Origin of the sequence: Pseudomonas sp. 57B-090624, from assembly GCF_003234055.1 — a bacterium.
GTDB classification, from domain to species: Bacteria; Pseudomonadota; Gammaproteobacteria; order Pseudomonadales; family Pseudomonadaceae; genus Metapseudomonas; species Metapseudomonas tohonis.
Genome location: NZ_QKRU01000010.1, coordinates 55,764 through 110,720 on the forward strand (window position 1 = coordinate 55,764; position 54,957 = coordinate 110,720).

Genomic DNA, 54,957 nt, shown 5'->3' on the forward strand with positions numbered 1-54,957 from the left:
ATGCAGGTCAGCAAATCGAACAAGCTCGCCAACGTCTGCTACGACATCCGCGGGCCCGTGCTCAAGCACGCCAAACGCCTGGAAGAGGAAGGCCACCGCATCCTCAAGCTGAACATCGGCAACCCGGCGCCGTTCGGTTTCGAAGCCCCCGAGGAAATCCTCCAGGACGTGATCCGCAACCTGCCGACCGCCCAGGGCTACAGCGACTCCAAGGGGCTGTTCAGCGCACGCAAGGCGGTGATGCAGTACTACCAGCAGAAGCAGGTGGACGGCATCGGCATCGAGGACATCTACCTCGGCAACGGCGTGTCCGAGCTGATCGTCATGTGCATGCAGGCGCTGCTCAACAACGGTGACGAGGTGCTGATCCCGGCGCCCGACTACCCGCTGTGGACCGCCGCCGTGAGCCTGGCCGGCGGCAAGCCGGTGCATTACCTGTGCGACGAGCAGGCCGACTGGTTCCCCGACCTCGAAGACATCAAGGCCAAGATCACCCCGAACACCAAGGCCATGGTGATCATCAACCCCAACAACCCCACCGGCGCCGTGTACTCCAGGGAGCTGCTGGAGGGGATGGTCGAACTGGCCCGCCAGCACAACCTGGTGCTGTTCTCCGACGAGATCTACGACAAGATCCTCTACGACGAAGCCGTGCACATCTCCACCGCCTCCCTGGCGCCGGACGTGCTCTGCCTGACCTTCAACGGCCTGTCCAAGTCCTACCGCGTGGCCGGCTTCCGCTCCGGCTGGGTCGCCATCTCCGGGCCCAAGCAGCGCGCGCAGAGCTACATCGAAGGCATCGACATCCTCGCCAACATGCGCCTGTGCGCCAACGTGCCGAGCCAGCACGCCATCCAGACCGCCCTCGGCGGCTACCAGAGCATCAACGACCTGGTCCTGCCCAACGGCCGCCTGCTGGAACAGCGCAACCGCACCTGGGAACTGCTCAACGACATTCCCGGCGTCAGCTGCGTCAAGCCCATGGGCGCGCTCTACGCCTTCCCGCGCATCGACCCGAAGGTCTGCCCCATCGTCAACGACGAGAAGTTCGTCCTCGACCTGCTGCTCTCCGAGAAACTGCTGATCGTCCAGGGCACCGCCTTCAACTGGCCGTGGCCGGACCACTTCCGCGTGGTCACCCTGCCCCGCGTCGACGACCTGGAGCAGGCCATCGGCCGCATCGGCAACTTCCTCAAGTCCTATCGCCAGTAAGGAACGCCAGCATGGGCCAGGCCAGACGCTACCTGCTCACCGGTGCCAGCTCCGGCATCGGCATGGCCCTGGCCCGGCGCCTCGCCAGCCAGGGGTATGACCTAGCCCTCGCCGCACGCCGCGAGGAGACCCTGCAGCAGTTGGCCGAGGAACTGCGCAGCCAGTACGGCCGCACCCTCGTCGTGCTGCCGCTGGACGTCACCGACCATGCCGCGTGCAAGGACGCCGTAGGCCTGGCGCAGAATGCCCTGGGCGGCCTCGACGGGCTGATCGCCAACGCCGGCATTGGCCTGGCGGGCAAGGCCGGCAGCGGCCGCTTCGAGCGCTACCGACAGACCCTGGAGACCAACCTGCTCGGCGCCATCGCCTGCCTGGATGCCGCCACCGAGCTGTTCCGCGAACAGGGCCACGGCCACCTCGTCGCCATCGCTTCGGTGGCCGGCAAGCGCGGGCTGCCCGCCACCGCCGGCTACTCGGCGAGCAAGGCCGGGCTGATCAGCTACATGGAATCGCTGGAGCTGGAGCTGCACCGCAGCCCCATCGACACCACTCTCATCCTGCCCGGCTACATCGACACGCCGATCAACCAGGATGCCGGCCCCCGCCCCTTCCTCATCGGTGTCGAGCGCGGCGCCGAACTGATCGCCCGACACATCGAGAAACGCACTCGCAGCGCCTATGTGCCCGGCTGGCCCTGGGCCCTGATCGGCCGCCTGCTGCCGCTGCTCCCCACCTCACTGATCGCCAGGGCGCTGTGACCATGGACCTGCAGATCGACGATTTCTACAAGGACTGCGCGGCGGGCATGCTGATGCTCTACCAAGCCTTTCCGCGCAAGGTCGCCCTCTATATCGAGGACCTCATCGGCCACGAGGAGCCCGACGAGTTCGGCCTCCCCAGCAAACGCCACCAGGGCTGCCTGGGCGCCCTGATCTGGCTGGCCGAGGAGGGCTACATCCGCTACGAAAGCACCATTCGCTACGAGGCGCTGGACCAGGCCGTACTCAGCGAGAAGGGCTTCCTGCGCCTGTCCCGCACCCTGCCCCATGCCGTGCGCAGCGACGATGAACTGCCCCCCAGCGTACGCCGCGTCCACGCCACCCTCGCCCACCAGCTGCGCGAGGCCCTGGCCAGCCGCAACGGCGAACGCACCGCCCGCCTCACCCGGCTGCTCTTCGTCGGGGCCGGCGGCACGACAGGCGACACAGTTTGAAATAGAGCCCAGGTTGAATAGGCATCTGGCGCACCTTATATAACCCCGCATTACACCGTCTTTCCCTGAGGAGACCGCTTTAACCATGATGCGCATCCTGTTGTTCGTGGCCACCAACCTCGCAGTCCTGGTGATCGCCAGCATCACCCTGAAACTGCTGGGCGTAGACCGCTTCACTGGCCAGAATTACGGCAGCCTGCTGGTGTTCTGTGCCGTATTCGGCTTCGCCGGCTCCCTGGTCTCGCTGTTCATCTCCAAATGGATGGCGAAGATGAGCACCGGCACCGAAATCATCACCCAACCCCGCACCCGCCACGAGCAGTGGCTGCTGCAGACCGTGGAGCAACTTTCCCGCGAAGCCGGCATCAAGATGCCGGAAGTCGGCATCTTCCCCGCCTACGAGGCCAACGCCTTCGCCACCGGCTGGAACCGCAACGACGCCCTGGTCGCCGTGAGCCAGGGCCTGCTGGAGCGCTTCTCGCCCGATGAGGTGAAAGCCGTGCTGGCCCACGAGATCGGCCACGTGGCCAACGGTGACATGGTCACCCTGGCGCTGGTGCAGGGCGTGGTGAACACCTTCGTGATGTTCTTCGCGCGCATCTTCGGCAACTTCGTCGACAAGGTGATCCTGAAGAACGAGGAAGGCCACGGTATCGGTTACTTCGTGGCGACCATCTTCGCCGAACTGGTCCTGGGCATCCTCGCCAGCATCATCGTCATGTGGTTCTCGCGCAAACGCGAATACCGCGCCGACGAAGCCGGTGCCCAACTGGCCGGCACCAACGCCATGATCGGTGCCCTGCAGCGCCTGCGTGCGGAACAGGGCGTGCCGGTGCAGATGCCCGACAGCCTCACCGCCTTCGGCATCAACGGCGGCCTGAAGAACGGCCTCGCCGGCCTGCTGATGAGCCACCCGCCCCTGGAAGACCGCATCGAGGCCCTGCGCCGCCGCGGCTGATTCACGCCCCACGAAAAAGGCGGCCAATCGGCCGCCTTTTTCATGCCCGCAATAAACCGCTAGGACCGGTGCAAGCGGAACACCGGCTCGAACAGCGCGTCCAGCCCACGGGAGGCGAACTTCCAGTTCTTCTCCAGCACGTCCTGGCGCTCCAGCAGCGCCACGCTCCAGAGGGGCTCGAAGCGCTGGCGCACCTCCGCCTCCGACACCGAGAACGGCGGGCCGTCGAGGCGCTGCTGGTCATATTCCAGGGTCACCATCAGCCCTTCGCAGCGAGCCGGGAGAATCGTGCCCAGATGCGCCACATAGCGCTCGCGCATCTCCGGCGGCAGGGCGATGAGCGCGGCGCGGTCGTAGAGCCCGCCACAGTCCGCGACCTCCTGCGCATCCAGGGCGAAGAAATCCCCCTGGAGGATGTCGATGCCGCCCGCGCGGTAACGGCGCAAGGCACCCTCCTCGCTCACCTCGGGCACCAGGCCCTGCTCTTCGAAGAAGTCCGTCACCGCCTTCTCTGCCAGCTCCACACCCAGCACCCGATGGCCCCGTGCAGCCAGCCAGACCAGGTCCAGGCTCTTGCCGCACAGCGGCACCAGCACCCGCGAGCCCTGGGCCAGGCCCAGCGACGACCAATACTGCTGCAGGTAAGGGTTGACCTCATCCAGATGAAAACCGATCTGGTCGTTGGCCCATCTGTCCTGCCAGAAACTCTCGTGCACAATCCACCTGCCGATTCGATAGGAACACTCAAGAATTTATGCTGGATGTCGATACGTCCAGCCCCGAATATGGCGCTCATCCTAACGGAGGAAGTGCCCGATGCTACCCAGTCTTTTCATCTCCCACGGCTCCCCGATGCTCGCCCTCGAACCCGGTGCCAGCGGCCCCGCGCTCGCACGCCTGGCCCGCGAGCTGCCGCGACCGGAAGCGATCCTGGTGGTCTCGGCCCACTGGGAAAGCGAACGCCTGGCGATCAGCGGAGGCACACAGCTGGAAACCTGGCACGACTTCTACGGCTTCCCGCCCGAACTCTACGCAGTGCAGTACCCGGCCCACGGCGCCCCGGCGCTGGCCGCCGATGTGCAGCGACTGCTGCGCGAACACGGCCTGGACGCCGCCATCGACACGCAGCGCCCGATGGACCATGGCGTCTGGGTTCCGCTGTCGCTGATGTACCCCGAGGCGGATATCCCGGTGCTGCAGCTGTCCCTGCCCAGCCGTCTCGGCCCAGCCTTCCAGACCCGCGTCGGTCGCGCACTGGCCGCCCTGCGCGAACGCGGCGTGCTGCTGATCGGCTCCGGCAGCATCACCCACAACCTGGGCGAGCTGAACTGGCGCGCCGGACCGGAGGTGATCACGCCCTGGGCCCTGGAATTCCGCAACTGGATGGTCGAGCGCCTGGAGACTTGCGAGGAGGAAGCCCTGCACGACTACCGCGCCCTGGCACCCCACGCCCGCCGCAGCCACCCCAGCGACGAACACCTGCTGCCGCTGTACTTCGCCCGGGGCGCCGGCGGTGATTTCAAGGTGGAGCACAGCGGCTTCACCCTCGGCGCGCTGGGGATGGATATCTACAGGTTCGGTTGAGGCCCCGGGCGCACCGAGGGCGGCCCTGTAGCTTTGGTCAAGCAGACACCCTCCCCCTGGCTTTTTGGGGATCTCGGCTCATGCAGCCGCCACTAGCTGCGGACGTAGGGTGTGCTGCGCACACCTGGTGCTCGCCGGAAGCACCGTGCGGCGGTGCGCACGGCACACCCTACGGCACGAGCCCATCCTGTCGGGTCCTTAGCTCGAATCGCCACAGACAGAGCCAACCACCCAACCACCGCCCATAAAAAAGCCCCGCTATTGCGGGGCTTTTTCGTCAGGCGCTGATCAGTCTTCGCGATAGCGGCGCAGCTTCAGGGACTTGCCCGCGACGCGGGTGTCCTTGAGCTTGCCCAGCAGGCGATCAAGACCGTCTTCCGGCAACTCGATCAGGCTGAAGGTCTCGCGGATCTGGATGCGACCGATGGCGTCACGTGCCAGGCCACCCTCGTTGAGGATGGCGCCGAGCAGGTTCTTCGCGGCGATGCCGTCGCGAGTTCCCAGCGCGGTGCGGCAACGCACGCGGCCTTCGGTCAGCGGCAGCGGAGCACGACGCTCGCGGTACTCGCTACGCTCACTGCTGCGCTCGCCATCACGCTCGCGACGCTCGCGCGGCTGGGAGGCGCTCGGCACCAGCGGCTGCTCACGCTCGACGTCGGCGAGGTTCAGCGCCTGGCCGTTGGTGGCCTTGCGCAGCAGCGCCGCGGCCAGGGCACGCGGGCTGCAGCCGATGTCGGCGATCAGGCGATCCAGCAATTCGCCATGGCTGGCCTCGGCATCGGCCACCAGGGGCGCGAGGCTGGCGGTCAGCTTCTTGATGCGCGCGTCCAGCACCTGCTGGGCGTTGGGCAGACGGACTTCGGCGACCTTCTGGTTGGTCACGCGCTCGATCACCTGCAGCATGCGACGCTCGCGCGGGGTGACCAGCAGCAGCGCACGACCATCGCGACCGGCACGGCCGGTACGGCCGATACGGTGCACGTAGGACTCGGGGTCGTACGGCATGTCCACGTTCACCACGTGGGTGATGCGCGGCACGTCGATACCACGGGCAGCGACGTCGGTGGCGACGACGATGTCCAGGCGGCCGTCCTTGAGGGACTCGATCACGCGCTCACGCTGGTTCTGGGCGATGTCGCCGTTCAGCGCAGCGGCCTTGTAGCCCTTGGCTTCCAGGGCGGAGGCCAGGTCCAGGGTGGCCTGCTTGGTGCGCACGAAGGCGATCAGGGCGTCGAATTCCTCGACTTCCAGCAGGCGCAGCACGGCACCGACCTTCTGGTCGGCGTGGACCATCAGGTGAGCCTGCTCGATGCGGGCCACGGTCTGGGTCTTGGCGGCGATCTTGACGTGCTGCGGCTCTTTCAGGTGACGCTCGGCGATCGAACGGATCGACGGCGGCAGGGTGGCGGAGAACAGCACGCTCTGACGGCTTTCCGGCAGGGCCTGGAAGATCACTTCCAGGTCGTCCATGAAGCCGAGCTTGAGCATTTCGTCCGCTTCGTCCAGGACCAGTTGCTGCACGGTGGCGAGCATCTGCTCGTCACGGCGCAGGTGGTCGCACAGGCGGCCGGGGGTGGCCACGATCACCTGGGCGCCCTGGCGCAGGGCCTTGAGCTGCGGGCCCATGGGCGCGCCGCCATAGACGGCGACCACGTTCAGGCCGGGCATCTGCTTGGCGTAGGTTTCGAAAGCGGTGGCGACTTGCAGTGCGAGCTCGCGGGTCGGTGCCAGGATCAGCGCCTGCGGCTCGCGTTTGGCCGGATCGATACGGGAGAGGATGGGCAGCGCGAAGGCTGCTGTCTTGCCGGTACCGGTCTGGGCCTGGCCAATCATGTCGTGGCCGGCGAGGATCACCGGAATCGACTGGGCCTGGATGGGAGATGGCTCTTCATAGCCAACAGCCGAGATGGCTGCGAGAACGTTGGGATGAAGTCCGAGCGCGGCGAATCCGCCGATATCCTGGGTCATGGGTCTGCCTCATGTGCATCCGCAAAGACCCAAATCCCAGAGCTGCATATGCCGAAAGACCTTGTGGGTCACCCTGGCAGCCTGGGAGAGAATTTGCGAGTTGCTTATTGATATGGATGTAACGTCAAGGGTAGTCCGCGAAGCGGACGGTGCAGCCGAAGGCGAATGCCTCGAAAAATGCAGTTCCTGAACGGGGCCGGTTATGGCCGGCGCGAATCATACCGGAAAAAGCTGACCGTCGCGCGTGTTTTTCACATGTTCGTCATCAACGCCGCCGGACGGTCATTCCCTCGTGGACAACGACCGACGCCCCGGCTATATCCTCCAAGCCCCCGCCCCTCTACGCCAAAGGACACACCCATGACCCAAGCCACCCCTGGCCGCGTTAGCCGTGAAAAACGCGGCCACGTCCTGCTGCTCGGACTGGACCGTACCGCCAAGCGCAATGCCTTCGACCAGGCGATGCTCGATGACCTGGTCACGGCACTGGGCGAATACGAGCGCGATGACGACGCGCGCTGCGCGCTGGTCTTCGCCCATGGCGAGCACTTCACCGCGGGGCTGGACCTGGCCAACGTCGCCGAGACCTTCAGGAACGGCTGGCAATTGCCGCAGGGCGCGGTCGACCCCTGGGGCACCTTCGGTGGCGAGCGCCTTTCCAAGCCACTGATCCTGGCCGTACAGGGCTACTGCTTCACCATCGGCATCGAGCTGATGCTGGCCGCCGACATCAACCTCTGCGCCAGCAACACCCGTTTCGCGCAAATGGAGGTGCAGCGCGGCATCTTCCCGTTCGCCGGTGCCACCTTGCGCCTGCACCAGGCCGCCGGCTGGGGCAATGCCATGCGCTGGCTGCTCACCGGCGACGAGTTCGACGCCCACGAGGCCTATCGCCTGGGCCTGGTGCAAGAGGTACTGGCCAGTGAAGAGCTGATGCCCCGTGCGCTCTGGCTGGCCGAACGGGTTGCCGCCCAGGCCCCCCTCGGCATCCAGGCCACCCTCGCGTCCGCGCGCCAGACGGTGAGCGAAGGCGAAGAGGCGGCCGCCCGCAACCTGTCGGTGGTCGCCAAGCGCCTGCTGGGCTCCGAAGATGCCCAGGAAGGCGTCCGGGCGATGCTCGAACGCCGCCCGGGCGAGTTCAAGGGGCGCTGAAGCTGTCGGGAATCACGCTGGTGCTGCTGCCGGGCATGGACGGCAGCGGCAAGCTGTTCGCTCCCCTGATCCACGCACTGGGCAACGACCTGCACACGCAGGTCGTGCGCTATCCGCCGGAGCAACCACTGGGCTATGCGCCATTGATGGAGCAAGTCCGGCAGCAACTGCCCGTTGGCAGGCCGTTCATCCTGCTCGGCGAATCCTTCTCCGGGCCCATCGCCGTCAGCCTCGCGGCCGAACGCCCCGCCGGGCTGCTGGGCCTGGTGCTCTGCTGCACCTTCGTCCGCAACCCTCGCCCGGGCCTCGCGTGGTTGAGCGGCCTGCTGCCGCTTGTGTCTCCCCGGCTGGCTCCCCGCGCCCTGTTGAGCCGGTTGCTGCTGGGCCGGTTCGCCACCCCGGCCCTTGACCAGGCACTGGCCGACGCACTGGCGCCGTTGCCATCGGCGACCCTGCAGGCCCGGCTGCGCGCGGTGCTGGATGTGGATGCCGCCGGGCAGCTGCAGCGAATCCAGGTGCCGCTGCTGTACCTGCAGGCGGCGGAGGATCGGCTGGTGCCAGCGGATGCTGTCCGGCTCATCGAAGGGTATCCAGGGGACTTTCGCTGCCTGCGGCTGGAGGCCCCGCACGGCCTGCTGCAAGCCAGGCCGCACGAAGCCGCCCAGGCACTGGAAGGTTTCGCGAAGACGGTCGAGATCGACCCGGGCGATCAGGTCGCCGGGCGCAGCACATCCAGCAGGGGTTGCAGCGAGTAGCCCAGGCGCGGCGCCAAGGCGTCGCAGCGGGCGGCCAGGGCCTCGATGTCCAGCGTCTGCTCGAGATCGGCGGGGACGATGAGGATGACGTTGCCCTCCTTCACCGGGCACTCCCAGTAATGCCGGTGGTACAACCCGCGCAGCAGGGCAGCGCCCAGCGGACGACCGTCGTTGCCGGCCCACTGGTTGATCACCAGCCAGCCACCGGGGTTGAGGCGCTTCTGGCAGTTTTCCAGGAAGCGCCAGGCGAGGTGGCCGACGCCGGGGCCGGTGTCGGTGTAGAGATCGACGAAGATCAGGTCGGCGGTCTCGGCGCTGTCCAGCAAATCCAGGGCATCGCCGATGCGCACCGTGAGGCGCGGGTCGTCGTCGAGGCCGAGGTATTCCATGGCCAGGCGCGGCACCTCGGGACGCAGCTCGACCACTTCCACATCGTCCAGCGGCAGGAACTTCATGCACGCCTGGGTCAGGGTGCCGGCTCCCAGGCCGAGGAACAGTGCGCTCTCCGGGTACTCGTGGCACAGCGCGCCCAGCAGCATGGCACGGGTGTAGTCGTACTCCAGCCAGGAAGGATCGGCCGTGAAGACGCAGCTCTGCTCCACCGCCTCGCCGAATTCGAGAAACCGGTACTCACCCACTTCCAGCACGCGGATGACGCCGAACTCGTCATGCACCTCCGCCAGCAAACGCTCCTCGCGCATCACCACTCCCCAATCCGCCCCCGTGACATTTCGCACCAGGAGCACGCCACAAAGGCGCCGTTTGCCATTGAAGCGAGGTGCCCTCACCTCGCCATAATCCGGGCACGCCGCAGGACCCGCCAGCCGCTGCCCGAAAAAACCCGAGAAGAATAACAGCCAAGAGGTGCATCCCACTCATGTACGCCATCATCGGCGCCGGCCCCATGGGCCTTTGCGCGGCCCGCCAGTTGCAGAAGCATGGAATCCCCTTCGTCGGCTTCGAATTGCACGATGACGTGGGCGGGCTCTGGGACATCGACAACCCCCACAGCACCATGTACGAGTCCGCGCACCTGATCTCCTCCAAGCGCACCACCGAGTTCAGCGAATTCCCGATGGCCGACGACGTGGCGCCCTACCCGCACCACAGCGAGATGCGTCGCTACTTCCGCGATTACGCCGGGCATTTCGGCCTGCGCGAGCACTACCAGTTCGGTACCCGCGTCCAGTCGCTGGAGCGCCAGGACAAGGGCTGGAAGCTCACCAGCGAGCGCAACGGCGAACGCCGCGAATGGCAGGTGGATGGCGTGCTCATCGCCAACGGCACCCTGCATGCGCCCAACCAGCCGGAGCTGCCCGGCCGCTTCGACGGCGAGCTGCTGCATTCGGCCGACTACCGCTCCCCGGCGCTGTTCGAGGGCAAGCGCGTGCTGGTGATCGGCTGCGGCAACTCGGCCTGCGACATCGCCGTCGATGCCGTGCACCGCGCCCGCTCGGTCGACATCTCGGTACGCCGTGGCTACTACTTCCTGCCCAAGTTCCTCCTCGGCCGCCCCATCGACACCTTCGGCGGCGCGGTGAAGCTGCCACGCCCGCTCAAGCAGCGCATCGACGGCGCCCTGATCCGCGCCCTCATCGGCAAGCCCTCCGACTACGGCCTGCCCGACCCGGACTACCGCCTCTACGAATCCCACCCGGTGGTGAACTCCCTGGTGCTGCACCACCTCGGCCACGGGGACATCAGGGCGCGGCCCGACCTGGCCAGCGTCGAAGGCCGCCAGGTGGTGTTCTGCGACGGCAGCCGGGCGGACTACGACCTCATCCTCCAGGCCACGGGCTACAAGCTGGACTACCCCTTCATCGCCCGCGAGGAGCTGAACTGGCCCGAGCGCGCCGGGGCCCCGCAGCTGTACCTGAACATCTTCCATCCGCAGTACGACGACCTGTTCATGATGGGCATGGTGGAAGCGTCGGGCCTCGGCTGGCAGGGCCGCGCCGAGCAGGCCGAGCTGGTGGCGCTGTTCATCCGCCAGTGCCGGGCCGGCAGCGCCTCGGCCGCAGGCTTGCGTCGCCTCAAGGCCGAGCGCGCCGGGCAGCGCCTGGATGGCGGCTACGCCTACCTGGAGCTGGAGCGCATGGCCTACTACGTGCACAAGGACAGCTACCGCAGCCGCGTGAAGCGGCATATCGACGAGCTGCGCCGCGACCTGCGCGAACAGCCCGCCGACGCCCCCGCGCTGGCCTGAGGTGGCCGGCGATGCCTGGCTCTGGCTGGGCCTGTTCATCCTCTTCGCCTATGGCCTGGAAGCCGTCACCGGCTTCGGCAGCACGGTGGTCGCCCTGTCCCTCGGCGCCCTGCTGCTGCCGATCGACCGGTTGCTGCCGGTGCTGGTGCCGCTGAACCTGCTGATGAGCGGCTACCTCGCCTGGCGCTACCGGCACCTGGCGGACTGGCCGCTGCTGCTGGGCGGCATCCTGCCGGCCATGCTCGTCGGCACCCTGCTCGGCTACGCCCTGCTGCCCTGGCTCGATGGCGGCGCGCTGAAGCGGGGCTTCGGCGTGCTGATCCTCGGGTTCGCCCTGCGCGAGCTGTGGCGGCAGAGGCACGAGCGTCCCCGGGGCCGCACGCCCCTCTGGATGACCCGCCTGCAGATCGGCGCCGGCGGCCTCTGCCACGGCCTGTTCGCCTCGGGTGGCCCGTTGCTGGTCTACGCGCTGGCCGCGACACCCCTGGGCAAGGCGCGCCTGCGGGCCACCCTCGCCTGCGTCTGGCTCGGCCTCAACGGCCTGCTCAGCCTGGCCTTCCTGGTGGACGGCCGCCTGGTGCCCGCCCTGCCCCACCTGGCGCTCTACCTGCCGCTGCTGGCCATCGGCGTGCTGGCGGGCGAGTGGCTGCACCACCGCGTGGCCGAACGGTACTTCCGCACCGCCATCCACCTCTTGCTGTGCCTCTGCGGCGTGCTGCTCGCCTGGCGTGCCTGAAGCGCTGGCAGCGCGAGGCCTTTCGGTTACCATGCGCCATCCGCCACACAGCCCTGATCGAGACCCTGATGAGCAACTTGTCGTCCAGCGCAGACTGGAGCCCGGAAAGCTGGAGAACCAAGCCGATCCTGCAACAGCCGACCTACCCGGACGCCGCGCGCCTGGCCCAGGTCGAGCAGACCCTGGCCAGCTACCCGCCCCTGGTGTTCGCCGGCGAGGCACGCGAGCTGCGCCGCCAGTTCAGCGAAGTCACCGAAGGCCGCGCCTTCCTCCTCCAAGGGGGCGATTGCGCGGAGAGCTTCGCCGAGTTCTCCGCCGCGAAGATCCGCGACACCTTCAAGGTGCTGCTGCAGATGGCCATCGTCATGACCTTCGCCGCCGGCTGCCCGGTGGTGAAGGTGGGGCGCATGGCCGGCCAGTTCGCCAAGCCGCGCTCGGCCGATGACGAGACCATCGGCGGCGTCACCCTGCCCGCCTACCGGGGCGACATCGTCAACGGCATCGGCTTCGACGCCGCCAGCCGCGCACCGGACCCGGAGCGCCTGCTGCAGGCCTACCACCAGTCCACCGCCAGCCTCAACCTGCTGCGCGCCTTCGCTCAGGGCGGCTTCGCCGACGTGCACCAGGTGCACCAGTGGAACCTCGACTTCATCGCCAACTCGGCGCTGACGGAGAAGTACAGCCAGCTCGCCGACCGCATCGACGAGACCCTGGCCTTCATGCGCGCCTGCGGCCTGGACAGCGCCCCGCAACTGCGCGAGGCGAGCTTCTTCACCGCCCACGAAGCGCTGCTGCTGAACTACGAACAGGCCTTCGTGCGCCGCGACAGCCTCACCGGCGGCTGGTACGACTGCTCCGCCCACATGCTCTGGATCGGCGACCGCACCCGCCAGCTGGACGGCGCCCACGTCGAGTTCCTGCGCGGCGTCGGCAACCCCATCGGCGTCAAGGTCGGCCCGAGCATGCCGAGCGAAGACCTGATCCGCCTGATCGACATCCTCAACCCGGACAACGACCCGGGCCGACTCAACCTCATCGTGCGCATGGGGGCCGAGAAGGTCGGCGAGCACCTGCCGCGGCTGATCCGCACCGTGCAGGCCGAAGGCCGCAAGGTGCTGTGGAGCTCGGACCCGATGCACGGCAACACCATCAAGGCCTCCAGCGGCTACAAGACCCGCGACTTCGCCATCATCCTTTCCGAGGTGAAGCAGTTCTTCCAGGTGCACCAGGCCGAGGGCAGCCATGCCGGCGGCATCCACATCGAGATGACCGGGCAGAACGTCACCGAATGCATCGGCGGCGCCCGTCCGATCACCGAGGACGGCCTCTCCGACCGCTACCACACCCACTGCGACCCGCGCCTGAACGCCGACCAGTCGCTGGAGCTGGCCTTCCTCATCGCCGAGACGCTGAAACAGGTCCGCCGCTGACGACAAGCCTTCAGAAACGACGAAGCCCCGCACATGCGGGGCTTCGTGTTTTCAGCGGGCTCAGGCGGCGACGAACAGCTCGCCGATGCGCTGCTGGGCGCCCTTGATGGCGTTGGCGCGGGGGTCTTCACCGTAGGCCAGGCCTTCGGCACGGACGATCTCGATGTCGGTGATGCCGAGGAAGTTCAGCACCTGCACCAGGTAGGCCTCATGGGCCTGGCCGCTGGGCTGGCCGGCATGGATGCCACCGGCGGTGGAGACGATCACCACCTTCTTGCCACCGGCGAGGCCCTTGGGGCCGTTCTCGTCATAGGCGAAGGTCTTGCCGGCGACGGCGATGCGGTCGATCCAGGCCTTGAGCTGGGTCGGCACGGTGAAGTTGTACATCGGCGCACCGATGACGATGGCGTCGGCGGCGAGGAATTCGGCGAGGGTTTCCTCGGCCAGCTTCACCTCGGCCTTCTGCGCAGCGTCGCGCAGTTCCGCCGGGGTCCCGCCGGCCACCAGGCTGGCAGCGGAAAGGTGGGCGTAGGCGTCGGTGGCGAGGTCACGGTAGCTGAGCTGGACGCCGGCATGGGCGGCCTGCCAGGCCTGCACCACGGCGCGGCTCAGTTGGCGGGAGGCGGAGGCGTCGCCGAGGATGCTGGAATCGAGGTGCAGAAGTTTCATGGGTATCCCCTGATCTGGCGATCACCGGATGTGATCGAAGTGGGGAGAATCCTATCCACGAAGCGAAAGCCTTATTAGTCGGCAAAAATGCGATGCACCGTCCCATCCATGAGACGAAACGGCGCCTCAGCGCGATGAGGTCTGCAGGTCGCTCAGGGTCTGGGTGAAGAAGCGCACCGCCTCGGCGTTCAGCTCGCGGTGGATGGCGACCCGGTCGACACCCTCGGCGTCCTGGCACAGCTGCGGCAGCATGGCGTCCATCTCGGCCGAGCACGGCGCCATGAACACGAAGTGCCCCGCCCCTGGAAGCAGGCGGAAATCCGGCGGGTTCGGCAGCCTGCGCTGCAGGGCGCCGGCGTTCTGCTCCAGCTGCAGGGTGCGGTCGTCGTCGCCGGAATAGAGCAGCACCGGCACCTGCACCGGCTCCAGTTCCTTGCGGCCGAACATCAGGCCCAGCGGCGCCATCAGCATCAGCGCTCTGACCCGTGAATCGGCGATGGCTTCAAGGTCGTCGCGGTCGGAGATCAGTTCGCCGGCATGCCCGCAGGCGTCGCTGTCTTCGGGCCACTGCCGGCAGTAGGCGCGCAGGCGTTCGGGCTCGGGCTGCGCGCCGGCGAGGATCAGCGCCGTCTCGCCACCGGCCGAGTAGCCGATCACCCCGACCCGCTCGGTATCCAGGCTGCCGGCCAGCACCGGGTCCTGCTCGGCGGCGTCGATGGCGGCGGTCAGCTGCAGCGGGCGCCCGTAGAGGTTGCTCAGGGTGCCGCTGCGGCTCTGGTCCTTGTAGTTGTCACCGGTGTGCAGCACCGCCAGCACGACGAACCCACGCCGCGCCAGTGCGGTGGCCAGGTCGTGGTGGGCCAGGGGCGAGCCGCCGTTGCCGTGCGACAGCAGCACCAGCGGGAAACGGCCGCCGGCGATGGGGGCATCCAGGCCGGCGTCGACCTGGTATAGGCCGAGCTCGGTAAGCGTGGGCTCACCCGCTGCCGGGTAGAAGGCGACCGCGCTCATCTCGCGCTGCTCGTCCACCGGATCGGTGAGGACCAGGCGATGCACGCCGACCGCCTGTGCGCCGAATACGGGGAGCGCCACCAGCAGCGACGCCAGGGCCAGTACTGCAGAAAGACGAACCAACATGGTGCTCACCTTCCGTTCCAGGTTCAGGAATCGGGCGTGCCTGCCATCAATTGCGCCTTGCTTCGTTCCTTGAGCCGGCAACGCCGACGGACCACTCCGCCGGCGCTACTCGCGTTGCATGGATCGCGCCACAGGCGCGTGGCGCGGGGGCAGCCGTCAGATGCCGCCGAGGAAATCCATCTTGCCGATCTTCACGCCGTTGTGGCGCAGGATGTTGTAGGCGGTGGTGAGGTGGAAATAGAAATTCGGCAGGGAGAAATTGAGCAGGAAGTCCTGCCCGGTGAAGCTGATCTCGTTGCCGCGCATCTTCAGCACCACGGTGCGCGCCGCACTGCCCTCGAGCTGCTCCGGGCGGATCTCGCGGATGAGGCCAAGGGTGCGCGCGATGCGCTCCTGCAATTCCGGGAAGCTCGCCTCGGTATCGGCGAAGGACGGCACTTCCAGCTGCGCGAGGCGGGCCGCGCAGCCTTTCGCCGAGTCGGTGGCGATCTGTACCTGGCGCGCCAGGGGGAACATGTCCGGCGCCAGGCGCGCGGAGATGAATACCCCCGGATCGATGCCTTGCGCCTCGGCATGGGCGGCAGCTTTTTCGAGGATGGCGGAGAGGTTGCCGAGCATGCGGGTGAAGACCGGGATGGAAGCCTCGTACATGGACAAGGACATGGGTGCTGACTCCGTGATGGCAGGGGACCGGCCGGGCGAAGTGCCGGCGACGCTCCACGATACACCCGCGGTGGGCGCCGTGTGCAGCCGCGCGCGATTGTCCCGTCGATGAAATCCGTGGCGCGCGATTCCCCGCCGATGCCATAGTTCGTCCCTTCCACAGGACGACATTCATGCAAGACCTCAACGACCTCTTCTACTTCGCCAAAGTCGTCGAGCACGGCGGCTTCGCTGCGGCCGGACGCCTGCTGGGCATCCCCAAGTCGCGCCTGTCCCGGCGCATCGCCGAGCTGGAAACCCGCCTCGGCGCCCGCCTGCTGCAGCGCACCACACGCAAGCTGGCACTGACCGATGTCGGCGAACGCTACCTGCGCCATTGCCAGGCGATGCTGCTGGAGGCCGAGCAGGCCGACGAAGCCGTGGCTTCGCTGACCAGCGAACCGCGCGGGCGCATCCGCGTGTCCTGCCCCACCGAGGTGGCGCGCATGCGCCTGCGCCATGTGTTCCCCAGTTTCCTCCAGCGCTACCCGCAGGTGCAGCTGGAAGTGATGCTGAGCAACCGCCGCATCGACCTGGTCAACGAAGGCGTCGACGTGGCGCTGCGGGTACGTGAACAGGACGACGAGGACCCCTCGCTGATCTGCCGCCAGCTGAGCCCCGCCCGCGCCATGCTGGTATGCGCGCCAAGCCTGCTCGAGGGCGTGACCCTGAATGGCCCGGATGACCTGCACCGGTTGCCGGCGCTCGGCGCCCTGGAGACCGATCGCCGCCTGCACTACCTGCTGCGCGACAGCCGCGGCAATCGACGTGACATCGTCCTGGAAGCGCGCCTGAGCATCGAGGACTTCGAGATCCGCAAGCTCGCCGCGCTGCAGGGCCTGGGCATGACCATGCTGCCGCAGATGAACTGCCAGCAGGAGCTGGAAGCCGGCACCCTGGTGCGCCTGCTGCCGGGCTGGGAACTGCCGGGCGGCAACCTGCAGGCGGTCTATACCCATAGACGCGGCATGCTGCCGGCCGTGCGCGCCTGGATCGAGCACCTGACCGAGGCCTGCCAGGCAGAGGGGCTGCTGCCGATCTGAAGCCCGCGCTCGAGAGAGGAAGACAGATAGTTAGCTAGCTTTCTTCCACCTCCAGGCTGCGCGATGATGGCGCCTCTCCCAGCCCCACCCGGACAAGCCCCCATGAGTGCCGCCGAGCAGTCTGCGACCACCGTCACCTTGCAGATCGTCTCCATCGTCTTCTTCACCTTCATCAGCTTCCTCTGCATCGGCCTGCCGCTGGCCGTGCTCCCGGGTTACGTGCACAACGACCTCGGCTACGGCTCGGTGCTGGCGGGCATCGTCATCAGCACCCAGTACGCCTCCACCCTGCTCTCCCGGCCCGTGTCCGGCGCCGTGGCCGACCGCCAGGGGCCCAAGCGCGCCGTGCTCTACGGACTCGCCGGCTGTGCGCTGAGTGGCGTGCTGACCCTGGCCTCCACCTCGCTGCAGCAGTTCCCCACCCTGAGCATGGCGCTGCTGCTGGCCGGGCGCGTCGCCCTCGGCGTGGCCCAGGGCCTGGTGGGCACCGGCTCCATCAGCTGGGGCATCGGGCGGGTCGGTGCCGAGAACACGGCGCGGGTCATCTCCTGGAATGGCATCGCCTCCTATGGCGCCGTGGCCCTGGGCGCGCCACTGGGGGTGCTGATGGTGGGGGGCATGGGGCTATGGAGCATGGGCGCGCTGATCGCCCTGCTCGGGCTCGGCGCCCTGGCACTGGCCTGGAACAAGGAAGCCGCCCCCATCGTCCAGGGCGTGCGCCTGCCATTTCGCAACGTCTTCCTGCGCATCGCCCCCAACGGCACGGCGCTGGCCCTGGGCTCCATCGGCTTCGGCACCCTGGCCACCTTCGTCACTCTCTACTACGCCAGCCGCGGCTGGGACGGCGCCGCCTGGTGCCTGACCGCCTTCGGCTGCGCCTTCATCGGTGCGCGGCTGCTGTTCGCCGGTGCCATCAACAGCCGTGGCGGCTACCGGGTGGCCATCGCCTGCCTGGGCATCGAAAGCCTCGGCCTGCTCCTGCTGTGGCTCGCCCCGCAACCCTGGCTGACCCTCTGCGGGGCGGCGCTGACCGGCTTCGGCCTGTCGCTGGTGTACCCGGCGCTGGGCGTCGAGGCCATCTCGCGCATTCCCGCCTCCAGCCGCAGCTCGGCCCTGGGCGCCTACGCGGTGTTCTTCGACCTCGCGCTGGGCATCGCCGGGCCGCTGATGGGGGTCATCGCCACGGGGTTCGGCTTCGGCGCCATCTTCATGGTTGCCGCCGGCATGGCCCTGGCAGGTATGCTGCTCGGCCTCTACCTGCTGCGCGTCGACGAACGTGGCGCGCCGGATCGCCTCTCCTGAAGGAACGCCCATGACTGCCGATGAAATAGCCGCCTTCTGCCTGCAACTGCCGGGCGCCCGTGAAGACCTCAAGTGGGGCAGCAACCGGGTGTTCTCGGTGGCCGAGAACAAGATGTTCGCGATCCTCGACTTCCTCGGCAGCGACCTGGCCTTCAAGGTGGACGCCGACCTGTTCCTCGGCTACGTCGACCGCCCCGGCATCCGTCCGGCCCCCTACCTCGCCCGCGCCCACTGGGTGACCCTGGCCATGCCGCCTTCGGTGGGCGATGAAGAGCTGCGCGCAGCGCTGACTCGCTCTCACCAACTGGTGGTCGCAAAACTGCCGAAGTACAAGCGCGCCGGCCTGCTGCTGGACTGATCCCCCGGCTGCGACAATCGGCCCGCTGCGCAGGCGACGCAGCCGTTCTATCGTCCGCGTTCAACTCATAACAAGGACGTCACCATGCTTGCGCGCCTGTCCGCTCTCCTCGCCCTGGTCGCCTTCGGCGGCTATACCCTCCATGTCATGTCCATCAGCGAACAACCGCTGCTTGAGTTCGGCGCCCAGTTGATGAGCCGCCCGGATACGGCACAGGTGGTGATCGATCTCTACCTCGCCTGCGGCCTGATCGGCATCTGGATGTACCAGGACAACCGCCGCCAGGGACGCGGGCTGCTCTACCTGCTGCCCTTCTACCTGGTGACGGCCGTGTTCGCGTCCATCGGCCCGCTGCTCTACCTGGTGCTGCGCCGCCCCACCGCCAAGGAGTGAAGGATGAAGGCCACTGCGCTGTGGCAGCACATCTGGAACGACCAGGCCCCGGCCAGGGGGCTCGAACAGCTGCGCCTGGACGGAAGGCAGGCGGACGCCTCGATGCTGGCCTTCGATGAAGGGGGCGAGCCCTATCGCCTGGTCTATCGGATGGATTTCGACGAGCGCTGGCGACCCAGGCGCTGCCACATCCGCGTCGAAGGCGGGTTCGGCGTGCGCGAGCTGCACCTGCGCCGCAATCCCCGCAACGAATGGCGCGACGGGCCAGGCAATCGCCTGCGAACGCTGGACGGTTGCCAGGACCTCGACCTCTGGCCGACGCCCTTCACCAACAGCCCGGCCGCCTGGCGTCTCGGCCTGGCGCACGATCAGCGCGAGGAAATCGCCGTCGTCTTCATCGAGGCGCCCACGCTCGAAGTGCGCGTGATGCATCAGGCCTACACCCGCCTGGACGCACGCCACCTGCTGTACCAGAACCTGGACGGCAGTGGCTTCCATGCAGTGCTCAGGCTGGCTGCCGACGGCCTGGTGGAGGACTACCCCGGGCTGTTCCAACGCCTGCACCGAGCGCCTCCCTGCTGAGGCCATTACCACCGCGAAGGCTCTAGGGCGCCATTCGCGGGAAAAATTCCCGATCATGAACTGTAAAGTCTTAGATACACTTCACAGAAATTTTCGGCTCAACTTTGGTGCGTGCAGGCCGATACCCGCTCTAAGCCTTGCGGAAGAACAACATGAGAAACAATCAGCCAGTCACTCAACGCGAACGTACTTTCCCCGCCCAGCAACGCCTGATCTCGACCACGGACAGCAAGGGTGTGATCACCTATTGCAACGAAGCCTTCACCGATATCAGCGGCTACAGCCGTGACGAGCTGATCCGCTCGCCGCACAACCTGGTGCGCCACCCGGACGTCCCGCCTGCCGTCTTCGCCCACATGTGGACGACCCTGAAGAAGGGCCGCCCGTGGATGGGCATCGTCAAGAACCGCTGCAAGAACGGTGATCACTACTGGGTCAACGCCTACGTGACGCCGATCTTCGAAGGCAGCCAGGTGGTCGGCTACGAGTCGGTGCGGGTCAAGCCCACCGCCGAGCAGATCCGCCGCGCCGAGGCGCTGTACCAGCGCATCAATGCCGGCAAGTCGGCCATTCCCGGTCGCGATCGCTGGTTGCCCGTGGTGCAGGACTGGTTGCCCTTCATCCTCATCAGCCAGATCGGCTTCATGATCGGGGCCTGGCTCAACTCGCACTGGGGCTTCCTCCTCGCCGCGCTGCTTTCCGTGCCCCTAGGCCTTAGCGGGCTGGCCTGGCAGAACCGTGGCATCAAGCGCCTGCTGCACCTGGCCGAACAGACCACGTCCGATCCGCTGATCGCGCAGATGTACACCGACAGCCGCGGTGCCCAGGCACGCCTGGAGATGTCCATCCTCAGCCAGGAAGCGCGCCTGAAAACCTGCCTGACCCGCCTGCAGGACACCGCCGAACACCTCACCGAGCAAGCCAGGGAAGCCGATGCACTGGCCCACAACAGCTCCGAGGGGCTGGAACGCCAGCGCGTTGAGACCGAGCAGGTGGCCACCGCCGTGAACCAGATGGCCTCGACCACCCAGGAAGTGGCCAGCAACGTGCAACGCACCGCCGACGCGACCCAGGAAGCCAACCGCCTCACCGGCCAGGGCCGCAGCATCACCGCCGAGACCCGCGAGGCCATCGAGCGCCTGTCGCGCGCGGTGGGCGAGACCGGCGAGACCGTTACCCGCCTGGCCCAGGACAGCAACGAGATCGGTGGCGTGGTCGACGTGATCAAGGGCATCGCCGATCAGACCAACCTGCTGGCACTGAACGCCGCCATCGAAGCGGCGCGTGCCGGCGAGATGGGCCGCGGCTTCGCCGTGGTCGCCGACGAGGTGCGCCAGCTGGCGCAGCGCACCGCCGAATCCACCGGGCAGATCCACCAGCTCATCGCCCAGCTGCAGAAGACCGCCGAGGAGGCCGTGCGCACCATGGAGGCCGGTCGCCGCCAGGCCGACGAGGGCGTGGAACGTGTTCTGCAAGCCGACCAGGCCCTGGTGGGCATCAGCGAGGCGGTGGCCAACATCACCCAGATGACCGACCAGATCGCCGCCGCCACCGAGGAGCAGAGCGCCGTGGCCGAGCAGATCAACCAGAGCATCAGCAGCATCGCCCAGCTCGCCGACCAGACCTCCGGCGAGGCCCAGCGCACCGTGCTGCTGAGCGAAGAGCTGACCACCACCGCGCAAGGCCAGTACTCGTTGGTGGACCGCTTCAACCGCTGAGTCAGCGGGCATGAAAAAGGGCGCCTGGGGGCGCCCTTTTCCTTTGCCTGCCGGTTCACTCCATGATCAGGTTCATCACCAGGTGGACCATCAGCTCCTTCTGTCGCGGATCGCTCTGGGCCACCAACAGGGCGATGGCCGCGAGGGCGTTGTCATTGATCTTCAGTTCGCCATCCGTCTTCAGGTGATGTCGGTTTCGCCTCAGGAACCAGATGAACAAGAAGGCTCCGATGCGCTTGTTGCCATCGGTGAAGGGGTGGTTCTTGATCACCATGTACAGCAGGTTGGCCGCCTGTTCCTCGATGCTCGGGTAAAGGAACTGCCCGCCGAAGGACTGCACGATATTGCCCAGCAGCCCCTCGAAGCTGTCGTCCTTCGGCTGGCCGAACAGCTCGCTGGCCTCCCCCCTGTGCATCAGGTCGGCCTTCAGCGCGGCGATGCATTCGGCGGCCTCGCCCGGCTCGATCACATAGCGGATGTCTTCGGTGAAACCATCGCGGGCAAGGCGTTCGCCGTCGAACTGGTTGAGCAGCAGGAAGGTACGCGCATAGCCGGCGATGACGCTCACCAAACCACGCGCCTCGGTCAGGCTGGCCCGATCCACCAGGCCGTCACGGAACAGCGTCAGGGTCTTCTGCAACTGCCCGATACGCGCCTGCTGCGCCTCCAGCCTTCGCCGGTTGAGGCTGTAGCCCTGGAGCAGGTGCTCCTTGAGCACGCCGTTGGCCCAGATGCGGAAACGCGTGCCCTGGGTCGACTTGACGCGATAGCCGACCGAGATGATGACGTCGAGGCTGTAGTGCGACGTGTCATAGAACTTGCCGTCCGCGGCAGTTATCCGGAAATCCCGGATAACTGCCGACTCGCTCAGCTCCCCCTCACGGAAGATATTGCGGATGTGCTCGCTTATGGTTCGTACGTTCTTGTCGAACAGCTCCGCCATCTGCCGCTGGGTCAGCCAGACGGTCTCCCCCTCCATGCGTACCTCGGTAACGCTTTCCCCTTCCCGCTGGTAGATCAGGATCGGCAGGGTTTCCTGCAAGGCATCCATATCGTCGCCCTTCCTTGTGGTGATGGACTCCGCAGTCTGCTTGCACCCTGCCGGGTGAGTGGCTCGCCGGCCTATCAGGAACGTCCCTGTTCTGGCGTCCTGGCTCCGACGCCACTCAGCTGGACAGGGAGGTCGCCCGCTTCCGCCCCGATTGCCGGTGCAGCCCTGCGCAGGACCAACAGGTAGGCGATGGAGAGCAGCGCGAGGAACGGCACACCGAATACCAGGGTCATGCGGAACGCCGGCACGAAGGCCGTGGTGACCAGGACCGCCAGCACCAGGCCCAGGCCCAGCAGCGTTCCATAGGGGAAGCCCCACATGCGAAAGGCCAACGGTGCATTGCCCAGGCGCTGGTGATAGCGGCGGAAGCGGTAGTGGGTGAGGAAAATCATCATCCAGGCGAAGAGCGCGCCGAAGATGGAGATGGCCATCATCAGCATGAAGGACTGCTCGGGGAATACCAGGTTGACCAGGGTCGCCAGGGCGATGCCGGTGCAGGAAAGCGCCAGGGCGTTCAGCGGCACTCCGGCCTCGCTCAGCCGGCCCATCGCCTTGGGGGCGTGGCCCGCGCGGGACAGGCTGAACATCATCCGCGTGGTGGTGTACAGCTGGCTGTTCATGGCCGAGAGCGCCGCCACCAGGATCACGAAGTTGATCAAGCCCGTGGCACCCGGAATCCCGACCTGCGCCATGACGCTGACGAAGGGGCTCTGCGCGCCCTGTCCGGACTGGTCCCAGGGCACCATGGCGAGGATCAGCGCGAGGGTGAGCAGGTAGAACACCACCAGCCGCACCATGGTCACCTTGAAGGCCTTCTTCACCGCCTGCTCGGGGTGTTCCGCCTCGCCGGCAGCCACGGCGATCATCTCGATGCTGAGGTAGCTGAAGATGGCGATGATCACCGCGATCCATACGCCCGAAATGCCGTTGGGCATGAAGCCGCCGTGCTCGACGTAGTGGTGGAAGCCGTACTCCGGGTTCTGCCCACCGAACACCAGCCAGGCCCCCAGCAGGATGAAGGCGAGGATGGCGCTGATCTTGATGGCCGAGAACCAGTACTCGAAGTGGCCGAACGCCTTGACGCTGATGGCGTTGGTGAAGATCAGCACCGAGGAGAACAGCAGGATCCACACCCACCCGGCCACGTCGGGGAACCAGTGCTTCATGTACATCGCGATGGCGGTGACCTCCGTTCCCACCGCCAGGACAATGGACGCCCAGTAGGCGTAGCGCACCAGGAACCCCGCCAGCGGGCTGATGTAGAACTCGGCGTAGGCACCGAAGGAGCCGGAGGTGGGATGGGCCACGGTCATCTCCGCCAGGCACCCCATCAACAGCAGCGCGATCAAGGCGCCGAGGGCATAGCTGACGAGCACCCCGGGGCCGGCGAAGCCGATGGCGAAGCTGCTCCCCATGAACAGCCCGGTGCCGATGGCACCCCCGATGGCGATCATGCTCATCTGCGCCGAAGTGAGCTGGCGCTTGAGGCCCTGCTCGCGGGCCGCGATGGCGGCGAATCCAGTCTTGGTGGTCATTTCGTGCCTCGTCCTTATTGTCGTTATGCAGGCGTCAGAGAAGTTGCAGCGGGTATTCGATGATCACCCGCAGTTCGTTGTTGTCTGCGGTATCGGCACGGGCCACCTGCCCGGTTGAGCGGATGCTGGCCTGGCGCAGGCGCACGGACAGGTCCTTGGCCGAGCCGGACTGCACGACGTAGCGCAACTCGATGTCCCGCTCCCAGCGCTTGCCGGCCTCGCCGTAACGCTGGTAGGAGCCCGGCCCCTTGTGATGGCTGTCGTCGATGTGGTCACCGCGGATGTAGCGGGTCATGAAGCCCAGGCCGGGTACGCCGAACAGCGCCAGGTCGAGGTCGTAGCGCAGTTGCCAGGAGCGCTCGTTGGGGGCGTTGAAGTCGAGCACCTGCACCGAGTTGGCGAGGTAGATCGATGTGCCGGGCTGGCGATCGAAGCCCAGGTAGTCGAATGGCTCGTCGCCGCTTACCCGCTGATGCGCCAGGGTCAGGGCATGGGCGCCCTGGCTGTAGCGTGCGGAAGCGGACCAGGCGGTGGTGTCGATCCCGCCCGCCAGTCGCCGCCCCTGGTCACGGGTGCGATAGAGGTTGAAGTCGAAGGTCAGGGCAAGCGCTTCATCCAGCCCCACGCGGTGGTTGGCTCCCAGGTAGTGCTGGCGCCAGACGTCTTCGAACCTTGAGGTGTAGGCGGACAGCCCGGTGCCTTCCGCCGGGGTCCAGTCGAAGCCGGCGTAGTCGACCCGACGCGTTTCCACCTGGGCGAACAGGGCCTTGAGTGCGCCGTCGCCATTGGTGGAGTTGCCGTCGTTGCCGGCGGTGAAGTGACCGGCCTCCAGCAACAGGTCGTCGCGTTCGCGACTGGCCAGCGAGAAGCCGATGGCCATCGGCGCGAACAGCCGTGCGTTGCCGGTGCCGAACACCGGGTTCATCGGTGCCTGGCTGCCGTATTTCAGCTCGCTGCGCGAGATACGCAGCTTCAGCGCCGCGCCGACCTCGCTGTGGTCGTCTTCAGGCCGCCCGGCAGAGTCCAGGGGCAGCAGGTCGGTGCCGGTGCGGGCACGGTTGCTGTCGAGCTTGAGCCCGAGGCTGGCGTACGCATCGACACCGAGGCCCACCGTTCCCCGGGTATAGCCGGAGCTGTAGTCCAGTTGCATGCCATGGGCCCACTCCTCCCGGTAGTTCTGCCCACCGGGGTTGTTGAGCATGTTGCGGTGGAAGTAGAAGTTGCGCTGGGTCAGGACCAGCCGGCTGTCCTCCAGGAAGCCTTCGGCCGGCTCCCCGGACATCGCCTGGGGGCTGAGGGACGCACAGAGCAAGGCACACGCCATTGGGAAACGGGATTTCATCATCATCGACCTCTTCTTGTGGTTATGGGCTCGAGGCTGGGCGCCCTCCCCGGGCGCCCGGTTGGGTTCAGGTCACCTGCTTGCGGGTCATGAAGCGCTCTGCGCGCCAGGCATCGCTGTCGAGCACGTCAACGAGCGCCTCGGCGGCATCCCAGACATCGGTGAAGCCGGTGTAGAGCGGGGTGAAGCCGAAGCGCATGATCCGCGGCTCGCGGTAGTCGCCGATGACGCCACGGTCGATGAGCGCCTGGATCACGGCGTAGCCCTCGGGGTGCTCGAAGCTCACGTGGCTGCCGCGGCGGGCGTGTTCCATCGGCGTCACCAGGGTCAGCGGGTGCTCGCCACAACGGGCGCGGACGCGTTCGATGAAGAGGTCGGTCAGTGCCAGGGACTTCTCCCGCAGGGCCTGCATGTCGGTCTTCTCGAAGGCCTCCAGGCCGCACTCCACCATGGCGAGGGAGGTGATCGGCTGGGTGCCGCAGAGGTAGCGGCCGATCCCCGGGGCCGGCTCGTAGCGGGCCTCCATGCCGAACTGGCGGACATGGCCCCACCAGCCCGTGAGCGGCTGCCAGACCAGCTCGCGCAGGTGCGGGGCGACCCAGACGAAGGCCGGCGAGCCTGGACCGCCGTTGAGGTACTTGTAGGTGCAACCGATGGCGTAGTCGGCGCCGGAACCCTTGAGGTCGACCGGCACCGCGCCGGCCGAATGGCAGAGGTCCCAGATGGTCAGCGCACCGCACTCGTGTGCCAGCGCCGTGAGCGCGGCCATGTCGTGGAGGTGGCCGGTCTTGTAGTTCACCTGGGTGATCAGCGCGACGGCGGTGTCGGTGCCGATGGCCGCGGGCATCTCCTCCGGTGCATCCACCAGGCGCAGGCTGTAGCCCTGCTGGAGCATGTCGGCGAGGCCTTCGACCATGTAGATGTCGGTGGGGAAGTTACTGCGTTCGGTGACGATCACCTTGCGCGACGGGTCGCGCTCGGCCTGCACACGAAGCGCTGCCACCAGCACCTTGAAGAGGTTGATGGATGTGGTGTCGGTGATGACCACCTCGTCCTCGCCCGCGCCGATCAGGCGAGCCAGCCGGTTGCCCAGGCGCTCCGGCAACGCGCGCCAGCCGGCGCTGTTCCAGCTGCCGATCAGCCCTTCGCCCCACTCCTTCTCCACCACTTCGCGGGCCCTCTGCAGCGCGGGCCTCGGCCGGGCGCCGAGGGAGTTGCCGTCGAGGTAGATCACGCCTTCGGGCAGGACGAATTCCTCGCGCAAGGGGCCGAGGGGGTCGCGGGCATCGAGGGCCAGGCAGTCTTCTCTTGTAGTCATGTCGATTCCTAGGCAGGCAGGCGACGCAGCACGGCGCGAACCGGGCTGGCATCGAGATGGGTGAATTTGAGCGGGAGGGCGATCAGTTCGTAGTCGCCCGGAGCGACGTCATCGAGCAGCAGGCCTTCGAGGATCGCCATGCGCCAACGGCGAACGGCCTGGTGCGCATCGAGCGTCTTGCTGTCCTGGGGGTCCAGCGACGGCGTGTCGATACCCACCAGGCGCACACCGTGGCGGGCCAGCAGTTCGACGGCCAGCGGATCGATGGCCGCGAAGGCCTCGGGCCAGCTATCGAGAGGCGCTTGCCGCCAGGTGCGGATCAGGACCCGGGGCGGCAGCTGGTGAAGATGCGGTTCCAGTTGCGCAGGCCGTACCAGGCCGCCGGCATCCAGGCAGTGGATGACCCGGCAAGGGCCGAGGTAGGGCGCCAGGTCGACGTCCCCGATCGCCGCACCGGACGCGTCGTAGTGCAGCGGTGCATCGGCATGGGCGCCCGTGTGGGGCGACAGGGTGATGCGCCCCACGTTGACCGGGCAGTGCTCGTCGATGTGCCAGCAGCGTTCCTCCTGGAAGGGCGTATCGCCCGGCCAGGTTGGCGTGCTGGCGTCCAGCGGTGGACTGATGTCCCAGAGGGACTGGCCGTCTTGCATGATCGGACTCCCGTGAAAGGAGGATGATCATGGGTCAGGGGCCGAAGAATGTTCGTGCTATCTTCGTCCCGAAAGCGGCACTTATTCGAAGATAATTTCGCCAGACAACAGTTCACTGAAAGAATATTCAATGACCCTGGATACTACCGATCTGCGCCTCCTCCTCTGCCTCCAGCAGAACGGACGCATCAGCAACCAGGAACTGGCGGAGAAGGTCGCGCTCTCGCCCTCCGCCTGCTTGCGTCGGCTACGCAACCTGGAAGACGGTGGGGTGATCCGCGGCTATCGACCGCTGCTGGATGCCGAGCGCCTGGGAATCGAGCTGGATGCCCTGGTGCACCTTTCCATGCGCCAGGACGAGGATGGCTGGCACGAGCGCTTCATGGAGCAGGTACAGAGCTGGCCCGAGGTGGTGAGCGCCTTCATCGTCACCGGCCACAGCAACTATGTGCTGCGGGTCCAGGCGCGCAACCTGAAACAGTTCTCCGACTTCATCGTCAACCGCCTGAACCGCGCCCGGGGCGTCACCGACATCCGCTCCGAGATCATCCTGCAGCAGATCAAGGATGGCGGCGGCGTGCTCGACCTACTCGTCGCGCGAAAGTAGCGCGCACTCAACTCGCCAGGAAGGCCGCCACGGCATCCGCGGCGCCGTCCATGTGCTGCTCGTGGGTCAGGCCCGACGCCTTGAGGGGCTTGAGGTCATGGTCGCCTGCGACCAGCCAGTGCAGATGGATCGACGGGGATAACGCGTAGCCGGTGACGGCAGGGCGGTCGCCAAGGGCATCGCGCTCGCCCTGGACGACCAGGGTCGGGGTCTTCAGCTCGGCCAGGTGGGCGACCCGGGGCTTCTCCGGTTTACCGGCCGCATAGAAGGGATACCCCAGGCAGACCAGCGCATCCGCGCCCAGCTCATCGGCCACCAGGCTGGCCATGCGACCGCCCATGGACTTGCCACCGATGGCCAATCGCCCCGTGACGTGCTGTCGCACCTCGGCATGCACCGCCCGCCAGTGATCGAGCAATTGCCCCTGCGGATTGGGCGGGCGTCTGCGCCCGTCGTCACGCCGCGCCGCCATGTAGGGAAACTCGAAACGCACCACCGCTACGCCCCGCGTGGCGAGCTTCTGCGCCATTTCCTCCATGAAGGCGCTGTCCATCGGCGCCCCGGCACCGTGGGCCAGTATCAGGGTGTTCTTCACAAGGCCTGAAGGCCTGCTCCACAGCAGCATCGGGAAATCTCCGGTGGGCGGCGTCTGTTGATCCAAATCAATAGCGCCAGTAAGGGCTTTCACCATGCTTCGCACGCAATTCCAAGAAACCGTGTACGGAAGCCCACAAACATGAACACAGCAGTCAGTACCGCCTACAACTACAAGGTGGTCCGCCAGTTCGCCATTATGACGGTGGTCTGGGGAATCGTCGGGATGGGGCTCGGCGTTCTCATAGCTGCCCAGCTAGCCTGGCCGGAGCTCAACTTCAACCTGCCCTGGACCAGCTTTGGCCGCTTGCGACCCTTGCACACCAACGCGGTGATCTTCGCGTTCGGTGGTTGCGCATTGTTCGCCACCTCCTACTACGCCGTCCAACGCACCTGCCAGACCCGCCTGGTCTCGGACAAGCTCGCCGCCTTCACCTTCTGGGGTTGGCAGCTGGTGATCGTCCTGGCCGCCGTGAGCCTGCCGCTGGGCTTCACCAGCTCCAAGGAATACGCCGAGCTGGAATGGCCGATCGACATTCTCATCACCATCGTCTGGGTCTGCTACGCCGCCGTGTTCTTCGGCACGGTGATGAAGCGCAAGACCAAGCACATCTACGTGGGCAACTGGTTCTTCGGTGGCTTCATCCTCACCGTGGCCATCCTCCATGTAATCAACAACCTGGAGATCCCGGTCACCCTGACCAAGTCCTACTCGCTCTACTCGGGCGCGACCGACGCGATGGTCCAGTGGTGGTACGGCCACAACGCCGTGGGCTTCTTCCTGACCGCCGGCTTCCTCGGGATGATGTATTACTTCGTGCCGAAGCAGGCCGGTCGCCCGGTCTACTCCTACCGCCTGTCCATCGTCCACTTCTGGGCGCTGATCGCGGTCTACATCTGGGCCGGCCCGCACCACCTGCACTACACCGCGCTGCCGGACTGGGCTCAGTCCCTGGGCATGGTGATGTCGCTGATCCTGCTGGCGCCGAGCTGGGGCGGCATGATCAACGGCATGATGACCCTCTCGGGCGCCTGGCATAAGCTGCGCGACGATCCGATCCTGCGCTTCCTGGTGGTCTCCCTCGCCTTCTACGGCATGTCCACCTTCGAAGGCCCGATGATGGCCATCAAGACCGTCAACGCCCTCTCCCACTACACCGACTGGACCATCGGCCACGTGCACGCCGGCGCCCTAGGCTGGGTCGCCATGGTGTCCATCGGCTCGCTGTACCACCTGATCCCGAAGGTGTTCGGCCGCGAGCAGATGCACAGCGTCGGCCTGATCAACGCCCACTTCTGGCTGGCCACCATCGGCACCGTGCTCTACATCGCCTCGATGTGGGTCAACGGCATCGCCCAGGGCCTGATGTGGCGCGCGGTGAACGAGGACGGCACCCTGACCTACTCCTTCGTCGAGGCACTGGAAGCCAGCCACCCCGGCTTCGTGGTGCGCATGATCGGCGGCGCGATCTTCCTCAGCGGCATGCTCCTCATGGCCTACAACACCTGGCGCACCGTGAAGGCTGCCAAGCCGGCCGAATACGACGCCATCGCCCAGATCGCCTGAGGAATCGATAGATGAAAAAGCATGAAGTCATCGAGAAGAACGTCGGCCTGATGGCGTTGTTCATGATCCTGGCCGTCAGCATCGGCGGTCTGGTACAGATCGTCCCGCTGTTCTTCCAGGACGTGACCAACACCCCGGTCGAAGGCATGAAGCCCTACACCGCGCTGCAGCTGGAAGGACGCGACATCTACATCCGCGAAGGCTGCGTCGGCTGCCACTCGCAGATGATCCGCCCCTTCCGCGCCGAGACCGAGCGCTATGGCCACTACTCCGTCGCCGGCGAAAGCGTCTGGGACCATCCCTTCCTGTGGGGCTCCAAGCGCACCGGCCCGGACCTGGCCCGGGTTGGCGCCCGCTACTCGGACGACTGGCACCGCGCGCACCTCTACAACCCGCGCAACGTAGTACCGGAGTCGAAGATGCCGGCCTACCCGTGGCTGGTGGAGAACAAGCTCGACGGCAAGGACACCGCCGCCAAGCTCAGCGCCATGAAGACCCTGGGCGTGCCCTACACCGACGAGGACATCGCCGGTGCCTCCGAGGCGGTCAAGGACAAGACCGAGATGGACGCCCTGGTCGCCTACCTGCAGGTGCTCGGCACCAGCCTGAAGACCAAGAGGTAAGGCGCCATGGACGTTGGAATACTGCGCGGCCTCGGCACCTTGCTGGTGCTGGTCGCGATGATCGGGGTGTTCTGCTGGGCCTACAGCGGCCGCCGCAAGGCTGACTTCGAGCAAGCCTCGCTGCTGCCCTTCGGCGACGACGCCAAGCCCAGCCTGCAAGACCGGAATGTTTCTAGGAGCACACACGAATGACCACTTTCTGGAGCTGGTACATAACCCTGCTCACCCTCTTCACCCTGGTGGCGCTGCTCTGGCTGGTGTTCGCCACCCGCAAGGGCGAGGCCAAGGGCACGGTCGACAAGACCATGGGCCATGCCTTCGACGGCATCGAGGAGTACGACAACCCGCTGCCCAAATGGTGGTTCATGCTGTTCGTGGGCACCATCGTCTTCGCCATCGGCTACATGGTGCTCTACCCCGGCCTGGGCAACTGGACCGGCCTGTTCCCCGGCTATGAAGGCGGCTGGACCCAGGAGAAGCAGTGGCAGCGCGAGGTCGACAAGGCCAACGCCCAATACGGCCCGATCTTCGCCAAGTACTCCGCCATGCCGCTGGAAGCCGTGGCCCAGGATCCGCAAGCCCTGAAAATGGGCGGCCGCCTGTTCGCCACCTACTGCTCCATCTGCCACGGTTCGGACGCCAAGGGCGCGGTCGGTTTCCCCAACCTGGCCGACAGCAGCTGGCGCTGGGGCGGCGACGCCGAAACCATCAAGGTCACCATCCTGCACGGTCGCATGGCTGCCATGCCGGCCTGGGGTGAAGTACTGGGTGATGAAGGCGTGAAGAACGTCGCCGCCTACGTCCGCCAGGACCTGGCCGGCCTGAAGCTGCCGGACGATGTGAAAGCCGACGTGGAAGCCGGTAAGGCCCTGTTCGCCACCACCTGCACCGCCTGCCACGGCCAGGAAGGCCACGGCACCGCAGCCATGGGCGCCCCGGACCTGACCCAGCCGGCCGCCTGGATCTACGGCTCCAGCCTGGCCCAGCTGCAACAGACCATCCGCTACGGCCGCAACGGCCAGATGCCTGCCCAGGAGCAATACCTCGGCCAGGACAAGGTGCACATCCTCGCCGCCTACGTGTACAGCCTGTCCCGCAAGGACGGGGAGAAAGTAGCCAGCGAGTGATCCGAACCGGCGACGCAAGGAGGCGTCGCCACACCGCCCGGACCGAAAGGCACCGGACGGAGCCGCGCAAAGGCAGCCCGACGCGAGAAGGGCAACACGGGCACAGGGATGTGTCCACCCCTCAAGATCCCTCCCCACTCCCTCCTTATATATAGTGCGACCCAATGTCGCACCCGTCCCGACCAGTAGCCTTCCCCCCGAAAGCCCATCGACTAAGCTGCTCGATAATCCTCACCCGTCATGAGGGCAAGGCGATTCCCCCCTCCCGCCCCGGCTCGAAGTGCTGTCTCGGCCACCGGACGAACCGGCTGGAATCCTTGTCCAGAGGGCCCTGAAAGGGTGTTTGTGTCGGCATGTGTCGTTGCAATGACTACCCTCTTTCTCCATACTTGCGCCGCTTTTTTGTCCCCGAAAAACTCCATTAACCGTGGAACCCCTAGCATGAGCACAGCAATCAGTCAGACTGCTTATAACTATAAGGTGGTCCGCCAGTTCGCCGTTATGACGGTGATCTGGGGGGTCATTGGGATGGGTCTAGGCGTGTTCATCGCCGCACAACTCGTGTGGCCGGAACTCAACCTGAACCTTCCGTGGACCAGCTTCGGCCGTCTGCGCCCCCTGCATACCAACGCGGTGATCTTCGCCTTCGGTGGTTGCGCCCTGTTCGCCACGTCCTACTACGTGGTGCAACGTACCTGCCAGGCTCGCCTGATTTCCGATGGGCTGGCAGCCTTCACGTTCTGGGGCTGGCAAGCCGTGATCGTGCTGGCAGTGATCACACTGCCTCTGGGTTACACCTCCTCCAAGGAATACGCCGAACTCGAGTGGCCGATCGACATCCTCCTGGCTGTCGTCTGGATCACCTACGCGGTCGTGTTCTTCGGCACCATCGTCAAGCGCAAGACCAAGCACATCTATGTGGGCAACTGGTTCTTCGGCGCCTTCATCCTGGTGACCGCACTGCTGCACATCGTCAACAGCATGGAAATCCCGGTCTACGCCTTCAAGTCGTACTCCGTGTACTCCGGCGCGACCGACGCGATGATCCAGTGGTGGTACGGCCACAACGCCGTGGGCTTCTTCCTGACCACCGGCTTCCTCGGGATGATGTACTACTTCGTGCCGAAACAGGCCGAGCGTCCGATCTACTCGTATCGCCTGTCCATCGTGCACTTCTGGGCGCTGATCACCCTGTACATCTGGGCCGGCCCGCACCACCTGCACTACACCGCTCTGCCGGATTGGGCCCAGTCCCTGGGCATGGCGATGTCCCTGATCCTGCTGGCTCCGAGCTGGGGCGGCATGATCAACGGCATGATGAGCCTGTCGGGGGCCTGGCATAAGTTGCGCAGCGACCCGATCCTGCGCTTCCTGGTGGTCTCCCTGGCCTTCTACGGCATGTCCACCTTCGAAGGCCCGATGATGGCCATCAAGACCGTCAACGCCCTTTCCCACTACACCGACTGGACCATCGGCCACGTACACGCCGGCGCTCTGGGCTGGGTCGCGATGATTTCCATCGGTTCCCTGTACCACCTGATCCCGAAAGTGTTCGGTCGCGAGCAGATGCACAGCGTCGGCCTGATCAACGCCCACTTCTGGCTGGCCACCGTCGGCACCGTGCTCTACATCGCCTCGATGTGGGTCAACGGCATCACCCAGGGCCTGATGTGGCGCGCGGTGAACGAAGACGGCACCCTGACCTACTCCTTCGTCGAAGCACTGGAAGCCAGCCACCCCGGCTTCATGGTCCGCGCACTCGGCGGCGCCTTCTTCGTCACCGGCATGCTGCTGATGGCCTATAACACCTGGCGCACCGTGCGTGCCGCCAAGCCGTCCGAATACGAAGCCGCCGCGCAGATCCCGCAAGGAGCTCACTAATAATGAAGTCGCATGAATTAGTTGAGAAGAACGTAGGTCTGCTGGCGCTGTTCATGGTCATCGCCGTGAGCATCGGTGGCCTGGTGCAGATCGTTCCGCTGTTCTTCCAGGACGTGACCAACACGCCGGTCGAAGGCATGAAGCCGCGCTCCGCGCTGGAGCTGGAAGGCCGTGACATCTACATCCGCGAAGGCTGCGTCGGCTGCCACTCGCAGATGGTCCGCCCCTTCCGCGCCGAAACCGAGCGCTACGGCCACTACTCCGTCGCCGGCGAAAGCGTCTGGGACCACCCCTTCCTGTGGGGCTCCAAGCGTACCGGCCCGGACCTGGCCCGCGTAGGCGGCCGCTACTCCGACGACTGGCACCGCGCGCACCTCTACAACCCGCGCAACGTGGTACCGGAATCGAAGATGCCGGCCTACCCCTGGCTGGTGGAGAACAAGCTCGATGGCAAGCACACCGCGGCCAAGATGGAAGCTCTCCGTACCGTAGGCGTGCCCTACACCGACGATGACATCGCCGGCGCCAAAGACGCAGTCAAGGGCAAGACCGAGATGGACGCACTGGTGGCGTTCCTTCAAGGCCTGGGCACCTCGATCAAGAACAAACGGTAAGCACGATGGATATCCAGACTGTCCGCGGACTGGGAACCATCCTGGTGTTCGTCGCCTTCATCGGCGTCGTGCTCTGGGCGTACAGCAGCAAGCGCAAGGGCAGCTTCGACGAAGCTGCCAACCTGCCCTTCGCCGACGACAAGCCAGCGAACACCAAGAGCGATGAAGAAGCTTCGAGGAGTAAGAGCGAATGACCACGTTCTGGAGTTGGTACGTAACCCTGCTCACCAGCGCCACACTGGTGGCGCTGACCGTGCTGATCTTTGCCACCCGCAAAGGCCAGCGCCAGGAAAGCACCGAAGAAACCGTCGGCCACGCCTTCGACGGTATCGAGGAATATGACAACCCGCTGCCCAAGTGGTGGTTCATGCTGTTCGTCGGCACCCTGATCTTCGCCGTCGGCTACCTGGTCCTGTACCCGGGCATGGGCAACTGGAAAGGCATCTTCCCCGGTTACGGCGAAGTCACCGAAGGCAAGGCCTTCGCTGACGGCCAGCCCGGCTGGACCGGTGTCCACCAGTGGGAAAAGGAAATGGACAAGGCCGACAAGCAATACGGCCCGCTGTTCCAGAAGTACGCCGCCATGCCGATCGAGGAAGTGGCCAAGGACGAGAAAGCCCTGAAAATGGGTGGTCGCCTGTTCGCTTCCAACTGCTCGGTCTGCCACGGCTCCGACGCCAAGGGCTCCTACGGCTTCCCCAACCTCACCGACGCCGACTGGCGCTGGGGTGGCGAGGCCGAGACCATCAAGACCACCATCCTCGGCGGCCGTCACGGCGTGATGCCGGCCTGGGGCGAAGTCATCGGCGAGCAAGGCGTACGTGACGTCGCCGCGTTCGTCCGCGTGACCCTGGATGGTCGTGACCTGCCGAAGGACTCCAATGCGAATCCGGAAGCCGGCAAGGCGATCTTCGCTGCCAACTGCGTGGCGTGCCACGGTCCGGAAGGCAAGGGCACCCCGGCGATGGGCGCTCCGAACCTGACCCACCCGGGCGCGTTCATCTACGGCAGCACCTTCGCCCAGCTGCAGCAGACCATCCGTTACGGTCGCCAGGGCTCCATGCCGGCTCAGGAAGAACACCTGGGCAACGACAAGGTCCACCTGCTCGCCGCTTACGTCTACAGTCTGTCGCACAAGAACGCCGCAGAAACCGAAAGCAAGTGACACAAAGCCTGCCATGCGCGACGCACTGTCGCACATGGCAGGCCGCCATCGGGCGTACCATATGCGGCAGGCAACAAGATCCCGTTCGGCAAGCATCGATCGGGGCAAGCCCCAACCGCCGTGGTATGAGTAGATGAGCGAACAGATCCCCGTCCAGAACATTACCCCTCCCCCGGCCAAGAGCGGTGCAAGCGCCGACCTCTACGCCAGCCGTGAAAAGATCTACACCCGCGCCTTCACCGGCATCTTCCGCAACCTGCGCATGGCAGGTGGCGCGCTGCTCTTCCTGCTTTATTTCGGCACCGTCTGGCTGAGCTGGAACGACCGCCAGGCCGTCTGGTGGAACCTGCCCGAGCGCAAGTTCTACATCTTCGGCGCCACCTTCTGGCCCCAGGACTTCGTCCTCCTGTCCTGGCTGCTGATCATCTGCGCCTTCGGCCTGTTCCTCATCACCGTCTTCGCCGGTCGCGTCTGGTGCGGCTACACCTGCCCACAGAGCGTCTGGACCTGGATCTTCATGTGGTGCGAGAAGGTCACCGAGGGCGACCGCAACCAGCGCATGAAGCTGGACAAGGCCCCCATGAGCGGCGCCAAGCTCATGCGCAAGTCGGCCAAGCACAGCCTCTGGCTGCTGATCGGCTTCGTCACCGGCATCACCTTCGTCGGCTACTTCACGCCCATCCGTGAACTGGTATTCGACCTCTTCACCGGCAATGCCGATGGCTGGGCCTATTTCTGGGTCGGCTTCTTCACCCTCGCCACCTACGGCAACGCCGGCTGGCTGCGCGAGCAGGTGTGCATCTATATGTGCCCATACGCTCGCTTCCAGAGCGTGATGTTCGACAAGGACACCCTGATCGTCTCCTACGATCCGCGTCGCGGCGAGTCCCGTGGCCCGCGCAAGAAGAACGTCGACTACAAGGCCCAGGGTCTCGGCGACTGCATCGACTGCACCATGTGCGTCCAGGTCTGCCCGACAGGCATCGACATCCGCGACGGCCTGCAGATCGAGTGCATCGGCTGCGCCGCCTGTATCGACGCCTGCGACAGCATCATGGAGAAGATGAACTATCCCAAGGGCCTGATCAGCTACACGACCGAACACAACCTGAACGGGCAGCAGACCACCCTCCTGCGCCCGCGGCTGATCGGGTACGCTGCCGCCCTCGTCGCGATGATCGGCCTGTTCGGCTACGCCGTGGCCGCCCGCTCTCTGGTGGAACTGGACGTGATCAAGGATCGCGTGCTGTATCGCGAGAACGAGCAGGGCCGCATCGAGAACGTCTACACCCTCAAGGTCATGAACAAGTCCCAGAAGGACCAGGTCTTCGTGATCGAAGCCGATGGCCTCGACGGCCTCGTCTACGAGGGCAAGAGCCAGGTCATGACGGAAGCCGGTGAGGTGCTGTCGGTACCGGTGGAGCTGTCCATCGACCCCGAGAAGCTGCCCTCCAGCACCAACACCATCGTATTCCGGGTCCGCTCGGCCGACGATCCCAGCATCACCACCGACGCTGACAGCCGCTTCATCGGCCCCAGCGTCCGCTGAAAAACGAGATCCCCATGCAGTCCGAATCTCCCGCAAGCCCCTGGTACAAGCAACCCTGGCCCTGGTTCATCCTCGGCCTCCTCGGCACCTCCGTGGTGCTGGGCACCTCCATGCTGGTGATCGCCATCAAGAACCCGCCGAGCCTGGTGGTCGACAACTACTACGACGTCGGCAAGGGCATCAACACCTCGCTCGAGCGCGAGGAGCTGGCCAAGCGCCTGGGCATGAAGGCCCAGGTGCGCCTGGACGACCAGAGCGGCGTGGTCCAGGTCACCCTGAGCGGCAACAGCCACCCGCAGCAACTCGTCCTCAGCCTGCTCTCCCCCACCCAACAGGAAAAGGACCGCCGCGTCGTCCTGCAGCCACAATCCGGCGACCTCTACAGCGGTCACCTGGAAGACTCGGTCAGCGGCCGCCGCTTCGTCGAACTCATCGGCCAGGAAGACGGCCAGGACTGGCGCCTGTTCGAGGAGGAAACCCTCGAGAACGGCAGCGTGACCCTGCTGGGCGAATAAGCACGCCCCATGTCCGCCCCCCTCTCCTGCTACCACTGCGGCCTGCCGGTGCCTGCCGGCAGTCCTTACGAGGCCCGCGTTCTCGGTGAGACGCGGGCCATGTGCTGCCCGGGCTGCCAGGCGGTGGCCGAAGCCATCGTCGCCGGCGGACTGGAAAGCTACTACCGCCACCGCAGCGAGACCGCCGCCAACCCCGATGCCCTGCCCAGCGTGCTTCCCGATGAACTGGCGCTGTTCGATCGTGAAGACGTGCAGCGCCCCTTCGTCCAGCACCAGGGCGAACTCAGCGAGACCAGCCTGCTGATCGAGGGCATCAGCTGCGCCGCCTGCGGCTGGCTGATCGAGAAACACCTGCGCACCCTGCCCGGAGTGGACGAGGCGCGCCTCAACCTGTCCAACCACCGCCTGCAGGTGCGCTGGTCCGACAGCCAGCTGCCCCTCAGCGAGCTGCTCAAGGAACTGCGCCGCATCGGCTACGCCGGCCACCCCTACAAGGCCGATGACGCCGCCGAGCGCCTCGCCGCCGAGAACAAGCGCGCCATGCGCCAGCTCGGTGTCGCCGGCCTGCTGTGGATGCAGGTGATGATGGCCGCGATGGCCACCTGGCCCGAATTCAACATCGACCTGAGCCCTGAACTGGACAAGATCCTGCGCTGGGTCAGCCTGTTCCTCACCACCCCCATCGTCTTCTACTGCTGCGGCCAGTTCTTCCGCGGGGCCCTGCGTGACCTGCGCACCCGCCACCTGAGCATGGACGTCTCGGTGTCCCTGGCCATCGGCGGCGCCTACGTCGCGGGCATCTGGTCCACCGTCACCGGCATCGGCGAACTGTATTTCGACGCCGTCGGCATGTTCGCGTTGTTCCTCCTCGCCGGCCGGTACCTGGAGCGGCGCGCCCGCGAACGCACCGCAGCGGCCACCGCGCAACTGGTCAATCTGCTCCCCGCGTCCTGCCTGCGCCTGGACGACAGCGGCCAGAGCCAGCGCATACTCCTCGGCGAGCTGACCGTGGGCGACCGCGTCCTGGTGCCGCCGGGCGCCTTGATGCCCGCCGACGGCCTGATCCTCGAAGGCCAGTCCAGCGTCGACGAATCCCTGCTCACCGGCGAGTACCTGCCCCTGCCACGCGGGCGCGGCGACACCGTCACCGCCGGCACGCTCAACGTCGAAGGTCCCCTGACACTGGAAGTCCAGGCGCTCGGCGACCAGACCCGCCTCTCCGCCATCGTGCGATTGCTGGAACGCGCCCAGGCAGACAAGCCGCGCCTGGCCGAACTGGCCGACAAGGTCGCGCAATGGTTCCTGATCATCGTCCTGCTGGCGGCCGCCATCGTCGGCCTGGCCTGGTGGCAGATCGACCCGTCGCGGGCCTTCTGGATCGTTCTCTCGCTACTGGTCGCCACCTGCCCCTGTGCGCTCGCGCTGGCAACGCCCACCGCACTGACCACCGCCACCGGCAGCCTGCACAAGCTCGGCCTGCTGCTGACCCGCGGCCATGTGCTGGAAGGGCTGAACCAGATCGACACGGTGATCTTCGACAAGACCGGCACCCTCACCGAAGGCCGCCTCACCCTCAGTGCCATCCACCCCCTGGGCGGGCTCGACAACGACGCCTGCCTGGCCCTGGCCGCGGCCCTGGAGAACCGCTCGGAGCACCCCATCGCCCGTGCCTTCGGTCGTGCCCCTCGTCCTGCCGAGCAGGTGGAGAACGTACCCGGCAAGGGGCTCGAAGGCCGGGTGGACGGGCGCCGCCTGCGCATCGGCCAGGCGGCGTTCGTGGCCGAGCTGGGCGGCTGGCCTGCGCCGGATATTCCCGGCAACAACGGTCAATGGCTGCTGCTCGGCGACGAGCGCGGCCCGCTGGCCTGGCTGGTGCTGGACGACCGCCTGCGCGAAGACGCCCCGCTGCTGCTCGACGCCTGCCGCGCCCGTGGCTGGCAGGTGATGCTGCTGTCCGGCGACAGCTCGCCGATGGTCGGAGAGATCGCCCGCCGCCTCGGCATAGACGATGCCCGTGGCGGCCTCAGCCCCGACGCCAAGCTCGAGGTATTGCGCGAGCTGCACCAGCAGGGCCGCCGCGTACTGATGCTGGGTGACGGCGTCAACGACGTCCCCGTGCTCGCGGGTGCCGACATCAGCGTCGCCATGGGCAGCGCCACCGACCTGGCCAAGACCAGCGCCGATGCGGTGCTCCTCTCGAACCGCCTGGAGAGCCTGGTCCAGGCCCTCACGGTGGCCAGCCGCACGCGCCGCATCATCATCCAGAACCTGGCCTGGGCGACCCTGTACAATGGCCTGGTCCTGCCCTTCGCGGCGCTGGGCTGGGTCACCCCGGTCTGGGCCGCGTTCGGCATGTCGGTCAGCTCGCTGCTGGTGGTGATCAACGCCCTGCGGCTGGCCAGAAGCTAGAGGCCGGCAGGGGCCCCTCCCCTACCGGCCTTCCGCCAGGTTCCCAAACGAGATTCCCCCGATGCCCGCGCTATACATCCTGATCCCCGTCGCCATCGGCCTGGTCGGCTTCGCCATCTGGCTATTCTTCTGGGCCGTGGACAGCGGCCAGTACGACGACCTCGACGGCCCGGCCCACAGCATCCTCTTCGACGACGAGGACCCGGGCCACACGGGCGGCATCGCCGAAGCCGACAAGGTCGATGGGGATGACGAGCGGGCAGACGAGCCCGAGGACAAGCGCGGTGCTTGAACTGGCGCCCCTGCTGGTCTCGGCGATGATCCTCGGCCTGCTCGGCGGTGGCCACTGCATCGGCATGTGCGGCGGCCTGATGGGCGCCCTGACCCTGGCCATCCCGCCCGAGCAGCGCGCCCGGCGCTTCCGCCTGCTGATCGCATACAACCTCGGCCGCATCCTCAGCTACACCACCGCCGGCCTGCTCATCGGCCTGGCCGGCTGGGCCGTGGCCAGCAGCCCGGCCGCCATGGTGCTGCGGGTGATCGCCGCGCTGCTATTGATCAGCATGGGCCTCTACCTCGCCGGCTGGTGGAGCGGCCTGACCCGCATCGAAGCCCTCGGGCGCGGCCTCTGGCGCTACATCCAGCCGGTGGCAGGCAAGCTGCTGCCGGTCTCCAGCCTGCCCCGTGCGCTGCTCCTCGGCGCCCTCTGGGGCTGGCTTCCCTGCGGCCTGGTCTACAGCACCCTGCTGTGGGCCGCCAGCCAGGGTTCGGCCAGCGAAAGCGCCCTGCTGATGCTGGCATTCGGCCTCGGTACCTGCCCGGTGCTGCTGGCCACGGGGCTCGCCGCCGAACGCATCACCGCCCTGCTGCGCAAGCGCGGCATCCGCGTCGCCGGCGGCGTACTGGTGATCCTCTTCGGCATCTGGACACTGCCCGGCCCGCACCAGCACTGGCTGATGGGGCACTGACAGCGGCGCTGGAAGCTGGAAAGTCTCTGGCGGCGTGTGGCGGGCTCAAGCATCGAAGCTAGCGCACAAGCAGCCGCCAAGCCGCGGCGCTGCGACAGCATGACCCAGGTCAAGAAGCATGGATCAGGCGCCACCTAGACTGCCAGGCACTGACTGCTGAACCTGGAATACCCCATGCTCGACGATATTCGCTGGGACGCTGGCCTGATCCGCCGTTACGACGCTGCAGGCCCTCGCTACACCTCCTACCCGACCGCCGTGCAGTTCAACGAACGCATCGGCTCGTTCGACCTGCTCCACGCGCTACGTGAAAGCCGCAAGGCCCTGAGGCCCCTGTCGCTCTACGTGCACGTGCCGTTCTGCGCGAACATCTGCTACTACTGCGCCTGCAACAAGGTGATCACCAAGGACCGTGGCCGCGCCCTGCCCTACCTGGAGAAACTCGAGCGCGAGATCGAGCTCATCGCCTGCCATCTCGATCCGCAGCAGCGCGTCGAGCAACTGCACTTCGGCGGTGGTACGCCGACCTTCCTCAGCCATGACGAGTTGCGCCGCCTGATGGCGCACCTGCGCCAGCACTTCAGCCTGCTGGATGACGATTCCGGGGACTACGGCATCGAGATCGATCCGCGTGAAGCGGACTGGTCGACCATGGGGCTGCTGCGCGAGCTCGGCTTCAACCGCGTCAGCCTGGGCGTGCAGGACCTCGACCCGGCGGTGCAGCGCGCGGTCAACCGCCTGCAGAGCCTGGAGGAGACCCGCGCCATCGTCGAGGCGGCGCGCACCCTGCAGTTCCGCTCGGTGAACATCGATCTGATCTACGGCCTGCCCCGCCAGACCCCCGAAAGCTTCGCACGCACCGTGGCCGAAGTGATCGCCCTGCAGCCGGACCGGCTCTCGGTGTTCAACTACGCCCACCTGCCGGAGCGCTTCATGCCCCAGCGGCGCATCAAGGCCGAAGAGCTGCCGAGCCCCGGGCACAAGCTGGAGATGCTCCAGCGCAGCATCGAACAACTGACCCAGGCCGGCTACCGCTACATCGGCATGGACCACTTCGCCCTGCCGGACGACGAACTGGCCATCGCCCAGGAGGACGGCCGCCTGCAACGCAACTTCCAGGGCTACACCACCCATGGGCATTGCGACCTGATCGGCCTCGGCGTCTCGGCCATCAGCCAGATCGGCGACCTGTACTGCCAGAACGACGCCAACATAACCACCTACCAGGAGAAGCTGCAGAACGGCCTGCTCGCCACCCGCCGCGGCCTCGCCTGCGCCGAGGACGACCGCATCCGTCGCGCCGTGATCCAGCAGCTGATCTGCGAGTTCGAACTGGACTTCCAGTCCATCGAGACGCTGTTCAATATCGAGTTCAGGGGGTATTTCGCGGATATCTGGCCGCAACTGGAGCAGATGGCAGCCGATGGGCTGATCGCCCTCAGCGATCGCGGCATCGACATCCTGCCCACCGGGCGCCTGCTGGTGCGCTCGGTATGCATGCTGTTCGACCACTACCTGACGCCAGAGACCACCCAGCGCTTCTCCCGGGTGATCTGAAGCGCGTCACTTCATCAGCAACTGGGCGGCCTCGAGCATCTGCTCGCCGCTCAGGCCCGCTTCGCGCATGGCCTTCATGAGGCTGGCCGTGGCCTGACTGATGGCACCGTTGAGGCTGGCCACCTCGCTCTGCAAGCCTTCCATGCGCTGCATGCGGGTCTCGTCATCCAGCCCCTGGTCGGTGGCGACCGACTGGAGTTCGGCCATCTTCTCGCGCAGGTCTTCCTTCAGCTTGCGGATCATCTTGAGGATCTGCTTGATGCTGTCGGGAAGGCTGCTCTCGTCGATGTCCTGGTTCTTCTTCGCCTCGTCGCTCGCCTGGGCCTTGCCGGCTTCGGACAGGCTCACGCGGATACCGACATGACCGATGCGATCATCCAGCCCGCCGTCCTCCGCACGCTCGTCGCCCTGTGCCGCGTCCCTGGCCTCGTCGCTGCGAGCAGCCACATAACGCTGGCCGATCTGCGGCCAGCCGGAGATATCCACCCTCATGATCACTCGCTCCATTGGGATCAATACCGGCATATCGGCAGCACAGCGTTGAACTTGAACGTCATAGAAAAGGCCTTTTCCTAGCCCTCAGCGCGCCCCTGCGTTACCCTTACGCCCATTGTGTGTTTGCTTTCGCAAGGGATCCGTGGATGTCCGAGATCATCAAGGTACGCAACCTGCCTCAGGCACATTGCAAGGACTGCAGCCTAGCCGCCCTCTGCCTGCCCCTGTCGCTGAACATGGAAGACATGGACTCGCTGGACGAGATCGTCAAGCGTGGCCGCCCGCTGAAGAAGGGGGACTACCTGTTCCGCCAGGGCGACACCTTCGAGTCCGTATTCGCCGTCCGCTCCGGTGCGCTGAAGACTTTCGGCGTCACCGACTCCGGCGAGGAACAGATCACCGGGTTCCACCTGCCCAGCGAGCTGGTAGGGCTCTCCGGCATGGATACCGAGCTCTACCCGGTATCCGCCCAGGCGCTGGAAACCACCTCGGTGTGCGAAATCCCCTTCGAGCGCCTCGATGAGCTCTCCGTGCAGCTGCCGCAGCTGCGCCGCCAGCTGATGCGCGTCATGAGCCGCGAGATCCGCGACGACCAGCAGATGATGCTGCTGCTCTCCAAGAAGACCGCCGACGAGCGCATCGCCACCTTCCTGGTCAACCTCTCCGCGCGCTTCCGTGCCCGCGGCTTCTCGGCCAACCAGTTCCGCCTGGCCATGTCGCGCAACGAGATCGGCAACTACCTGGGCCTGGCGGTGGAGACCGTCTCCCGCGTGTTCACCCGCTTCCAGCAGGGCAACCTGATCGCCGCCGAAGGCAAGGAAGTGCACATCCTCGATCCCATCGAGCTCTGCGCCCTCGCTGGCGGCAGCATCGAAGACTGACCCCGCGCCGGCCGCTCGGCCGGCGCCTCCTCCCCTCTCCAGGTTCCGCACCATGATTTTCGACGCATTCGATATCAAGACACTGATCCGCCCGGTGGTGGACTTCCCCAAGCCCGGCGTGGTCTTCCGCGATATCACCCCGCTGTTCCAGTCCCCCCGCGCCCTGCGCCTGGTGGTGGACAGCTTCATCCAGCGCTACGTCGAAGCCGAGTTCAGCCATATCGCCGCCATGGACGCCCGTGGCTTCCTGATCGGCTCCATCGTCGCCTACGAACTGAACAAGCCGCTGGTGCTGTTCCGCAAGCAGGGCAAGCTGCCCGCCGACGTCCTCGCCCAGGGCTACCAGACCGAATATGGCGAAGCCTTCCTCGAGGTGCACAGCGACAGCCTGTGCGATGGCGACAAGGTCCTGATCTTCGATGACCTGATCGCCACCGGTGGCACCCTGCTGGCCGCCACCGCACTGGTGCGCCGCATGGGCGCCAGCGTGTACGAGGCCGCCGCCATCATCGACCTGCCGGAGCTGGGCGGCTCCCAGCGCCTGCAGGACATCGGTATTCCCACCTTCTCGCTCACCGCCTTCGCCCTCGACGAGAAGTGATCCCCCCGGGGCCCGCACGGCGGGCCCCGCCCCCCTCCAAAGTCTGAACCCATGGCATTTGCGCCAGGCTTGCGGCCACCCACGCGAAAGCGCCGGGCGCCCCTGGCCGGGCCAGCGAGTGCGGGCAATGATGGCGACTCCCGCGCACCACTAGAGGCCGCCATGAACCCTCGCAGCACGCTCTTCGACTGCTTCAGCCGTGAAGAAATCCAGCGCCTCAGTCAGCGCTCCGACGCCGCCGGCTGGTGGGCCATCGGCTCCACCTGGGCGATCATCGCCGCCGCCTTCGCCATGCTCGCCATCTGGCCGAACCCGGTGACCTTCGCACTCGCCCTGGTCATCCTCGGCGGGCGCCAGCTGGCCCTGGCCATCCTCATGCACGAAGCCGCCCATGGCACCCTGTTCCGCACCCGCTGGCTCAATGACCGCCTCACCGACTGGCTCTGCGCCCGGATCATCTGGGTCGACGTCGCCCGTTACCGCAAGCACCACATCCGCCACCACGCCCACACCGGCACCGACCAGGACCCGGACTGGAGCCTCTCGCGCCCCTTCCCCACCCAGCGCACCTCGCTGCTGCGCAAGTTCGCCCGCGACCTCTCCGGCCTCAGCGGCCTGCGCCGCCTGTTCGGCCAGTTGCTGATGGACCTGGGCGTGCTGGAGTACACCGTCGCCGCCGACGTCAAGCGGCGCCCGCGCGATGGCCGTACCTGGCGCGACTACGCTCGCGATGGCCTGCGCAACATGACCCCGATGCTGCTGGCCAATGCCCTGCTGGCCGGCATACTCGCCGCCTGCGGCGAATTCTGGCTGTTCGGCGTCTGGTGGCTGGCCAACCTCACCACCTACAGCCTGTTCATGCGCATCCGCTCGCTGGCCGAGCACGCCTGCACCGAGCGTGGCCGCGACATGCTGCGCAACACCCGCACCACCCGTGCCGGCTGGCTGGCCCGTCTGACCGTCGCGCCGCTGCGGGTGAACTACCACATCGAGCATCACCTCATGGCCGCGCTGCCCTGGTTCCGCCTGCCCGAAGCGCACCGGCTGCTGCGCCAGCGCGGCCTGGTGGCGGCGCCTCCCGGCTACCTGGATGTGCTGCGCCGGGTCAGCGAGCCGGCCACGGAATCGTCATAACCCGCCGAAAGTTGGTCCGCGCGGCCAGGCGAAACCTGCGTTAATCCTCAACAGTTACATCGTTCGATGACACGGTTATCCGTGCCAGCAAGAGCCAGACAACAACAAGGGACGGCTCCCAACCACGAGGATTGCCCAATGACCGCCAGCGCCGCCGCCAACCTGCCCAAGGCCCACTTCCCCGTCCGCCGCATGGACTTCAGTTTCGATGCCACCCAGAAATACTGGTGGAGCGGCGATCCCTTCATGAGCCACTTCATGAACAACCTGTCGTCGCTCTTCCCCTATGGCGAGAAGTTCTTCGTCGACAGCGTGCGTGGCGTACGCGACCAGATCGACGACCCGCAGCTGCAGAAGGACATCAGCGCCTTCATCGGCCAGGAAGCCATGCACTCCAAGGAACACGCCACCTACAACGACTATGCCGCCCAGCACGGCATCGACCTGGAGCGCCTGGAGCTGCGCATCAAGGTGCTGCTCGAATGGGTCACCCGCTTCACCACCAAGAAGCAGCGCCTGGCTGCCACCTGCGCCCTCGAGCACTTCACCGCGACCATGGCCGAGCAACTGCTGCGCCGCGAAGACCTCAGCACGCAGATGGACGACCAGAAGATGTACCAGCTGTGGATGTGGCACGCGATCGAGGAAAACGAACACAAGGCCGTGTGCTACGACGCCTACATGGCGGTCGGCGGTGGCTACTTCGAGCGCACCATCACCATGGCCTTGACCACCGTGATGTTCATCGGCGTGATCGGCGCCTTCCAGCTGCACCTGCTGCGCAAGGACGGCCAGCTGTTCAACCTGCGCAGCTGGGGCCGCGGCCTGAAGACCCTGTTCAGCCTGCGCACCGGCTACTTCCCGCGCATGATCAGGCCCTACCTGGACTACTACCGCCCGGGTTTCCACCCTTTCGACCATGACACCAGGAACCTGGAGAAGCGCTGGAAGGAACGCCTCGGCTTCAACGGCTGAGTGATTCACGCCCCACAAAAAAGCCCGGCGATCGCCGGGCTTTCTGCTTGAGCGTTCGCAGGATGGCGTAGAGCGCAGCGTAACCCATGCTGTTGCGTGCCTCGGCACCAATGGGTTCCAGGCTGTACCGGTCCTATCGCGAGCCGCCGAGCGACCCCATCGCCTCCAGGCCCTGGAGCACGCTGGCCCCGGTGAAGAGGAACAGCACCTGCTCCTCGGCCTCCAGGCGGATCTCGGCGCGACGCTCCGGCTCGCCGATGAAATCCAGGGACATCTGGAACAGATTGCGGCTGATCAGGCTGGAAACCCGCCGCACCACCCCTTCCGGCACCAGCGCCGGCAGCAGCTTGAATTCGACGATGTCCTCGGCCATGTCATCGGCGAACTCGTCCATCACCTCGCGCAGCGCCTCGCGCATGGCAGGCGAAGCGCCATGCAGCTCACGCACACCGATGATGAAGGCCTCGGCGTTATCGGCGACGAAGTCGAAGAACAGGTTCACCGTCTCATGGCACACGCGCTTGCCGCGCCCCATGTCGATGCCCATCAGCTTGGGCATCGACGCGTGCTCGCCCTGTACCGCCCGTGCCGCTGCCTCGCGACGCAGGTCACGCAACGGCTGGCGCAGCTGGGTGGAGATGTTGCGGATCATCGCCAGGCCCAGGTCGTCCACATCCTTGAAATGGCGATAGAAGGTGTTCGGGTTGAGCCCCGCCTCCCGCGCCAGTTCGCGCAGGCCCAGGCTGCTCAGGCTGCGGCTCTGGGAGGACAGGCGCAGGGCCGCCTCCATCAGCAGGCGCTTGCCTGGTGCCTCGACCGCCCGCTCCTTCGACTGCTGCCCGTCGTCCGGCACTGAACTCATGGCTGACCCTACCTTAGGTTGGTTGTACCGCGATGGCTTGCTGGCGAGTATACATCTGTCTACATTGGTATACAGCTGTATACGCCACAAAATAAGCATAACAGGAGCTTGGCCATGAATGCGCCCGTATCACCCCCCACCCCTGCCCGCCACTGCAAGGTCGCCATCATCGGCTCCGGCTTCTCCGGCCTGGGCATGGCGATCCGCCTGAAACAGAAAGGCGAGAACGATTTCCTCCTGTTCGAGAAGGAGGCCGGTGTCGGCGGCACCTGGCGCGTCAACAACTACCCGGGCTGCGGCTGCGACGTGCAATCGCACCTCTACTCCTTCTCCTTCGAGCCCAACCCCAACTGGACGCGGATGTTCGCCAAGCAGGGCGAGATCAAGAGCTACCTCGAAGGTTGCTGGGAGAAATACCGCCTGCAGGACAAGACCCTGCTCGGCACCGAGATCACCCGCGTGGCCTGGAGCGACAGCGAAGAGCTGTGGCACATCGACGACGCGGCCGGCAACCACTACACCGCGCAGTTCGTGGTGTCCGGCATGGGCGCCCTGTCCACCCCCTCCATCCCCTACCTCGACGGCCTGGAGAACTTCGCCGGCAAGCGCTTCCACTCCCAGCAGTGGGACCACGACTATGACCTGGCGGGCAAGCGCATCGCCGTGATCGGCACCGGCGCTTCGGCCATCCAGTTCGTCCCGCAGATCCAGAAAGTGGTCGGCCAGCTCGACCTCTACCAGCGCACCGCGCCCTGGGTCATGCCCAAGCCCGACCGCGCCATCAGCGAGAACGAGCGCTCGCGCTTCAAGCGCTTCCCCATCCTGCAGAAGCTCTGGCGCGGCGGCATCTACGCCGTCCTCGAAAGCCGCGTGATCGGCTTCGCCCTGACGCCGAAGGTGATGAAGCTCGCCCAACTGGTCGCCAAGGGCTACATCAAGCGCAAGATCAAGGACCCGGTACTGCGTGCCAAGGTCACGCCCGACTACACCATGGGCTGCAAGCGCGTGCTGATCTCCAACGACTACTACCCCTCCTTGACCCAGCCCAACGTCGACGTGATCACCGACGGCATCAAGGAAATCCGCGCCAACAGCATCGTCACCCGTGACGGCCAGGAACGCCCGGTGGACGCCATCATCTTCGGCACCGGCTTCACCCCCAGCGACCCGCTGCCGCGCGGCGTGGTCTTCGGCCGCAACGGCGTCGACCTGCTCGACACCTGGCCGGAAGGCCCCGAGGCCTACAAGGGCACCATGACCGCCGGCTTCCCCAACCTGTTCTTCCTCATGGGCCCGAACACCGGCCTGGGCCACAACTCGATGGTCTACATGATCGAATCGCAGATCCACTACGTGCTCGGCGCCCTCGACCTGCTCGGCCAGCGCAAGCTGCAGAGCCTGGAGGTCAAGCGCGAGGTGCAGGACGCGTTCAACGGCAAGATCCAGGGCAGCCTGGGCAACACCGTGTGGAACGCCGGCGGCTGCAAGAGCTGGTACATCCACCCGGTCAGCGGCCGCAACTGCACCGTCTGGCCCGGCTTCACCTGGCGCTTCCGCCTGCTGACCCGCAACTTCGACCCGGCCGCCTACCACTTCAGCCGCATCCAGCCCGTGCATGCCGCCCAGGGCCCGCTGACCTTCGCCGCCCCCGCCCAAACCGCAGAAGGAGTACCGGCATGAAGTCCTTCGAGAACAAGGTCGCCGCGATCACCGGCGCCGGCTCCGGCATCGGCCGCGCCCTGGCCTACGGCCTGGCCCGCCAGGGCTGTCACCTGGCGCTTTCCGACGTCAACGCCGAAGGCCTGGCGGAAACCGCCGCCCAGGCCCGCAAGCTCGGCGTGCAGGTCACCGACACCCTGGTCAACGTCGCCGACCGCGATGCCGTGCATGCCTGGGCCGACCAGGTCGTGCTCGACCACGGCCGCGTCAACCTCATCTTCAACAACGCCGGCGTCGCCCATGCCGGCACCGTTGAAGGCAGCGACTACGCCGAATACGAGTGGATCATGAACATCAACTTCTGGGGCGTGATGCACGGCACCAAGGCCTTCCTGCCGCACATCAAGGCCACCGGCGACGGCCAGGTGGTCAACGTCTCCAGCGTGTTCGGGCTGTTCTCCCAGCCGGGCATGAGCGCCTACAACGCCACCAAGTTCGCCGTGCGCGGCTTCACCGAAGCCCTGCGCCAGGAGCTGGACATGGAAGGCTGCGGCGTCTCCGCCAGCTGCGTGCACCCCGGCGGCATCAAGACCAACATCGCCAAGACCGCTCGGATGAACGACAGCCTCGCACGGGTCGTCGGCCAGGAAACCGACCAGGCGCGCAAGCAGTTCAACGACCAGTTGCTGCGCACCACCCCGGACAAGGCCGCCTCGGTGATCCTGCGCGGCGTGCTCAAGGACAACCGACGCATCCTCATCGGCGCCGACGCCTGGGCCCTGGACGGCATGCAACGCCTGCTGCCGACCTTCTACCAGCGCCTGGTCACCACCTCCATGCGCCTGGCCGCACGCTTCGCCCCCAAGCCCCGACGGGAGCGGGAAGCGCAGAACCTGGCGGACTGACCCACACCCCGTAGCCCGCGCCCGGCCCGGGAGGCTCACCTCCCCGGGCTGAAGCCCGGGCTACGGGGTGGTCGTATCGCCCTTATCGTCGGGTTGCACCCGACCTACCTGCTACGCGGTCATGCCGTAGGGTGGGCTTTAGCCCACCAACTCCCGAACCAGCCCTCTCCAGGCCACGCCTCTCCATTCCCTTCCCGCCTGATCACCCCGAAACCCGTTCGGATATCCGAACGATAAAACCCATCAAAGCCGGAACCCCGAACACCCCGCCTCCAAGCCCCTCCAGCCATTAAAAATAAATCCTTATAAATCAATTAATTACAGACAAATCAGCACGACCATACAGATGGCACGCATCCTGCCATTACAGATCCCGACGGCGCCTTACCGCTGGCGTCGATAAGAACAAACAAAGTCGAGGACTGAAACACATGCGTATCCTTCCGAAGGTTCTGGCCGCCGCCATCGCAGCGACCCTGATTTCCGCTCCCGCCATCGCCGAAGAACTGACCGGCACCCTGAAGAAGATCAAGGACAGCGGCACCATCGTCCTCGGTCACCGCGACGCCTCCATCCCCTTCTCCTACCTCGGCACCGAGCCGGGCAAGCCCGTCGGCTACTCCCACGACATCCAGCTCAAGGTCGTCGAAGCGATCAAGAAGGAACTGGCCCTGCCGGACCTGAAGGTGCGCTACAACCTGGTGACCTCGCAGACCCGCATCCCGCTGGTGCAGAACGGCACCGTCGACATCGAGTGCGGCTCCACCACCAACAACCTCGAGCGCCAGAAGCAGGTCGGCTTCTCCGTCGGCATCTTCGAGGTCGGCACCCGCCTGCTGTCGAAGAAGACCGCCGGCATCAACGACTTCGCCGACCTCAAGGGCAAGAACGTGGTGACCACCGCCGGCACCACCTCCGAGCGCCTGCTCAAGTCCATGAACGCCGACAAGCAGATGGGCATGAACATCATCTCGGCCAAGGACCACGGCGAATCCTTCCTGATGCTGGAATCCGGCCGCGCGGTCGCCTTCATGATGGACGACGCCCTGCTCTACGGTGAGATGGCCAAGGCCAAGAAGCCGGACGACTGGGTCGTGACCGGCGAGCCGCAGTCCTACGAGATCTATGGCTGCATGGTTCGCAAGGGCGACGAAGCCTTCAAGAAAGTGGTCGACAAGGCCATCGCCGACACCTTCGCCTCGGGCGAGATCAACGGCATCTACGACAAGTGGTTCACCCAGCCCATCCCGCCGAAGAACCTCAACCTCAACTTCCCCATGAGCGATGAGCTGAAGAAGCTGGTCGCCAACCCCACCGACAAGTCGGCCGAAGAAATCTGACGTCGCCGCTCCTCCCCCTCTCCCGTCGGAGAGGGGCCGGGAGTGAGGGGAGCCGGTGCAGGTCGGAAATCCGGACGACGCCGCTCCCCACCCCTCTTCCACCAGGGAGAGGGGGTAGCCGGGCATCCGGCAGCCACTCCCCATCCACTGCCTTCAACCGCAGACAGACAAGAACCCTGAGGGGAAAACCCTGATGAACTACAACTGGGACTGGGGCGTGTTCTTCAAGTCCACCGGCATCGGCAGCGAGATCTACCTGGACTGGTTCGTCACCGGCCTGGGCTGGACCATCGCCATCGCCCTCGCCGGCTGGATCGTCGCGCTCCTGCTGGGCTCGCTGCTCGGCGTGATGCGTACCGTGCCCAACCGCTGGGTGTCCGGCATCGCCACCACCTACGTGGAAATCTTCCGCAACGTACCGCTGCTGGTGCAGCTGTTCCTCTGGTACTTCCTGGTGCCGGACCTTTTGCCCGAGCCGCTGGAAATCTGGTTCAAGCAGGACCTCAACCCGGCCACCTCCGCCTACCTCAGCGTGGTCGTGTGCCTCGGCCTGTTCACCGCCGCCCGCGTCTGCGAGCAGGTGCGCACCGGCATCCAGGCGCTGCCCGCCGGCCAGGCCTCCGCCGCCCGCGCCATGGGCTTCCGCATGCCGGCGATCTACCGCTACGTGCTGCTGCCGCAGGCCTTCCGCATCATCATCCCGCCGCTCACCAGCGAGTTCCTCAACATCTTCAAGAACTCCTCGGTGGCCTCGCTCATCGGCCTGATGGAGCTGCTCGCGCAGACCAAGCAGACGGCCGAGTTCTCCGCCAACCTGTTCGAGGCCTTCACCCTGGCCACGCTGATCTACTTCACCCTGAACATGAGCCTGATGCTGCTCATGCGCCTGGTGGAGCGCAAGGTCGCGGTCCCGGGCCTGATCGCCGTAGGAGGCAAGTGATGGACTTCAGCGCAATCATCCCCGCCCTGCCCGGGCTGGTCGACGGCATGCTGATGACCCTGCAGCTGATGGTGCTGGGCATCATCGGCGGCGTGGTCCTGGGCACCCTGCTGGCGCTCATGCGCCTGTCGCACAACCCGCTGCTGTCGAAACTCGGCGGCCTGTACGTCAACTACTTCCGCTCCATCCCGCTGCTGCTGGTGATCACCTGGTTCTACTTCGCGGTGCCCTTCGTGCTGCGCTGGATCACCGGCGAGGACACCCCCGTCGGCGCGTTCACCTCGTGCCTGATCGCCTTCATGATGTTCGAGGCGGCGTACTTCTGCGAAATCGTCCGCGCCGGCATCCAGGCCATCCCCCGCGGGCAGATGGGCGCGGCACAGGCCCTGGGCATGACCTACGGCCAGACCATGCGCCTGATCATCCTGCCCCAGGCGTTCCGCAAGATGACCCCGCTGCTGCTGCAGCAAAGCATCATCCTGTTCCAGGACACCTCGCTCGTTTACACCGTGGGCCTGATGGACTTCCTCAACGCCGCCCGTTCCCGTGGCGACATCATCGGCCAGCCGCACGAATTCCTGATCTTCGCCGGCCTGGTGTACTTCACCGTCAGCTTCGCCGCCTCGCAGCTGGTCAAGCTCCTGCAAAAAAGGTTAGCCGTATGATTTCGATCAAGAACGTCAACAAGTGGTACGGGGAATTCCAGGTGCTGACCGACTGCAGCACCGAGGTCCAGAAAGGTGAAGTGGTGGTCGTCTGCGGGCCGTCCGGCTCCGGCAAATCCACCCTGATCAAGTGCGTCAACGCCCTGGAGCCCTTCCAGAAGGGCGACATCGTCGTCGACGGCACCTCCATCGCCGACAAGAAGACCGACCTGCCCAAGCTGCGCTCCCGCGTCGGCATGGTGTTCCAGCACTTCGAGCTGTTCCCGCACCTGTCGATCACCGAGAACCTCACCATCGCCCAGATCAAGGTGCTCGGCCGCAGCAAGGAGGAAGCCACCGCCAAGGGCCTCAAGCTGCTGGAGCGCGTCGGCCTCTCCGCCCACGCCCACAAGCACCCGGGCCAGCTTTCCGGCGGCCAGCAGCAGCGCGTCGCCATCGCCCGCGCCCTGGCCATGGACCCGGTGGTGATGCTGTTCGACGAACCCACCTCGGCACTGGACCCGGAAATGGTCAACGAAGTGCTCGATGTGATGGTGCAACTGGCCAACGAAGGCATGACCATGATGTGCGTGACCCACGAGATGGGCTTCGCCCGCAAGGTCGCCGACCGCGTGATCTTCATGGACGCCGGCCAGATCGTCGAAGACTGCCCCAAGGAAGAGTTCTTCGGCGATGTCGGCCAACGCTCCGAGCGCGCCCAGCAGTTCCTCGCCAAGATCCTGCAACACTGATGCGCCGCGCCCCTCTCCCTTCGCGGAGAGGGGCCGCCGCTGCCACCCGCCACTCGGCGCCACGCGCCGACTGGCAAGGCCCGGACCACTTATGATGCAATGCCCATCCGCCAGCCTCCGCGCCGTGCCGCCCGCATTGATCGTGAAACCGCGCCTGCTCCGCCACCTCTCGCTGACCCTGCTGCTGGTCCTGGCCATGCTCGGCGCCGGCTGGATCGCCTACCACCTCAGCGAGCTCTCCGGCATCCGCGCCCTGCGCGAGAACGGCGAACGCCAGCTGGAACTCCACGCCCGCGCGGTGGAAAGCGAGATCAACCGCTACACCTACCTGCCCAGCCTGCTGGAGCTGGAGTCCAGCGTCAGCCACCTGCTGCTCAACCCCACGCCCTACCGGCGCAACCTGGTCAACGACTACCTCGAAGGGCTCAACCGCCGCAGCGGCAACCGCGCCATCTTCCTCCTCGACACCAACGGCCGCGTGCTGGCCACCAGCAACTGGCGCGACGCCGACAGCTTCCTCGGCGAGGACCTGGCCTTCCGCGCCTACTTCCAGCAGGCGATGAAGGGCGAACCCGGGCGCTTCTACGGCATCGGCAGCACCACCGGCGAGGCCGGCTACTACCTCGCCCACGGCTTGCGCTACGAAGGCCGCATCATCGGCGTCGCCGTGGTCAAGGTGAAGCTCGAGGCCCTCCAGGAGCGCTGGGAAAAGGCCCGCCTGCAAGCCTTCGTCAGCGACGAGAACGGCATCATCATCCTCTCCAGCGACCCCATGCTGCGCATGAAGGCCGTACGCCCGCTCTCCGCCGAAGACAAGGAGCGCCTGGCCCGCAGCCTGCAATACCACTGGTGGGCACTCAATGAATGGCAGCCGCGCCACCGTGAGGAGCTCGGCGACGGCCTCGAGGCCATCAGCTTCGCCTCCCCCCTGCCCGGCGGTGGCGAGCAGGAGACCGTCTACCTGGCGCAGAGCCGCCCGCTCAGCGACACCCCCTGGCACTTCACCCTGCTCTCGCCCCTGGCCGACCTGCGCCGCGAAGCCATCATCCACGGCCTGCTCGCCGCCGCCGGGCTGGCCCTGCTGGCCTTCCTCGGCATCGCCTGGAACGAGCGGCGCAAGGTACTCGCCACCCGTCTCGCCGCCCGCGAGGCGCTGCTGCAGGCCAACAACGAACTGGAGCGCAAGATCGCCGAACGCACCCAGGACCTGCGCGCCAGCAACCAGCGCCTGATGGGCGAGATCCGCGAACGCCGGCAGACCGAGGAAAACCTGCGCAAGGCCCAGGACGGCCTGGTCCAGGCCGGCAAGCTGGCGGTGATCGGCCAGATGTCCACCAGCATCGCCCACGAGCTCAACCAGCCCCTGGCCGCCCTGCGCACCCTCTCGGGCAACACCGTGCGCTTCCTCCAGCGCGGTGCCCTCGACGTGGCCAGCACCAACCTCACCGCCATCAACGAACTGGTCGATCGCATGGGCCGCATCACCGCCAGCCTGCGCGCCTTCGCCCGGCGTGCCGACGACCATGGCCAGGCCAGCCTGGGCAAGGCCGTGGATGCCGCGCTGTTCATCCTCCACACC

56 protein-coding genes (1 of these 56 cut by a window edge) are annotated in these 54,957 nt (G+C 66.2%); 42 read left to right on the top strand and 14 right to left on the bottom strand.

Features of this window, described 5'->3' with window-relative positions; genetic code table 11:
• The 4 genes from DMX10_RS06725 to htpX all read left to right on the top strand — a co-directional run bounded on the left by DMX10_RS06725 (window position 1) and on the right by htpX (window position 3,383).
• Window positions 1-1,212 carry a pyridoxal phosphate-dependent aminotransferase gene (locus DMX10_RS06725; RefSeq protein WP_111260368.1) on the top strand — a complete coding sequence of 404 codons (1,212 nt, stop codon included), beginning with the start codon at window positions 1-3 and terminating at the stop codon, window positions 1,210-1,212.
• An 11-nt stretch (window positions 1,213-1,223) separates the two neighbouring features.
• Window positions 1,224-1,970: an SDR family NAD(P)-dependent oxidoreductase gene (locus DMX10_RS06730; protein WP_111260369.1), complete on the top strand. Its 747-nt coding sequence runs from the start codon at window positions 1,224-1,226 to the stop codon at window positions 1,968-1,970.
• Window positions 1,971-1,972: 2 nt separating this feature from the next.
• Window positions 1,973-2,425 carry a hypothetical protein gene (locus DMX10_RS06735; RefSeq protein WP_111260370.1) on the top strand — a complete coding sequence of 151 codons (453 nt, stop codon included), beginning with the start codon at window positions 1,973-1,975 and terminating at the stop codon, window positions 2,423-2,425.
• A gap of 85 nt (window positions 2,426-2,510) precedes the next feature.
• On the top strand, window positions 2,511-3,383 hold the full coding sequence (htpX, locus tag DMX10_RS06740) for a protease HtpX (RefSeq protein WP_021217366.1): 873 nt from the start codon (window positions 2,511-2,513) through the stop codon (window positions 3,381-3,383).
• Between the two features lie 59 nt (window positions 3,384-3,442).
• Here the strand turns inward: htpX and DMX10_RS06745 are convergent, their stop codons facing one another.
• Window positions 3,443-4,099, bottom strand: a complete 657-nt coding sequence (locus tag DMX10_RS06745; RefSeq protein ID WP_111260371.1) for a thiopurine S-methyltransferase — start codon at window positions 4,097-4,099, stop codon at window positions 3,443-3,445.
• Window positions 4,100-4,199: 100 nt separating this feature from the next.
• On the opposite strand from DMX10_RS06745, the gene DMX10_RS06750 reads away from it, so the two are divergent.
• A complete protein-coding gene (locus tag DMX10_RS06750; RefSeq protein WP_111260372.1) occupies window positions 4,200-4,967 on the top strand; it encodes a class III extradiol ring-cleavage dioxygenase in 768 nt (255 codons plus the stop codon).
• A 288-nt stretch (window positions 4,968-5,255) separates the two neighbouring features.
• On the opposite strand, the gene DMX10_RS06755 is transcribed toward DMX10_RS06750, so the two are convergent.
• Window positions 5,256-6,935, bottom strand: a complete 1,680-nt coding sequence (locus tag DMX10_RS06755; protein WP_111260373.1) for a DEAD/DEAH box helicase — start codon at window positions 6,933-6,935, stop codon at window positions 5,256-5,258.
• A gap of 360 nt (window positions 6,936-7,295) precedes the next feature.
• On the opposite strand from DMX10_RS06755, the gene DMX10_RS06760 reads away from it, so the two are divergent.
• Together DMX10_RS06760 and DMX10_RS06765 are read left to right on the top strand one after the other, a co-directional pair.
• Window positions 7,296-8,087: a crotonase/enoyl-CoA hydratase family protein gene (locus tag DMX10_RS06760; protein WP_111260374.1), complete on the top strand. Its 792-nt coding sequence runs from the start codon at window positions 7,296-7,298 to the stop codon at window positions 8,085-8,087.
• 20 nt (window positions 8,088-8,107) lie between these two features.
• Entirely contained in the window at window positions 8,108-8,842 is a 735-nt protein-coding gene (locus DMX10_RS06765; protein WP_236204983.1) for an alpha/beta fold hydrolase, read from the top strand.
• Here DMX10_RS06765 and DMX10_RS06770 read toward each other — a convergent pair.
• Window positions 8,797-9,543 carry a spermidine synthase gene (locus tag DMX10_RS06770; RefSeq protein ID WP_111260375.1) on the bottom strand — a complete coding sequence of 249 codons (747 nt, stop codon included), beginning with the start codon at window positions 9,541-9,543 and terminating at the stop codon, window positions 8,797-8,799. The genes DMX10_RS06765 and DMX10_RS06770 overlap by 46 nt on opposite strands.
• Window positions 9,544-9,719: 176 nt before the next feature.
• Between DMX10_RS06770 and DMX10_RS06775 the strand changes: the two genes are divergently transcribed.
• From DMX10_RS06775 to DMX10_RS06785, 3 genes are all read left to right on the top strand, one after another.
• Window positions 9,720-11,048, top strand: a complete 1,329-nt coding sequence (locus tag DMX10_RS06775) for an NAD(P)/FAD-dependent oxidoreductase (RefSeq protein WP_111260376.1) — start codon at window positions 9,720-9,722, stop codon at window positions 11,046-11,048.
• Between the two features lies 1 nt (window position 11,049).
• Window positions 11,050-11,784, top strand: a complete 735-nt coding sequence (locus DMX10_RS06780; RefSeq protein ID WP_111260377.1) for a sulfite exporter TauE/SafE family protein — start codon at window positions 11,050-11,052, stop codon at window positions 11,782-11,784.
• Window positions 11,785-11,852: 68 nt separating this feature from the next.
• Complete coding sequence (locus DMX10_RS06785; protein ID WP_111260378.1) at window positions 11,853-13,214, top strand: class II 3-deoxy-7-phosphoheptulonate synthase; 1,362 nt, start codon at window positions 11,853-11,855, stop codon at window positions 13,212-13,214.
• A gap of 60 nt (window positions 13,215-13,274) precedes the next feature.
• On the opposite strand, the gene DMX10_RS06790 is transcribed toward DMX10_RS06785, so the two are convergent.
• From DMX10_RS06790 to DMX10_RS06800, 3 genes are all read right to left on the bottom strand, one after another.
• Window positions 13,275-13,883 carry an FMN-dependent NADH-azoreductase gene (locus tag DMX10_RS06790; RefSeq protein ID WP_111260379.1) on the bottom strand — a complete coding sequence of 203 codons (609 nt, stop codon included), beginning with the start codon at window positions 13,881-13,883 and terminating at the stop codon, window positions 13,275-13,277.
• 126 nt (window positions 13,884-14,009) lie between these two features.
• Entirely contained in the window at window positions 14,010-15,017 is a 1,008-nt protein-coding gene (locus tag DMX10_RS06795; protein WP_371921680.1) for an alpha/beta hydrolase family protein, read from the bottom strand.
• A 159-nt stretch (window positions 15,018-15,176) separates the two neighbouring features.
• On the bottom strand, window positions 15,177-15,683 hold the full coding sequence (locus tag DMX10_RS06800; RefSeq protein WP_111260380.1) for a DUF1993 family protein: 507 nt from the start codon (window positions 15,681-15,683) through the stop codon (window positions 15,177-15,179).
• Between the two features lie 173 nt (window positions 15,684-15,856).
• On the opposite strand from DMX10_RS06800, the gene DMX10_RS06805 reads away from it, so the two are divergent.
• From DMX10_RS06805 to DMX10_RS06830, 6 genes are all read left to right on the top strand, one after another.
• Window positions 15,857-16,765: a LysR substrate-binding domain-containing protein gene (locus DMX10_RS06805; RefSeq protein WP_111260381.1), complete on the top strand. Its 909-nt coding sequence runs from the start codon at window positions 15,857-15,859 to the stop codon at window positions 16,763-16,765.
• A 102-nt stretch (window positions 16,766-16,867) separates the two neighbouring features.
• The gene (locus DMX10_RS06810) at window positions 16,868-18,067 is read left to right on the top strand and encodes an MFS transporter (protein WP_111260382.1); all 1,200 of its coding nucleotides are present in this window, start codon (window positions 16,868-16,870) and stop codon (window positions 18,065-18,067) included.
• A 10-nt stretch (window positions 18,068-18,077) separates the two neighbouring features.
• Entirely contained in the window at window positions 18,078-18,425 is a 348-nt protein-coding gene (locus DMX10_RS06815) for an MmcQ/YjbR family DNA-binding protein (RefSeq protein WP_111260383.1), read from the top strand.
• 84 nt (window positions 18,426-18,509) lie between these two features.
• Window positions 18,510-18,818, top strand: a complete 309-nt coding sequence (locus DMX10_RS06820; RefSeq protein WP_111260384.1) for a DUF2834 domain-containing protein — start codon at window positions 18,510-18,512, stop codon at window positions 18,816-18,818.
• 3 nt (window positions 18,819-18,821) lie between these two features.
• A complete protein-coding gene (locus DMX10_RS06825; protein ID WP_111260385.1) occupies window positions 18,822-19,400 on the top strand; it encodes a putative glycolipid-binding domain-containing protein in 579 nt (192 codons plus the stop codon).
• Between the two features lie 152 nt (window positions 19,401-19,552).
• Window positions 19,553-21,118 carry a PAS domain-containing methyl-accepting chemotaxis protein gene (locus DMX10_RS06830; RefSeq protein WP_111260386.1) on the top strand — a complete coding sequence of 522 codons (1,566 nt, stop codon included), beginning with the start codon at window positions 19,553-19,555 and terminating at the stop codon, window positions 21,116-21,118.
• Between the two features lie 55 nt (window positions 21,119-21,173).
• Here the strand turns inward: DMX10_RS06830 and rhuM are convergent, their stop codons facing one another.
• The 5 genes from rhuM to kynB form a co-directional block, all read right to left on the bottom strand.
• Window positions 21,174-22,169 (bottom strand): virulence protein RhuM/Fic/DOC family protein, encoded by a 996-nt coding sequence (rhuM, locus tag DMX10_RS06835; RefSeq protein WP_111260387.1) that lies wholly within the window; start codon window positions 22,167-22,169, stop codon window positions 21,174-21,176.
• 74 nt (window positions 22,170-22,243) lie between these two features.
• Window positions 22,244-23,704, bottom strand: coding sequence for an amino acid permease (locus tag DMX10_RS06840; protein WP_111260388.1), 1,461 nt, complete (start codon window positions 23,702-23,704; stop codon window positions 22,244-22,246).
• Between the two features lie 34 nt (window positions 23,705-23,738).
• On the bottom strand, window positions 23,739-25,046 hold the full coding sequence (locus DMX10_RS06845) for an OprD family porin (protein WP_371921678.1): 1,308 nt from the start codon (window positions 25,044-25,046) through the stop codon (window positions 23,739-23,741).
• Window positions 25,047-25,113: 67 nt separating this feature from the next.
• Complete coding sequence (kynU, locus tag DMX10_RS06850; RefSeq protein ID WP_111260390.1) at window positions 25,114-26,364, bottom strand: kynureninase; 1,251 nt, start codon at window positions 26,362-26,364, stop codon at window positions 25,114-25,116.
• A gap of 8 nt (window positions 26,365-26,372) precedes the next feature.
• Window positions 26,373-27,014: an arylformamidase gene (gene kynB / locus DMX10_RS06855; protein ID WP_021222185.1), complete on the bottom strand. Its 642-nt coding sequence runs from the start codon at window positions 27,012-27,014 to the stop codon at window positions 26,373-26,375.
• Between the two features lie 130 nt (window positions 27,015-27,144).
• Here kynB and DMX10_RS06860 point away from each other — a divergent pair, with 130 nt between their 5' ends.
• The gene (locus DMX10_RS06860; RefSeq protein ID WP_021222186.1) at window positions 27,145-27,621 is read left to right on the top strand and encodes an Lrp/AsnC family transcriptional regulator; all 477 of its coding nucleotides are present in this window, start codon (window positions 27,145-27,147) and stop codon (window positions 27,619-27,621) included.
• A gap of 7 nt (window positions 27,622-27,628) precedes the next feature.
• Here DMX10_RS06860 and DMX10_RS06865 read toward each other — a convergent pair whose 3' ends face one another.
• On the bottom strand, window positions 27,629-28,246 hold the full coding sequence (locus DMX10_RS06865) for an alpha/beta family hydrolase (RefSeq protein ID WP_111260391.1): 618 nt from the start codon (window positions 28,244-28,246) through the stop codon (window positions 27,629-27,631).
• 111 nt (window positions 28,247-28,357) lie between these two features.
• Here DMX10_RS06865 and ccoN (DMX10_RS06870) point away from each other — a divergent pair, with 111 nt between their 5' ends.
• The 14 genes from ccoN (DMX10_RS06870) (at window position 28,358) to hemN (ending at window position 42,190) form a co-directional block, all read left to right on the top strand.
• Window positions 28,358-29,782, top strand: coding sequence for a cytochrome-c oxidase, cbb3-type subunit I (ccoN, locus tag DMX10_RS06870; protein ID WP_111260392.1), 1,425 nt, complete (start codon window positions 28,358-28,360; stop codon window positions 29,780-29,782).
• Between the two features lie 11 nt (window positions 29,783-29,793).
• Window positions 29,794-30,405, top strand: a complete 612-nt coding sequence (ccoO, locus tag DMX10_RS06875; protein WP_021222189.1) for a cytochrome-c oxidase, cbb3-type subunit II — start codon at window positions 29,794-29,796, stop codon at window positions 30,403-30,405.
• A gap of 6 nt (window positions 30,406-30,411) precedes the next feature.
• Complete coding sequence (locus DMX10_RS06880) at window positions 30,412-30,597, top strand: cbb3-type cytochrome c oxidase subunit 3 (RefSeq protein WP_111260393.1); 186 nt, start codon at window positions 30,412-30,414, stop codon at window positions 30,595-30,597.
• On the top strand, window positions 30,594-31,532 hold the full coding sequence (gene ccoP, locus DMX10_RS06885; RefSeq protein ID WP_111260394.1) for a cytochrome-c oxidase, cbb3-type subunit III: 939 nt from the start codon (window positions 30,594-30,596) through the stop codon (window positions 31,530-31,532). Before DMX10_RS06880 ends, ccoP (DMX10_RS06885) begins: the two co-directional genes overlap by 4 nt.
• Window positions 31,533-31,973: 441 nt before the next feature.
• Window positions 31,974-33,413, top strand: coding sequence for a cytochrome-c oxidase, cbb3-type subunit I (gene ccoN / locus DMX10_RS06890; protein ID WP_111260395.1), 1,440 nt, complete (start codon window positions 31,974-31,976; stop codon window positions 33,411-33,413).
• A 2-nt stretch (window positions 33,414-33,415) separates the two neighbouring features.
• On the top strand, window positions 33,416-34,027 hold the full coding sequence (gene ccoO / locus DMX10_RS06895) for a cytochrome-c oxidase, cbb3-type subunit II (protein ID WP_111260396.1): 612 nt from the start codon (window positions 33,416-33,418) through the stop codon (window positions 34,025-34,027).
• A 5-nt stretch (window positions 34,028-34,032) separates the two neighbouring features.
• Window positions 34,033-34,221, top strand: coding sequence for a cbb3-type cytochrome c oxidase subunit 3 (locus DMX10_RS06900; protein ID WP_111260397.1), 189 nt, complete (start codon window positions 34,033-34,035; stop codon window positions 34,219-34,221).
• A complete protein-coding gene (gene ccoP, locus DMX10_RS06905; protein WP_111260398.1) occupies window positions 34,218-35,192 on the top strand; it encodes a cytochrome-c oxidase, cbb3-type subunit III in 975 nt (324 codons plus the stop codon). Before DMX10_RS06900 ends, ccoP (DMX10_RS06905) begins: the two co-directional genes overlap by 4 nt.
• Before the next feature lie 133 nt (window positions 35,193-35,325).
• Entirely contained in the window at window positions 35,326-36,741 is a 1,416-nt protein-coding gene (ccoG, locus tag DMX10_RS06910; protein ID WP_111260399.1) for a cytochrome c oxidase accessory protein CcoG, read from the top strand.
• Window positions 36,742-36,755: 14 nt separating this feature from the next.
• Window positions 36,756-37,256: a FixH family protein gene (locus DMX10_RS06915; protein ID WP_111260400.1), complete on the top strand. Its 501-nt coding sequence runs from the start codon at window positions 36,756-36,758 to the stop codon at window positions 37,254-37,256.
• Between the two features lie 9 nt (window positions 37,257-37,265).
• Window positions 37,266-39,665: a heavy metal translocating P-type ATPase gene (locus DMX10_RS06920; protein ID WP_111260401.1), complete on the top strand. Its 2,400-nt coding sequence runs from the start codon at window positions 37,266-37,268 to the stop codon at window positions 39,663-39,665.
• 61 nt (window positions 39,666-39,726) lie between these two features.
• On the top strand, window positions 39,727-39,957 hold the full coding sequence (ccoS, locus tag DMX10_RS06925; RefSeq protein WP_111260402.1) for a cbb3-type cytochrome oxidase assembly protein CcoS: 231 nt from the start codon (window positions 39,727-39,729) through the stop codon (window positions 39,955-39,957).
• On the top strand, window positions 39,950-40,633 hold the full coding sequence (locus DMX10_RS06930; protein ID WP_111260403.1) for a sulfite exporter TauE/SafE family protein: 684 nt from the start codon (window positions 39,950-39,952) through the stop codon (window positions 40,631-40,633). The genes ccoS and DMX10_RS06930 overlap by 8 nt, the downstream gene beginning before the upstream one ends.
• A gap of 174 nt (window positions 40,634-40,807) precedes the next feature.
• Window positions 40,808-42,190, top strand: coding sequence for an oxygen-independent coproporphyrinogen III oxidase (gene hemN, locus DMX10_RS06935; protein ID WP_111260404.1), 1,383 nt, complete (start codon window positions 40,808-40,810; stop codon window positions 42,188-42,190).
• Window positions 42,191-42,196: 6 nt separating this feature from the next.
• On the opposite strand, the gene DMX10_RS06940 is transcribed toward hemN, so the two are convergent.
• Entirely contained in the window at window positions 42,197-42,682 is a 486-nt protein-coding gene (locus DMX10_RS06940) for a hypothetical protein (protein ID WP_236204980.1), read from the bottom strand.
• 149 nt (window positions 42,683-42,831) lie between these two features.
• On the opposite strand from DMX10_RS06940, the gene fnr reads away from it, so the two are divergent.
• From fnr to DMX10_RS06960, 4 genes are all read left to right on the top strand, one after another.
• The gene (gene fnr, locus DMX10_RS06945) at window positions 42,832-43,566 is read left to right on the top strand and encodes a fumarate/nitrate reduction transcriptional regulator Fnr (RefSeq protein ID WP_111260405.1); all 735 of its coding nucleotides are present in this window, start codon (window positions 42,832-42,834) and stop codon (window positions 43,564-43,566) included.
• A gap of 52 nt (window positions 43,567-43,618) precedes the next feature.
• A complete protein-coding gene (locus DMX10_RS06950) occupies window positions 43,619-44,167 on the top strand; it encodes an adenine phosphoribosyltransferase (RefSeq protein WP_111260406.1) in 549 nt (182 codons plus the stop codon).
• Between the two features lie 162 nt (window positions 44,168-44,329).
• Window positions 44,330-45,301, top strand: a complete 972-nt coding sequence (locus tag DMX10_RS06955; protein ID WP_111260407.1) for a fatty acid desaturase family protein — start codon at window positions 44,330-44,332, stop codon at window positions 45,299-45,301.
• A 138-nt stretch (window positions 45,302-45,439) separates the two neighbouring features.
• On the top strand, window positions 45,440-46,276 hold the full coding sequence (locus DMX10_RS06960; protein WP_111260408.1) for a metal-dependent hydrolase: 837 nt from the start codon (window positions 45,440-45,442) through the stop codon (window positions 46,274-46,276).
• A 133-nt stretch (window positions 46,277-46,409) separates the two neighbouring features.
• On the opposite strand, the gene DMX10_RS06965 is transcribed toward DMX10_RS06960, so the two are convergent.
• Window positions 46,410-47,138, bottom strand: a complete 729-nt coding sequence (locus DMX10_RS06965; protein WP_111260409.1) for a TetR family transcriptional regulator — start codon at window positions 47,136-47,138, stop codon at window positions 46,410-46,412.
• Window positions 47,139-47,252: 114 nt separating this feature from the next.
• On the opposite strand from DMX10_RS06965, the gene DMX10_RS06970 reads away from it, so the two are divergent.
• From DMX10_RS06970 to DMX10_RS07000, 7 genes are all read left to right on the top strand, one after another.
• Entirely contained in the window at window positions 47,253-48,818 is a 1,566-nt protein-coding gene (locus DMX10_RS06970) for an NAD(P)/FAD-dependent oxidoreductase (protein ID WP_111260410.1), read from the top strand.
• Complete coding sequence (locus tag DMX10_RS06975) at window positions 48,815-49,702, top strand: SDR family oxidoreductase (protein WP_111260411.1); 888 nt, start codon at window positions 48,815-48,817, stop codon at window positions 49,700-49,702. The genes DMX10_RS06970 and DMX10_RS06975 overlap by 4 nt, the downstream gene beginning before the upstream one ends.
• 431 nt (window positions 49,703-50,133) lie before the next feature.
• Window positions 50,134-51,042 carry a glutamate/aspartate ABC transporter substrate-binding protein gene (locus DMX10_RS06980; RefSeq protein WP_111260412.1) on the top strand — a complete coding sequence of 303 codons (909 nt, stop codon included), beginning with the start codon at window positions 50,134-50,136 and terminating at the stop codon, window positions 51,040-51,042.
• Window positions 51,043-51,235: 193 nt separating this feature from the next.
• Window positions 51,236-51,982 (top strand): amino acid ABC transporter permease, encoded by a 747-nt coding sequence (locus DMX10_RS06985; RefSeq protein WP_111260413.1) that lies wholly within the window; start codon window positions 51,236-51,238, stop codon window positions 51,980-51,982.
• Complete coding sequence (locus tag DMX10_RS06990; protein ID WP_173178273.1) at window positions 51,979-52,647, top strand: amino acid ABC transporter permease; 669 nt, start codon at window positions 51,979-51,981, stop codon at window positions 52,645-52,647. The genes DMX10_RS06985 and DMX10_RS06990 overlap by 4 nt, the downstream gene beginning before the upstream one ends.
• The gene (locus tag DMX10_RS06995) at window positions 52,644-53,378 is read left to right on the top strand and encodes an amino acid ABC transporter ATP-binding protein (RefSeq protein WP_111260415.1); all 735 of its coding nucleotides are present in this window, start codon (window positions 52,644-52,646) and stop codon (window positions 53,376-53,378) included. Before DMX10_RS06990 ends, DMX10_RS06995 begins: the two co-directional genes overlap by 4 nt.
• A gap of 94 nt (window positions 53,379-53,472) precedes the next feature.
• A protein-coding gene (locus tag DMX10_RS07000; protein ID WP_111260433.1) for an ATP-binding protein crosses the window boundary here: on the top strand, window positions 53,473-54,957 show its 5' portion. 423 nt of this gene lie beyond the right edge of the window; only the first 1,485 of its 1,908 coding nucleotides appear in the window; it begins with the start codon at window positions 53,473-53,475; its stop codon lies off the right edge, out of view.

Excerpts from the sequence above, each read along its gene's own strand:
- DMX10_RS06880 (WP_111260393.1), top strand. The coding sequence starts at position 30,412 with ATGGACGTTGGAATACTGCGCGGCCTCGGCACCTTGCTGGTGCTGGTC.
- ccoO (WP_021222189.1), top strand. The coding sequence starts at position 29,794 with ATGAAAAAGCATGAAGTCATCGAGAAGAACGTCGGCCTGATGGCGTTG.
- kynB (WP_021222185.1), bottom strand. The coding sequence starts at position 27,014 with ATGCAAGACGGCCAGTCCCTCTGGGACATCAGTCCACCGCTGGACGCC.
- DMX10_RS06985 (WP_111260413.1), top strand. The coding sequence starts at position 51,236 with ATGAACTACAACTGGGACTGGGGCGTGTTCTTCAAGTCCACCGGCATC.
- DMX10_RS06725 (WP_111260368.1), top strand. The coding sequence starts at position 1 with ATGCAGGTCAGCAAATCGAACAAGCTCGCCAACGTCTGCTACGACATC.
- ccoN (WP_111260392.1), top strand. The coding sequence starts at position 28,358 with ATGAACACAGCAGTCAGTACCGCCTACAACTACAAGGTGGTCCGCCAG.
- DMX10_RS06860 (WP_021222186.1), top strand. The coding sequence starts at position 27,145 with ATGACCCTGGATACTACCGATCTGCGCCTCCTCCTCTGCCTCCAGCAG.
- DMX10_RS06820 (WP_111260384.1), top strand. The coding sequence starts at position 18,510 with ATGCTTGCGCGCCTGTCCGCTCTCCTCGCCCTGGTCGCCTTCGGCGGC.
- DMX10_RS06815 (WP_111260383.1), top strand. The coding sequence starts at position 18,078 with ATGACTGCCGATGAAATAGCCGCCTTCTGCCTGCAACTGCCGGGCGCC.
- ccoO (WP_111260396.1), top strand. The coding sequence starts at position 33,416 with ATGAAGTCGCATGAATTAGTTGAGAAGAACGTAGGTCTGCTGGCGCTG.
- DMX10_RS06730 (WP_111260369.1), top strand. The coding sequence starts at position 1,224 with ATGGGCCAGGCCAGACGCTACCTGCTCACCGGTGCCAGCTCCGGCATC.
- DMX10_RS06750 (WP_111260372.1), top strand. The coding sequence starts at position 4,200 with ATGCTACCCAGTCTTTTCATCTCCCACGGCTCCCCGATGCTCGCCCTC.
- DMX10_RS06755 (WP_111260373.1), bottom strand. The coding sequence starts at position 6,935 with ATGACCCAGGATATCGGCGGATTCGCCGCGCTCGGACTTCATCCCAAC.
- DMX10_RS06865 (WP_111260391.1), bottom strand. The coding sequence starts at position 28,246 with ATGCTGCTGTGGAGCAGGCCTTCAGGCCTTGTGAAGAACACCCTGATA.
- DMX10_RS06960 (WP_111260408.1), top strand. The coding sequence starts at position 45,440 with ATGACCGCCAGCGCCGCCGCCAACCTGCCCAAGGCCCACTTCCCCGTC.
- hemN (WP_111260404.1), top strand. The coding sequence starts at position 40,808 with ATGCTCGACGATATTCGCTGGGACGCTGGCCTGATCCGCCGTTACGAC.
- DMX10_RS06980 (WP_111260412.1), top strand. The coding sequence starts at position 50,134 with ATGCGTATCCTTCCGAAGGTTCTGGCCGCCGCCATCGCAGCGACCCTG.
- DMX10_RS06915 (WP_111260400.1), top strand. The coding sequence starts at position 36,756 with ATGCAGTCCGAATCTCCCGCAAGCCCCTGGTACAAGCAACCCTGGCCC.
- DMX10_RS06760 (WP_111260374.1), top strand. The coding sequence starts at position 7,296 with ATGACCCAAGCCACCCCTGGCCGCGTTAGCCGTGAAAAACGCGGCCAC.
- DMX10_RS06805 (WP_111260381.1), top strand. The coding sequence starts at position 15,857 with ATGCAAGACCTCAACGACCTCTTCTACTTCGCCAAAGTCGTCGAGCAC.
- kynU (WP_111260390.1), bottom strand. The coding sequence starts at position 26,364 with ATGACTACAAGAGAAGACTGCCTGGCCCTCGATGCCCGCGACCCCCTC.
- htpX (WP_021217366.1), top strand. The coding sequence starts at position 2,511 with ATGATGCGCATCCTGTTGTTCGTGGCCACCAACCTCGCAGTCCTGGTG.
- DMX10_RS06840 (WP_111260388.1), bottom strand. The coding sequence starts at position 23,704 with ATGACCACCAAGACTGGATTCGCCGCCATCGCGGCCCGCGAGCAGGGC.
- DMX10_RS06995 (WP_111260415.1), top strand. The coding sequence starts at position 52,644 with ATGATTTCGATCAAGAACGTCAACAAGTGGTACGGGGAATTCCAGGTG.
- DMX10_RS06810 (WP_111260382.1), top strand. The coding sequence starts at position 16,868 with ATGAGTGCCGCCGAGCAGTCTGCGACCACCGTCACCTTGCAGATCGTC.
- DMX10_RS06900 (WP_111260397.1), top strand. The coding sequence starts at position 34,033 with ATGGATATCCAGACTGTCCGCGGACTGGGAACCATCCTGGTGTTCGTC.
- ccoP (WP_111260398.1), top strand. The coding sequence starts at position 34,218 with ATGACCACGTTCTGGAGTTGGTACGTAACCCTGCTCACCAGCGCCACA.
- DMX10_RS06775 (WP_111260376.1), top strand. The coding sequence starts at position 9,720 with ATGTACGCCATCATCGGCGCCGGCCCCATGGGCCTTTGCGCGGCCCGC.
- DMX10_RS06800 (WP_111260380.1), bottom strand. The coding sequence starts at position 15,683 with ATGTCCTTGTCCATGTACGAGGCTTCCATCCCGGTCTTCACCCGCATG.
- DMX10_RS06955 (WP_111260407.1), top strand. The coding sequence starts at position 44,330 with ATGAACCCTCGCAGCACGCTCTTCGACTGCTTCAGCCGTGAAGAAATC.
- fnr (WP_111260405.1), top strand. The coding sequence starts at position 42,832 with ATGTCCGAGATCATCAAGGTACGCAACCTGCCTCAGGCACATTGCAAG.
- ccoG (WP_111260399.1), top strand. The coding sequence starts at position 35,326 with ATGAGCGAACAGATCCCCGTCCAGAACATTACCCCTCCCCCGGCCAAG.
- DMX10_RS06920 (WP_111260401.1), top strand. The coding sequence starts at position 37,266 with ATGTCCGCCCCCCTCTCCTGCTACCACTGCGGCCTGCCGGTGCCTGCC.
- DMX10_RS06845 (WP_371921678.1), bottom strand. The coding sequence starts at position 25,046 with ATGAAATCCCGTTTCCCAATGGCGTGTGCCTTGCTCTGTGCGTCCCTC.
- DMX10_RS06830 (WP_111260386.1), top strand. The coding sequence starts at position 19,553 with ATGAGAAACAATCAGCCAGTCACTCAACGCGAACGTACTTTCCCCGCC.
- ccoP (WP_111260394.1), top strand. The coding sequence starts at position 30,594 with ATGACCACTTTCTGGAGCTGGTACATAACCCTGCTCACCCTCTTCACC.
- DMX10_RS06975 (WP_111260411.1), top strand. The coding sequence starts at position 48,815 with ATGAAGTCCTTCGAGAACAAGGTCGCCGCGATCACCGGCGCCGGCTCC.
- ccoN (WP_111260395.1), top strand. The coding sequence starts at position 31,974 with ATGAGCACAGCAATCAGTCAGACTGCTTATAACTATAAGGTGGTCCGC.
- DMX10_RS06790 (WP_111260379.1), bottom strand. The coding sequence starts at position 13,883 with ATGAAACTTCTGCACCTCGATTCCAGCATCCTCGGCGACGCCTCCGCC.
- DMX10_RS06770 (WP_111260375.1), bottom strand. The coding sequence starts at position 9,543 with ATGCGCGAGGAGCGTTTGCTGGCGGAGGTGCATGACGAGTTCGGCGTC.
- DMX10_RS06825 (WP_111260385.1), top strand. The coding sequence starts at position 18,822 with ATGAAGGCCACTGCGCTGTGGCAGCACATCTGGAACGACCAGGCCCCG.
- ccoS (WP_111260402.1), top strand. The coding sequence starts at position 39,727 with ATGCCCGCGCTATACATCCTGATCCCCGTCGCCATCGGCCTGGTCGGC.
- DMX10_RS06950 (WP_111260406.1), top strand. The coding sequence starts at position 43,619 with ATGATTTTCGACGCATTCGATATCAAGACACTGATCCGCCCGGTGGTG.
- DMX10_RS06735 (WP_111260370.1), top strand. The coding sequence starts at position 1,973 with ATGGACCTGCAGATCGACGATTTCTACAAGGACTGCGCGGCGGGCATG.
- DMX10_RS06965 (WP_111260409.1), bottom strand. The coding sequence starts at position 47,138 with ATGAGTTCAGTGCCGGACGACGGGCAGCAGTCGAAGGAGCGGGCGGTC.
- DMX10_RS06970 (WP_111260410.1), top strand. The coding sequence starts at position 47,253 with ATGAATGCGCCCGTATCACCCCCCACCCCTGCCCGCCACTGCAAGGTC.
- DMX10_RS06940 (WP_236204980.1), bottom strand. The coding sequence starts at position 42,682 with ATGAGGGTGGATATCTCCGGCTGGCCGCAGATCGGCCAGCGTTATGTG.
- rhuM (WP_111260387.1), bottom strand. The coding sequence starts at position 22,169 with ATGGATGCCTTGCAGGAAACCCTGCCGATCCTGATCTACCAGCGGGAA.
- DMX10_RS06785 (WP_111260378.1), top strand. The coding sequence starts at position 11,853 with ATGAGCAACTTGTCGTCCAGCGCAGACTGGAGCCCGGAAAGCTGGAGA.